We start from the raw sequence: 54,960 nt of genomic DNA, 5'->3' as shown, positions 1-54,960 counted from the left end.
AAATCGGGCGTCAGGATTTCGATTGTCGTCGACGGGGTTGCTGCCCTGATCGCACGGATGACATCGGCAAAATGCTGGGCCCCGCCATCGGCGAGATCGTCGCGATCGACGGAGGTGATGACGACATGGCTCAAGCCCATTTGCTTGACCGCATGCGCGACACGCGCCGGCTCGTCGGGATCGAGTGCGGTCGGGATGCCGGTGGCGACATTGCAAAAGGCGCAGGCCCGCGTGCAGATGTCGCCCATGATCATGAAGGTGGCGTGCTTCTTCTCCCAGCACTCGCCGATATTGGGGCAGCCCGCCTCTTCGCAAACCGTCACCAGTTTGTGAGACTTCACGATTTCGCGCGTCTCGGCATAGCCTTTCGACATCGGCGCCTTGACGCGGATCCAGTCAGGCTTGCGCAGTACGTCCTGATCCGGCTTGTGCGCCTTTTCGGGATGCCGCAGGCGCGGCGCATTGGCAATCGTGTCGAGGACGGTGACCATGTGAAACCCGGCTCATTGGCAAGCGCTTGTCCAGCGCTCGCTCTACCCACGTCATCTAGGACTTTTCGGCGAAAAGAAAAAGGCCGCGATCACGCATGCCGCGGTGGCCTTTTTCGCATAGCAAGTGCCGACAGAGGTTAGCGGCGTACCAGTCGTCCGACCGCAATCAGAATGCAGGCACCGATGAAGCCGGTGATCAGATAGGCGATCCAGCCGACGCCGAAGATGCCGATGTTCAGGGCCTGCAAGATGGCATTCAACACGATTGCGCCGACAATGCCGAGAACGATGTTCATGAGGATGCCGGTATTGCTCTTCATGACCATCTCGGCGAGCCATCCCGCCAGGCCGCCGATGATGATGGCTGCAACCCAGCCCACGCCGTTCATTTCCATATGCCCTCTCCTTGTATGATGGATGATGCCTGCGAAACGAATTGCTCTGCCGTCGAGTTCCTTTGTGTCTTCCGTGTGAGACTCGCCCAACTAATTTATCATGCATTCAGTGCGCGGCCATAGGCGTCGAGTACACTCTCCTTCATCATCTCCGACAGCGTCGGGTGCGGGAAGATCGTGTGCATCAGCTCTTCCTCGGTGGTCTCCAGATTCATCGCCACGACGAAGCCCTGGATCAGTTCGGTTACTTCTGCGCCGACCATGTGGGCACCCAGCAACTGGCCGGTCTTCTTGTCGAAAATGGTCTTGACGAAGCCTTGGTCCTCGCCGAGCGCAATCGCCTTGCCGTTTGCGGCGAACTGGAAGCGGCCGACGCGGATGTCCTTGCCATCGGCGTTCGCTTTGGCTTCCGTCAGTCCGACCGAGGCGACTTGCGGATTGCAATAGGTGCAGCCCGGGATCTTCAGCTTGTCAATGGCATGCACGCCGGGGAAATTGGCGATCTTTTCCACGCACACCACGCCCTCATGCTCGGCCTTGTGGGCGAGCATCGGCGGTCCGGCGACATCGCCGATGGCATAGATGCCGGGCACGTTGGTCTTGCCGTAGCCGTCGACGACGACGCAGCCGCGTTCGGTCTTCACGCCGAGCGCCTCGAGGCCGAGATTCTCGATGTTGCCCTGTACGCCGACGGCCGAGATCATGCGGTCGGCGGTGATCTTCTCGACCTTGCCGTCCTTCATCTCGACATGCGCGGTGACCGAGTTAGTGCCCTTCTCGACCTTGGTCACCTTGGCTTCTAAGATGATCTTCATGCCCTGCTTCTCGAACTGCTTCTGCGCGAATTTCGAGACCTCGGCGTCCTCGACCGGCATCACAGCCGGCAGCAGTTCGACCACCGTCACCTCGGCGCCCATGGTGCGGTAGAACGAGGCGAACTCGATGCCGATGGCGCCCGAGCCCATCACCAGCAGCGATTTCGGCATCTCTTTCGGCACCATCGCCTCGAAATAGGTCCAGATCAACTTGCCGTCAGGCTCGATGCCGGGCAGCGCGCGCGGCCTGGCGCCGGTCGCCAGGATGATGTGCTTGGCGCTATAGGTGCCCTCGCCCTTGACGCCCTTGGGCGCCGGCGGCTGCGGCTCCATCGGCTTCTTCGACGATTTCGACACGACGATCTCGCCAGGTTTGGTCAGCTTGGCTTCGCCCCAGATGACGTCGACCTTGTTCTTCTTCATCAGGAAGCCGACGCCGCCGTTGAGCCGCAGCGAGACCTTTCGCGAGCGATCGACGACGGCGGCTGTGTCGACGCCGACCTTGCCATCGATCTTCAGGCCGTAGTCCTTCAGATGATCCGAATAGTGCATGATCTCGGCGGAGCGCAGCAGCGCTTTGGTCGGAATGCAGCCCCAGTTGAGGCAGATGCCGCCCAAGTGCTCGCGCTCGACGATCGCCGTCTTGAAGCCAAGCTGGGCCGAACGCACTGCAGTGACATAGCCGCCGGGGCCGGAGCCGATGATGATGACGTCGTAGTTCTCAGCCACGGCTTTCTCCTTCACAATTCCAACATGAGGCGCACGAGCGGCGCCAGCGCTTGCCCGACGTTCCGCGTGTTTTCCGCGTCCAGGTGGACGCCGTCGAGCGGCGTGGTTTTGGCCACCGTGCCGGCATCGAAGAAGCCGCAGCCGGCCTCGTCGGCAAGGGCGGAATATTGCGGCGCCAGCCGCTTTGACGCGTCATCGCCGCCGGCGAACATTTCCTTGAACTCGGCGTTTTCCGTGCGGCTGACTACGGGCGGCGCGACGATCAGGATCTGCGGCGCCGGCCAATCGAACGGGTAATCATGACCGCGCACGATATCGATCAGGCGTTGCATACCTTGTTTGGCCGCGACCGGATTACCGTGAATCCACGGCTTCATATCGTTGGCGCCGAGCATGATGACGATCAAGTCGATCGGCGCATGCGTCGTCAGGATTGTTGGCAACAGCCTTGCGCCATTGCGGTCCGCTCCGGCCAAGTGATCGTCAAAGGCGGTGGTTCGGCCATTCAGGCCTTCGGCGATGACCTCGACGCCGCTGCCCAATGCCGCCTGCAGCACGCTCGGCCAGCGATCTTCCAGCGGATGCCGGCCGAGGTTTGCCGCGTCATAGCCCCAGGTAAGCGAATCGCCGTAGCAGAGGACCGTCTTCATGTGCCTGCCCCGCCGAAACCTGGTTGCGAGCGCGCCAATCGCCAGCGCACGAAAAGCCACTGGACCAGCACCGTAGCGATGCCTGGCAGGACGAGACCGGCGACGATAGGAAGATCGCCCGACCACTCGCGCTTGCCCGGCGGCTGGGAGAAAGTCCAGCCGATCAGGGAAACTCCAACGAGCACAAAAGATGCTACCCCTATGGTCGCGGTCAGTTTTGTTGCCCGTCGTGGGTCCGACATGAATTGTGCGATGAAGAATGCGAGCGTCGCGAAGATGGTGACGAGAGCCGAGATCATGAATACAAGGATGTACTCCACGTCGGCCTTGGTGGCGACGGCGAGCCACTGCACCACCAATCCGCCGGCCAAACCGGAAAGAAAGAAGGCAAAAAGGCTGGTGAAGAATTTCCGCACCGCCCTGTTTCCCTTCTCTTAAACCAGCATGCCCATTGGATTTTCGATCATACGCTTGAAGGCGACGAGCAGCTCGGCGCCGAGCGCACCGTCGACGGCGCGGTGATCGGTCGACAGCGTCACCGACATGATTGTGGCGATCTTGATCTCGCCGTTCTTGACCACTGCGCGTTGCTCGCCGGCGCCGACCGCAAGGATCGTCGCATGCGGCGGGTTGATGACGGCAGAAAAATCCTTGATGCCGAACATGCCGAGATTGGACACCGCCGTGGTGCCGCCCTGATATTCTTCCGGCTTCAGCTTGCGGCTGCGGGCGCGGCCGGCAAGATCCTTCATCTCGTTGGAGATGACGGACATCGTCTTTTCGTCAGCACGCCGGATGATCGGGGTGATCAGGCCGCCGGGGATCGATACGGCAACGCCGACATCGGCGTGCTTGTGTTTGATCATGGCGTTTTCTGTCCACGACGCATTGGCATCCGGAACCGCCATCAGCGCCATGGCAAGAGCCTTGATGACCATGTCGTTGACCGACAGCTTGTAGGCCGGCGTTTCGCCCTTCTCGGTCTTCTTCACCGGCGCGGCCGCATTGATCTGCGCGCGCAGGGCCAGAAGTGCGTCGAGCTCGCAGTCGAGCGTCAGATAGAAATGCGGGATGGTGGTCTTGGCTTCGACCAGCCGCCTCGCAATGGTCTTGCGCATATTGTCGTGCGGGATCAGCTCGTAGGAGCCTTCGGCAAACAGTTTGAGCACCTGCTCGTCCGACATCGCCTTGGGTGCTGCGGCCGCAGGTGCCGGAGCGCCGGCGGGCGCCGCTTTTGCTGCTGGTGCCGCCTTGGCGCCGCCACTGGAAATTGCGGCATCGACATCGGCCTTTACTACGCGGCCGCGGGGGCCGGAGCCTGTCAGCGCCGCGACATCGACGCCGGCTTCCCTGGCAATGCGCCGGGCCAGCGGCGAGGCGAAGATGCGCTCACCGCTTGCGTGGCCGTTGGCGACCGGCACCGCTTCCGCCTTAGGCGCAGGTGCGGCAGGCTCCTGCTTCGACGCTTCGGGCTTTGATGTTTCAGCTTTGGGGGCTTCCGCTTTCGGAGCCTCAGCCTTGGCCGGCGCAGCGCCATCACCGCTTTTGGCGGCAGAAGCAGCATCCTCGCCCTCGGCAGCCAGCACCGCGATCAGCGCATTGACCTTGACGCCTTCTGTGCCGGCCGGAACCACCAGCTTGGCGACCGTGCCCTCGTCGACGGCTTCGACTTCCATCGTCGCCTTGTCGGTCTCGATCTCGGCAATCACGTCGCCGGGCGAAACTTTATCGCCTTCCTTGACCAGCCACTTGGAAAGATTGCCCTCTTCCATTGTGGGCGACAGCGCCGGCATGGTGATGTTGATCGGCATTTTGTCCTCCCGCCCTGCTCAGCGATACGTGACGGCTTTGACCGCCTCGACGACCTCGCCGACATTGGGCAGCGCCAGCTTTTCGAGGTTCGCCGCATAGGGCATCGGCACGTCCTTGCCGGCAATTGTAATGACCGGTGCATCGAGGAAATCGAAGGCGCGCTGCGAGACCTGATTGGCGATATGGTCGCCGACCGAGTTCTGCGGAAAGCCTTCCTCGACCACCACGAGGCGATTGGTCTTTTTGACCGAGGCGACGATGGTGTCGAAGTCGAGCGGGCGGATGGTGCGCAAGTCGATGATCTCGGCATCGATGCCCATGCCGCGCAACTCCGCCTCCGCCTTGAGCGCGTAGGTCATGCCGATGCCGAACGAGACGATGGTCACGTCCTTGCCGGATTTGTGAATGCGCGCCTTGCCGATCGGCAGCACGAAATCGTCCATCTTCGGCACGTCGAAGGAGTGGCCGTAGAGGATTTCGTTCTCGAGGAAGATGACCGGGTTCGGGTCGCGGATCGCCGCCTTGAGCAGACCCTTGGCGTCGGCGGCGGTATAAGGCATCACCACCTTCAATCCAGGAATATGGCTGTACCAGGCGGCATAGCACTGCGAATGCTGCGCGGCGACGCGGGCAGCAGCGCCGTTCGGGCCGCGAAAGACGATCGGGGCGCCCATCTGGCCGCCGGACATGTAGAGCGTCTTGGCGGCTGAATTGATGATCTGGTCGATCGCCTGCATGGCGAAGTTGAAGGTCATGAATTCGACGATCGGCTTCAGGCCGGCCATCGCCGCGCCAACACCAACGCCGGCAAAGCCGTGCTCGGTGATCGGCGTGTCGACCACGCGTCTCGGACCGAATTCCTGCAACAGGCCCTGTGTGATCTTGTAGGCGCCCTGGTACTCGGCGACTTCCTCGCCCATGACGAAGACGTCGCCGTCGCGGCGCATTTCCTCCGCCATTGCGTCGCGCAAGGCTTCACGCACTGTGGTCGAGACCATTTCGGTGCCGGCCGGGATGTCCGGATCGGCGGCAATTTCCAACCTGGGCGCAGCGGCAACAGGTGCTGCCGCTTCGCTCTTGGCCGCAGCAGCCGCGGGGGCCGGAGCGGCAGCGGGCGCTGCTGCTTGCGCCTCAACAGCCTCCTCGCCGATACCTTCGCCTGCCTCGTCGATGTCTTCGCCATCGACGGCCAGCACAGCGATCAGCGTGTTGACCTTGACACCTTCGGTGCCGGCAGGAACCACGATCTTGGCAAGCGTGCCGTCGTCCACGGCTTCGACTTCCATCGTTGCCTTGTCGGTCTCAATCTCGGCAATGGCGTCACCCGCCGCGACCTTGTCGCCCTCTTTCTTCAACCACTTGGAAACATTACCCTCTTCCATGGTCGGCGAGAGGGCGGGCATGAGAATTTCGATCGGCATGTCCTTGCCCTCTCGTTAAAGTACGATGTCGGTCCAGAGCTCGGACGGATCCGGCTCCGCGTCGTTCTGGGCAAATTCTGCGGCGTCGGCGACAACGTCGCGGACTTCCTTGTCGATGGCCTTGAGCTCGTCCTCGCTTGCCCATTTCTTGTCGAGCAGCCGCGCTTTGACCTGCTCGATCGGGTCACGTTCGGAGCGCATTTTCTGCACTTCTTCCTTGGAGCGGTATTTTGCCGGATCCGACATCGAATGGCCGCGGTAACGATAGGTCTGCATTTCGAGAATGAGCGGCCCGTTGCCGGCGCGGCACCATTCGGCGGCGAGGTCGCCGGCTGCCTTTACAGCGCGCACATCCATGCCGTCGACCTGGATGCCTGGAATCTTGAAGGACGCGCCGCGGTGCGAGAAATCCGTCTCGGCCGACGAGCGCGAGACCGAGGTGCCCATGGCGTAGCGGTTGTTCTCGATGATGTAGATCACCGGAAGCTTCCACAGCGAGGCCATGTTGAAGCTTTCGTAGACCTGGCCCTGGTTCGCCGCGCCATCGCCGAAATAGGTCAGCGTCACATTGTTGTTGCCGCGATAGCGGTTGGCGAAGGCAATGCCGGTGCCGAGCGACACTTGCGCGCCGACGATGCCGTGGCCGCCGTAAAAATGCTTCTCCTTGGAGAACATGTGCATGGAGCCGCCCTTGCCTCTCGACAGGCCGCTACGGCGCCCGGTCAGTTCGGCCATGACGCCGCGCGGTGACAACTCCATGGCCAGCATATGACCATGGTCGCGATAGGCGGTGATCATCTGGTCGCCGTCGATCAGCGCCATCTTCATGCCGGTAACGACCGCTTCCTGGCCGATGTAGAGGTGGCAGAAACCGCCGATGAAGCCCATTCCGTAAAGCTGGCCGGCCTTTTCCTCGAAGCGGCGGATGAGCAGCATGTGCCGGTAGGCGGCAAGCTCCTGGTCTTTGGTGAATTCAACAGGCTTCGGGGTGGAAAGGCCCGGCATCTTGCCGTCTGATTTGGATTTGGCAGGCGCTTTTCTGGTGGCGGTGGCCATGCATCACTCCCTGTTGGCGTCTCTTGGCGGACAGCGAGGGAGATCAGTTCTCCCACCGATTTGAGGCAGGCTAACATGCAGGGAAGGCTTTCGCCATGCCGAAAACGCATGGCTGTCATGCATCTAAGCAATTAAAATCATTGCAAATATCGCTGATTAACTGAGATCAGGTTATCTTGCGACCGGCAGCATGATGGTGATCTCGTCGGCGTGGGACAGATTAAGCGCCTTGCGCGCCTGCTCGTCCAGCATGTCCTTCTCCAGCGTGCCCTCATGCATCAGCTGAACGCGGCGCTCGAGATCGATCCGGCGCGCCCTGACGGCATCGAGCCTGCCCTGCAATTCGGCAGTCTCAGCTTCGAGCTGATACTTGGAATAGATGCCGAACTCGCCATGATAGGCATGGAAACCGAAATAAGTCAGGAACACCACGCAGAGCGAGGGGATGATCAGCCGGCCGGTGTTTCTTTGCTTGTGCTGGCGTGTCCACATGGTCCGAATCCTCTACGCCGCCTTTGTCGCCCGATTGTGCTTAATGGACGGTTACAGCCTGTTGGATTCAGAGCCTGGAAGCAAAAAAGGGCGGGAATGTCCCCGCCCTCGTCGCCACGGATTTTCTCTCGAAATCAGCTTTTCACGATCGACTTGCCGGCATATCGCGCCTGCTTGCCGAGCTCCTCCTCAATGCGGATAAGCTGGTTGTACTTGGCCATGCGATCCGAGCGCGACAGCGAGCCCGTCTTGATCTGCCCGCAATTGGTGGCAACGGCGAGGTCGGCGATGGTCGAATCCTCGGTCTCGCCCGAGCGGTGCGACATCACCGCGGTATAGCCGGCCTTGTGCGCGGTCTCGACGGCGTCGAGCGTTTCGGTAAGCGAGCCGATCTGGTTGACCTTGACCAGGATCGAATTGGCGACACCCATGCGGATGCCGTCGCGCAGCCGCGCCGTGTTGGTGACGAACAGATCGTCGCCAACCAGCTGCGTTTGCTTGCCGATGAGATCAGTCAGTATTTTCCAACCGTCCCAGTCATCCTCGGCCAGGCCGTCCTCAATGGTGATGATCGGGTAGTCGGCAGCGAGTTTGGCTAGATATTTGGCCTGCGCCTTCGGGTCGCGGGTTTTCCTCTCGCCTTCATAGACGTAGTTGCCATCCTTGAAGAATTCGGTCGCCGCGCAGTCGAGGCCTAGCGCAACCTCCTCGCCGGCCTTGAAGCCAGCCTGCTCGATCGATTCCATGATGAAGTCGAGCGCGGCCGGCGCGCTCTTCAGGTTGGGGGCAAAGCCGCCCTCGTCGCCGACATTGGTGTTATGGCCGGCGTCCTTCAGCTTCTTTCGCAGCGTATGAAAGATCTCCGAGCCCCAGCGCACGCCGTCGCGCAGCGTCGGCGCGCCGATCGGCAGGATCATGAATTCCTGGAAATCGATCGGGTTGTCGGCATGCGCGCCGCCATTGATGATGTTCATCATAGGCACCGGCAGCACATGGGCCTTGGTGCCGCCGACATAACGATAGAGCGGCAGGTCGGCCGCTTCGGCCGCGGCCTTGGCCACAGCCAGCGACACGCCGAGGATGGCATTGGCGCCGAGCCGGCTCTTGTTGGGCGTACCATCGAGCTCGATCATGGTCTGGTCGATATGGATCTGATTCTCTGCCTCCATGCCGCCGATCGCCTCGAACAGCTCGCCGTTCACCGCCTCGACCGCCGTGAGCACGCCCTTGCCGAGATAGCGGGGGCCGCCATCGCGCAGTTCGACCGCCTCATGCGCGCCGGTCGAGGCGCCGGACGGCACCGCGGCGCGACCCATCGAGCCGTCTTCGAGCACGACGTCGACCTCGACGGTCGGATTTCCGCGGCTGTCCAGGATTTCACGCCCGACAATGTCGATGATGGCCGTCATTGCGATGTCCCCGATTGATCGATTGAAGCGTCGCGCACCTCTTAGCCAAAGCGCCGCAAAACGCAATCGGGGCACTTGCAAATATTGCCCGTGCGCTACGGGATTCACGAAGCACGAAGCGCTGTCATCATTTGTCATACGCGGCATGCCGGTTTCTGGTTTATGGCTGTTGTCGCGCGGGGCGAAACAGGAGGAGTTTCGCCATGTCCCAGTTGAGCGGTATTGTGAGTTTGTTCCTGATCGCGGCTGCGTTCCTGACGTCGTGCGACAATCAGCAACCCCCGCAGGGATCGTCGCCTTTGCCGGCCCTGCAGATTGCGCAGTAGCATCCCGCCACATCGAAGGCCCCCGATTTCCCGGGGGCCTTTTTGATTCCAGGAGACTTAGTCAGTGCCAGTAAGGTCAGTGCCAGTAAGGCTCGACCTTGTAGTAGTTGTATGAGGCGTCACGCGCGGCCTCGCCGTCGGCGCCGGTCAGCTCGTTGATCGAATAGGAAGGAGCGGCCATCAGCTGGTCTTTGGTGAACGGCACGACATAGCCGCCCTTGTTCTCATCATAGTCAAGGCTCGCCCACGGAATGGCGTGGTATTTCTCGCCGATGCCGAGAAATCCGCCAAAACCGATCACGGCAAACATGATTCCGTTCGACAGTTTGTCGAGCATGACATCCTCGATGTCGCCGATATGAGTGCCTTCCGTATTGTAGACCGATGTGCCGATAACCCGCGAAGCGGCGATGGCTTCGGTGTGTCCCGTCTGGGTCGTCATGGTGTGCTCCTCGTCGTCGTTGACATTAGATTTTGACAATGAGGGCCGCGGGCTAAGGTTCCAGGCGGGTTCGAAATTCTTCAAAGTTTTCTTGGCGACGCTGGTGTGGCGCAACTGCTGGTTCAACCCACGCTTTTGGCAATGCGATCGAACGCCATCAGCCGTTCAAGCAATGCGGGAAGATCCTTTAGCGGCACCATGTTGGGACCGTCGGAAGGCGCGTTGTCGGGGTCCTGGTGCGTCTCGATGAAGACGCCGGCGACGCCAACCGCGACGGCCGCGCGCGCCAGCGTCTCGACAAAGCGCCGGTCGCCTCCGGACGAACCGCCCTGCCCACCCGGCTGCTGCACGGAATGGGTGGCATCGAAAATCACCGGCGCGCCGATCTCGGCCATGATCGGCAGCGCCCGCATGTCGGACACCAGGGTGTTGTAACCAAAGGATGCGCCGCGCTCGGTGACCAAGACATTGGCGTTGCCGGAGCCGATGATTTTGGCGACGACGTTCTTCATGTCCCACGGCGCGAGGAATTGCCCCTTCTTCACATTCACCACCTTGCCGGTTCTTGCCGCAGCGATCAGCAAATCGGTCTGGCGGCTGAGGAAGGCAGGAATCTGCAGGATATCGGCATGCGGAGCGACGATCGCGCATTGTTCCTCAGTGTGGACGTCAGTCAGGATCGGCAGCGAAAAATTGTTGCGCAAGTCGTCGAAGATCGGCATTGCCGCTTCAAGTCCCGCACCGCGCGTGCCGCCAAGCGATGTGCGATTGGCCTTGTCGTAGCTGGTCTTGTAGACGAGCCCGATTCCGAGCCGTTCCGTCAATTCCTTCAGTGCACCGGCCATGTCGAACGCGTGCTGCCGCGATTCCAGCTGGCATGGACCGGCGATCAGCGACAGGGGCGCGCTGTTGCCGAAAATGACCTTGCCGATCGCAACGGAAGAATTTGGCATCAGAGGATTGAGATTGTTCATGCGATCTCCCGGAAAATGAAGGCTGCGCCCTGCCCTGGCGCCGGCGGCACGATGATATCACCGCCGCGCATGTGGTGTTCGACGGAATTGGCTGCAAGCAGCTTGGCGACGGTGTCGCCGTGCCTAACCGAAAAGACGATCCCAGCAAAGCGGAGTTCAGATGGCGCGCCGGCAGGAATGCCGAAGCGTGCCGAATAGGCTGCAGGATCCAGAACGGTCACGACGGCATTCGGCAGCTCATAGACAGTGCCGCCGCCCTGCGCCTTGATCCCAGCCGCGATCGAAATCACATTGCGTTGTTCGAAGGGTTCGCCACTGGCTGCCACGATTTCGACAATGCCGGTTGCGCCATTAGCGTGGGCCTGCAACGCAGTGCGGTCGACGTTCGGCGCATTGATCCGCTCGCAGGCGAAGAGAAAAGCGTCCGTTGCCTTGCCTGTAGCCGCGAAGGCCAGTTTGAACGATGCGGTGTCGCTCTTTCCCGTCGCATCGGTGAAGGCGCGCGAAAAGCTTAGCGCGTCTCCCGCCGACAGACCGGCTTCCATGTAGCGCGCGTGGTCCGCGGCGGCGCTTTCGGTGCCCAGCGCCACGGCAGAAAATCCTTCATCGCCGTTTTCTTCGCGATACGTGCGATCACGCACGACAAAGACATTGCGGTTCGCGATCGCCGTTGCCGCGGCCTGCCGGTCAGCGACCGCGAGCGGTTCGAGATAGGTGCCGTCGGTGAGGAAGACACAGCAGTTTTCGGTTCCGAAAGGGTGGATACCTGTCGGCGCAACGGTAAAGCCGAGCAAGGTCAAGCGCGCCCGCGCAACATCGAGGCTCGCGGTCGGCAGCACCAGGTGATCGAGCGGATGAGGGCTTGCGGGGGTGTTCTCTGTCATGTCCCGCGCGATGTGCCTCATTCCTGAAAATGGTTCAAGGGCTTGGCCGACGCCTCAGCGGAAAGACCACATCAGCGCGTAGGGGACGGCGGCTCGTCAACTTGCCACGATATCGGCCGAATAACGCAATTCGCGCAGAGGTTTGACCCGGCTGGTGGTCTCTGCATAGAGCGGATGCGCCTTGTAGGCGGCGAGCGCTGCCTCGTCCTCGAACTCGGCATAGACGACCACATCGATTTCATCCGAGAGCGGGTCGACCTTGGTGTTGAGCATCACCTCGAAATGGCGCGAGTGGGGTATCTTGCCGAGCGCCAGCAGACCCGTACGCACTGCCTCGACGTCCACTTTACGCCGTGCGCTGAAGAAAACGATATGCCGGATCAACCCAGCCTCCTGGACCGTTGGACCGGCGTTCTTTTGTGTCAGCGGGAGCGTGCCGTCAATCGGCAGGATGTCGCGTCGGCGAACCGTGGCGAAAAAGAGAAACTACACCATGCTGGTTACATAGTGCACGACGCGGGTCACCTCCCTGATGGTCCTGTCGAGGTAGCGGCCTTGGTTGTAAATGCCGTCCCAGATCAGGAAAAAGGTGACGGTCGTGATGATGATGACATAACGCATGGCTAAAACTAGCGCATATGGATGCTTGCAACCATAGTGATTCCGGCCCTGCTGGGACCCTCCCCGAATTTTAACGGCCTTTGGTCTGTCCGCTGCGATGCTTGCTGGCCAGAATGGCGCTACCGCTGCAGGGCGCCTTGGAAAGATAACCCCGCTCGGCTTCGACGACCGCTTCCCGCCTCGATCGACCAACTGCCACACGATTATTCCGGTGGGATTTCGACGGACGCGCTGGATCTGGTCATGCCGCCGTCAAGCGGCGTTTCGCACCACCTGCTTGAAGAGGCCCCCTGTCTCAAACGGATTGGCCGTATCGGGACAGTATCTTAACGCTGAGACAGTTTCGAGCCGACGCTCAAATCCTTGCCTCAAAGCGTGATGCGGTACTTGGAAAACCCCGCTTCGCCCTCGCCCGCCGGCTCGATCGTCAGCGACTTCACTTGCGCAATAAACTCTCTCGCCTTGGCGCCGGTCTCGAACACGACGCTGGTTCCCGGTAGTGGCGCAAACGACCAGTTGGCATCCGCCGACAGGTTGATGGTGCCTTCGCTGACGATATAGCGCACGATCACGTCGCGGTTGGTGTCGGGCGCTTCGTAGATGATCTTCGAGGCATTGATCTCCGGGAAATTGCCGCCGCCGCCGGCTCGGTAGTTGTTGGTGGCGACGACGAATTTCCGCTTGGGACCAATTGGTTTGGCGTCGAACATCAAGTCAATGATGCGGGTCGAGCCAGCATTCACCAGCCCGCCCTTCGAATCATATTTCGGTGGCTGCGACAGGTCGATCCGGTAGGTGACGCCGTCGATCACGTCGAAATTATAAGACGGGAAGTCGGTGTTGATGAGCGCCTGGTCGGCTTTGCCCGGTTCGATCCGGTTGAAGATGCCGGCCGACATTTCCAGCCATTCCTTCACCTCTGCCCCGGTGATTTCGACGGCGCGCACCGTGTTTGGATAGAGGTAGAGGTCGGCGACGTTCTTGATGGCGATATCGCCCACCGGTACGTCGGTGTAATAGTCGGCGCCGTTGCGCCCGCCCGCCTTGAACGGTGCCGCCGCCGACAACAGCGGCATATCCTTCCACTCTGTGTTCTTCAGGATGTCCTTCAAGTACCAGGTCTGCGCCTGGCTGACGATCTGCACCGATGGATCGTCGGCGACCAGCGCAAAATAGGAATAGAGCGGCGCCGAGGTTTTGCCGACCGGCCGGCGCACATAGGCAAGCGTCGCCTCGTGGTCCTGTTTGAGCGCGTCGACGATGCGCTGGTCGTCCGCGACGGTCGGCTTGTTCGTCTTGTCGACCCGCTCAAAGATCGGCCTGGCCTCAGAGGTCGTCGAAACGATTTTCCACGTCGATCCGTCGCGCTCCAGCAACAGATCGATCAGCCCCATGTGCGAGCCCCAGAAGCCGGCCATGACGGCGGGCTTGCCTTGCAACGTGCCTTTCGCCGTATCGACGGCGTCCAGCGACTGAAAGTCCTTCTTGCCGGGGAAGACCAGATGCTGGTGGCCGGTGAACACCGCATCGATACCTTCGACACCGGCAACGAAGAAGGAGGCATTCTCCATCATGTCGCTTTGCTTCACATCGATGCCGGAATGGGAGAGCGCAATGACGATGTCGGCGCCTTCTTCCTTCATTTGCGGCACCCACGCCTTGGCCGCCTCGACGATGTCGCGCGTCTTGACGCTGCCCTCGAGATTTTTCAGGTCCCAGACCATGATCTGCGGCGGCACGAAGCCGATGATGCCGATCCTGATCGGTTGCTCGGCGCCCGACCCGTCTTTGATGTTCCTGTCGAGGATGACGTAAGGCTTGAGATAAAGCTTGTCGTCGCGCGGGTTCGCGGCGAGCTCCGTGCCGCGGATCAGGTTCGCGCAGACAAACGGGAAATTGGCACCGGCCAGCACCTTGTCCATGAACGACAGGCCATAGTTGAACTCGTGGTTGCCGAGCGTCGAGCATTCGTAGCCGAGCAGGTTCATGCCCTTCATGACCGGATGCAGATCGCCATCCTTCATCCCCCTCTCGTAGGCGATGTAGTCGCCCATCGGGTTGCCTTGCAGAAGGTCGCCATTATCGATCAGCATCGCGTTGGTTGCTTCCTTGCGCACGGCTTCAATCAACGATGCCGTTCGCGACAGCCCCATCGTGTCGTTAGCTTTGTCGGCGTAGTAGTCGTAAGGCAGCACATTCACGTGGATGTCGGTCGTCTCCATAATCCTCAGATGCGCCTGATTGGCTTGAGCCCGGGCGGAGAACGGGTGCAGCATGATCAGCGCTCCGCTGGCGGCAACGCCGGCGAGGAAATCGCGGCGTGAGACGAGGTGGCGCAATTGGGACATTCGTTTTCTCTTCCTTCCACGACGTGACAAGTCCTGCCCGAAGCAAAGCTTCGCGCCGAAATCCAGCCGAGTCCAGAAGCCGATCCCATCAAGAGGAGGTGACGCGCCGATGAATGTCCGGCAGCGAACAATCAGCCCTTATCGTCGTCGCCCTGGGTGATCAGCCGCGCGCTGCGCTGACCGGTGAAGTAGATCCATAGCCAACTCAGGGAAACCGCAAGCCGGTTACGAAAGCCGATCAGGAAGTAAATATGCGCCAAGCCCCATAGCCACCAGGCAAGCCGGCCGGTAAGCTTGATCCAGCCGAAATCGATGGCCGCCGCGCGCTTGCCTATCGTCGCCAAATCGCCGTCATGCCTGTAGCTGAAAGGACGCGGTGTCGCGTCACCGGCAAGCCTTGCCTTGATCGCCGTGGCGACGTGCCGTCCCTGCTGCTTGGCGGCGGGCGCGACGCCCGGCACCAGCCGGCCATCCGGCCGCAGGACGTGCGCTGCGTCACCGATGACGAAAATCTCCGGGTTTCCCGGCGCACTCAGGTCGGGCTCGACAAGCACTCTGCCCGCGCGGTCCGCTGCCGCGCCGAGCCATTCGGCGGCCGGCGAAGCGGCGACGCCCGCCGCCCACAGGATTGTCCTGGCCGGCAAATGTGTGTCGCCGAAGACGACACCCTCGGCATCGCAGCGCGTAACCGCGCGGCCGAGTTCGACGGTCACGCCGAGCCGTTCGAGCGCCTTCATTGCATAATCAGAGAGTTCCGGCGCGAAATTGGCAAGAACGCGGTCGCCGGCCTCAATCAGCACCACACGCGTCTGCCGCGTGTCGATGTTGCGGAACTCGCCGCGCAGCGTGTCGTGCGCCAGTTCGGCAATGGTGCCGGCCAATTCCACGCCGGTCGGCCCGCCGCCGACGATCGCCAGCGTCAGCAATGCCTGGCGCTGGGCGGGATCGGTTTCCCGCTCGGCCTGCTCGAAAGCCAAAAGAATACGCCGTCGAATGGTCGTGGCGTCCTCCAGCGTCTTCAGGCCCGGGGCGAATGGCTCCCATTCGTCATGGCCGAAATAGGCGTGCCGCGCGCCGGTGGCCAGCACCAGCGTGTCGTAAGCGACCGTGCCGCCGTCCTGCAGCAGCACCCGCTTGCCGGTGCGGTCGATGCCAGTCACAGCGGCAAGCAGCGTCGTCACGTCCTTGCGCCTGCGCAGGAGATGGCGGATCGGCCAAGCCACTTCGGAGGTGGCCAGGGCCGTCGTCGCCACCTGGTAGAGCAGCGGCTGAAAGAGGTGATGATTGCGCCTATCGATCATGGTGATGCGCACCGGCGCGCCGGCAAGTGCGCGGGTCAATTCGAGGCCGCCGAAACCGGCGCCTACGACGACGACGTGATGGTTGGCTATGTTCATCTCACTCATCCCTCTCGCCAAGGCTGATGTAAGTATCCTTGTGCAGTGCAGCAATGCCTGCGCTGCAACTGCCTGGGACTCGTCTCTTGATGTCGTGAATACGCATGCTGCAGACTCATTCCCGGATATAGCTTACGTCCCGGATACGACTTGGTCGGAACAGTATATTGCAGGTGAAGCATGGCTAGGAATGAAGATGAAGACCCAGCGCAGTACGCCTCGCCGCCTTGTTTTATGCACGAGCTTGATCCGGAGTTCCAAGCGCCGCTATCCGACTGGACCGACGTAAGGCGCTGGCGCAAGGCCGAGCGCGAGCGGTTGATCGTATCCCGCCTTGCCGTTTCGGCCGACACGCGCGCAGCTATGTCGCAGCGCATTGCCGAAGGGCTCGACGCGGTGATCGGCGACATCGCCGGCCGCATGGTCAGCCTCTACTGGCCGTTTCGCGGCGAGCCGGACCTGCGCCCGTGGATGGAAACCGTTAACGCGCGGGGCGGGCGCACGGCGTTGCCCGTCGTCGTCGAGAAAGACCGGCCGCTTGTCTTTCGCGCCTATACCCACGGAGACCGGCTGGAGAAGGGCGTCTGGAATATCCCGATACCGGCCGAGGGTGATCCGGTGTTGCCCGACATCGTCATTTCGCCGATCGTCGGCATCGATCCCGGGCAGTTTCGCCTGGGTTATGGCGGCGGCTTCTTCGATCGCACGCTTGCCGCGATGCCCTTCAAACCGCTGGTCATCGGCGTCGGCTACGAACTGCAGCGCATCGTCACCATCTACCCGCAGCCGCACGACATTCGGATGGACCGTGTGGTGACCGAGGCAGTCAACACCTAGGCGAGTTCGGGGCCTAGGCGAGTTCAGGCTTCATTCCCACGGCCGTGCGATCGACGATTTCGCGCAAGGCAAAAGACGAATTGATCTTCGTCACATGCGGCATTGCCGACAGCCACTCCTTGTGGATGCGTTCGTAGTCGACGAGATCCTTTGCCGCGATGCGCAGGATGTAGTCATATTCGCCCGACATCAAATGGCAGGACAGGACGTTCGGGCAGCGCTTTATCGCTGCCTCGAAATCCGACAACGTCTTCTCGAATTGCCCGGACAGCGATATATGCACGATCGCCGTCATCTGGTGCCCAAGTGCAGCGTTGGACAGCCGTGCGTGATAGCCGCGGATGGTTCCGGATTTCTCCAGATTGTCCAGCCGCCGCGAACAGGCCGACTGCGACAGGCCAACCTTCTCGGCGAGCGCTGCGTTGGGTATCCGCCCGTCTTTCTGCAGCGTCTCGAGAATGGCGATATCAATCCTGTCGAGCGGCATTTTTGCGGGTTCCTGCGATAATTCTAATGTTTTGCGCAACGATTATCGAACAGTGGCCTCTCTGGCAAGCGCATTCGCAAACACTTACCGAACGATTCGTGGTTCACTATCTCTAGACAGGGAACGAGCCCCAAAGGGCCGGATCAGGAGAAAAAGATGCGCGTCGGTTGCCCCCGGGAAATCAAGAACCATGAATACCGCGTCGGCCTGACACCGGGTTCGGTCCGTGAATATGTCGCGCATGGCCATGAAGTGCTGATCGAGACCGGCGCCGGCGCCGGCATCGGCGCCGATGACAACGCGTATCGCGCCGCCGGCGCCACGATTGCCAAAACGGCCGCCGACGTTTTTGCCAAGTCTGACATGATCGTGAAGGTCAAGGAGCCGCAGCCCAACGAATGGGTTCAGCTCCGCGACGGCCAGATCCTCTATACCTATCTGCATCTTGCCCCGGATCCGGAGCAGACCAAGGGCCTGCTGGCCTCCGGCGTGACCGCGATAGCCTACGAGACGGTCACCGACGAGCGCGGCGGTCTGCCGCTGCTAGCACCGATGTCGGAAGTCGCCGGCCGCCTGTCGATCCAGGCGGGCGCAACGGCGCTGCAAAAGGCCAATGGTGGCCGCGGCGTGCTACTTGGCGGCGTGCCCGGCGTGCTCCCCGGCAAGGTCACTGTGCTCGGCGGCGGCGTCGTCGGCCTGCATGCTGCACGGATGGCCGCCGGCCTTGGCGCCGACGTCACCATCATTGACCGCTCGATCCCGCGCCTGCGTCAGCTCGACGACATCTTTGGCGGCCGCGTCCACACCCGCTACTCGACCGTCGAGGCGCTGGAGGAAGAATGTTTTTCGGCTGACATCGTCGTCGGCGCCGTGCTGATCCCGGGGGCAGCAGCGCCCAAGCTGGTGACGCGCGAAATGCTGTCGGGCATGAAGAAAGGCGCCGTGCTGGTCGACGTCGCCATCGACCAGGGCGGCTGCTTCGAGACCTCGCACGCCACCACCCATGCCGAGCCGACCTATGAGGTCGATGGCGTCATCCACTATTGCGTCGCCAACATGCCGGGTGCGGTGCCGGTCACCTCGGCCCACGCGCTCAATAATGCGACGCTGCATTATGGCCTGCAGCTCGCCGACAAGGGCCTCAAGGCGCTGGTAGACGACCACCATCTGCGCAACGGGCTGAACGTCCACAAGGGCAAGATCACGAATCGCGCAGTGGCCGAAGCGCTCGGTTACGACCTGGTCGAGCCGAAGGCCGTTCTCGCCGCCTGAGCTGTCCGAATCTGCCTCTCCAGTGCCCGTCGGATTCGTCCGACGGGTTTTTTCTTATGTCGAAAAACTGAAAAGTGTCGGGCGCGCGGAATAACCGGACAACAAAAAAGCGGAGCCAAAGCCCCGCTTCCTCGGTTGTCGAAAATTCCCGCCGGTTCATCCGCGGTCGGCAAATCGATCGACAGTGTGTTTCTACCGCTTGTATGCGACGGGAGTACGACAGCCCCAAGCCGGTGCAGCCTGTCCGGTTACGCGCGGTCGATCCGGCACTGATAGCAATTGTTGCGCGCCGAGCGGATGTGGACGTAAGCGATGTCGTCGCGTTCGAACAACGTCTCTGCCCGTGCGGCAATTGCGTCGGTCGGAATGACGCCGCCGCTGCCGTAAACGATGCGGTCGTCCTTGCCATAACCACGCACAATGTAATCGCTGCTTTCGAGCATTTCGGGAAGCATTTTCCCCTCGGCGGCGCGTTCGCATTCTTTCGCATGCAGAAAGATCGGCCCCGTTTCGGCATAAGGCTGCAGCTCCGGAAAAGGCCGATAGGCCAAAACAAGATAGGCTTCTCCCACAGCAATATTTTTCAAGCAATGACGGCAAGGCACGCCGTCGCCATCCGAAATTTGCCGCTCTGGCTTCAAGCCATAAGCATCCGGCCCGCCGCGCTGAAGTGCCCGGACAGCATTGGTTGGCAAGGCTTTGAATTTTAGCGTCATGGCAAAATCTCCGGTGTCGTCGACCGGAAATTATGCTCGCAAGACAGAGCTTCCCACCCGATTCCTGCCGAAATGGATCAATCCATCAGCGCGTCGAGACCACGAACCAGACCTTTGATCTGCTGTACCCGTCTGATGGCGAGCAGCGTGCCCGCCACGTAAGGCGCCGCGGACGAGCCGGCGTCGTGGCGTATGGTCAGCCGCTCGTCTGGCAGACCGAACAGCGCCTCGCAGGACAGGATGTAGGACGGCAGGCGAAGCGCGTGCACTTGCACCCCCTCGCCTGCGCCGACCGCACCACCGCGTGTGGCCGGCACGCCGGAGACCTCGGAGACCGGCTTTGCCGTTGAGGCCTTGCGGATGTCGGCCAGCGCTTCAGCAAGCTCTCGTGCGGTTCCGGAGGGCGCGTCGGGCTTCTTTGCACTAGCATAATCGATGACCTCGACATCCGGCACGTATTTTGCCGCCATAAGTGCAAACCGCTTCATCAGCGTGGCGGTGATGGAAAAGTTGCCAGCGGCAACAACGCCGACGCCATTGGCCCGCGCCGCGGCGTCGATCTCGGCATAGTCGGCAGCTCCCAGTCCCGACGTGCCGATCACCGTGTGCCGTCCGTTGTCGATGGCGAGCAGCACATGGTCTTTCACGACATGCGGCTTGGTGAAGTCGACCAGCACGTCCGACGGCGCCTCCAGCGCCTCGGCCAGCGAGGCCGAAACGGCAATACCATTAGCCGGCATACCAACCAGCAGACCGGAATCCTGCCCCGCGCCGCTGCGTGATACAGCCCCGGCCAGCGCCATGTCGCCTTGCGCCCCGATCGCCGGAACCAGCGCCTTGCCGACCCAGCCGGTCGCGCCGGCCATTACCACGCGTATTGCCATCGTGCGATCCTCCATCACCCATCGATTTTTAGACGATAGCGATATGGAAAGAGCCAAGCTCATTCAAGTCGGGCTCGCCTTTGAGTGTTGATCCAGAGACTCTGGGACATTGCAAAGACAAGCTGAAGCTCGGATGAACGGGCCTGAAAATCAGGGCCGCATGACGCTGGCCGCGCGCTCGGCAAAAGACATCGGATGTACGACCTCCTTTTTTTGCGCCACTGGCGTAAAGCCGAGTTTTTGATACAGCGGCAGTGCTGCTGGGTGATCGAGGGTGCAGGTCTGCACCGTCACCCGCTTTGGCCCGTGCGACCAGGCTGCGGCGATTGCCGCACCGAGGAACCAGCGGCCGATGCCTTGCCCGGTCGCGTGCTCCATCATTCCGAAATAAGCGAGTTCCACTTCCTCCGGCAAATGCGGCTTGAGGTCGAAGAAGCCGGCCGGCGCACCATCCAGATAAAGCACCCTGATGTCGCGGTCCTCGCGGTGGATGCCCGCCGCAAGCTCCTCGTCGCTCAGCCTCAAAACATTGACCCAGTGCCATTTGCGGCCGACCCGATCCATCAAATAGCGGTAGAAATGCAGGGGAATGTCTTTGGTCTTGAGCAGCGCGATCTGGCGGTTGTACGGCAGCGGCGGCGAATAGGCAGGCGGCACATGCATTTCGAGAAACGTCACGGTGACATCGATGTCTTCCAGCGATCCGTCTTCCATCACCGTCAGTCCTTGCCCGTCACGACAGGCGTGTCGGAAAGCCCGCCCCATTCGGTCCATGAACCGTCATAAAGTCTGTTGTCGGCATGGCCAAGCGTCTCCAAAGCTAGCGTGACGGCTGCCGCGGTGACGCCCGACCCGCAGGAGGTGACGACCGGCTTCGACAGGTCGATGCCGGCTCCTTCGATCACTTTGCGCAGCCTGTCCTTCGGCAACAATTCGCCGTTTTCCGAAAGCGCCGAAAACGGCACGTTGTGCGCGCCCGGCATATGGCCGGAGCGGATGCCGGGGCGCGGCTCCGGCTCGGTGCCGGCAAAACGGCCAGGCGAGCGCGCGTCGGCGATCTGGCTCTCCCCCGTCTCGACGATCCGGCGCATGTCGGCAAGGCTGGCGACGCGGGCGGCATCGAAGTTGGCATAAAACACGCAAGGCGCGATCTTCGTCGGCTCCGCAGTCACCGGCCGTCCGGCGGCTTTCCAACGATCGAAGCCGCCGTCGAGTATATAGACCTGGAACACGCCCATGACGCGAAACAACCACCAGGCGCGCGGTGCAGAAAAGAACCCTGGCCCGTCATAGACAACAATCGTGTCATCGGCCGAAATACCCATCGCGCCGACATATTGCGCGAAATGCTGCGGCGACGGCAGCGTGTGCGGCAGAGCCGCGTCGGGGTCCGAAACCGCATCCTGGTCGAGGAAGCGGGCGCCTGGAATATGCGCTACGTCGTACTCGGCGCGCGCGTCACGCTTTTGCGCCGGCAGATACCAGGACGCGTCGACAATCGTCAGGCCGGGTTCGCCGAGCCGCTTCTGTAACCAATCGGCATCGATGGTGAAAGGACTGTCGTCGGCCATCTTTTCTCTCCTGTCCCGTCCGTCGCAGTCCTATATCAGGCTGGCGGCATAGGACCAAAGCGAATGCGGAAGCGCCGGTTCTCGCGGCCCTTCTTCTCGATCTTGCCGATATGGATCTCGCCGATTTCGCTGGTGCTCTTTACATGGGTGCCGCCGCAAGGCTGGCTGTCGATCGAAGCGTTCTCGCCGATGCAGACCAATCGGATCCTTCCCGTGCCGGCCGGGGGCCGCACATTCTTGGATTTCACCAAGCCCGGATTGGATGCCAGTTCCTCGTCGGAAATGAGCCGGGTGAAGATCGGGTGGTCGGCTCGCACCAGCTCCATCAGTCTGGCCGTCACGTCTTCCTTGGTAAAGCCGGCGTCCGGGATGTCGAAATCGATACGGCTGTCGTCCTCGGAAACCGCGGCGCCGGTGATCGGGAACGGACAGACGACGGTAAGCAGGTGGCAGGCAGAATGCATGCGCATCAGCAACTGCCGCCGCGGCCAGTCGATGGCGAGCCTCATGCGCTCGCCCACCTTTGGAACTGCCTGCTCCGGCGCCGGCACATGGATGATCTCGTCCTTGGTTTCGCCGGTGATCGTAGCGGCAATCGCTATGCCGGTGCCGTCGGCGCGTTCGAGGCTGCCGGTGTCGCCCGGCTGCCCGCCCGATGTGGCGTAAAACACCGTCCGGTCCAGAATGATGCCGCCGCGATTATTGACTGCGACGACGGTGGCGTCGGCCGTCCCCAGATAGGCGTCGTCACGAAACAGCGCTTCGGTCTTGTGCGCCATCACGCAACCCTTTCGAACGGTACCGAAATCGTGCTCTGTTGCTCCATCCACCCCGGCACCGGCAGCTTCTTTTCGCGCAGGAATTCAGGATTGAACAGCTTCGACTGGTAGCGCGTGCCGTAGTCGCAAAGCATGGTCACGATGGTGTGGCCGGGGCCTAGCTCGCGCGCCAGGCGAATGGCGCCGGCAATGTTGATGCCCGTCGAACCGCCAACGCAAAGCCCCTCCTCCTGGATCAGGTCGAATACGATCGGCAGCGCGTCCTCGTCGGGGATCTGGAAGGCAAAATCGGGTGTAAAGCCTTGGAGGTTGGCGGTGATCCGCCCCTGCCCGATGCCTTCGGTGATCGAACTGCCCTCGGATTTCAGCTCGCCGCTGGTGTAGAAGGAATAGAGCGCTGCCCCCAGCGGATCGGCCAGCGCGATCTTGACCTGGTTGTTTTTGGCCTTCAGCCCGAAACCGACGCCTGCCAGAGTGCCGCCGGAACCGACCGCCGACACGAAACCATCCACCTTGCCGTCGGTCTGGTTCCAGATTTCTTCGGCCGTGGTGCGGATATGGCCGTCACGGTTGGCGACATTGTCGAACTGGTTGGCCCAGATCGCGCCGTTCGGCTCGCTCTTCGCCATCTGCTCGGCCAGTCGGCCCGACAGCTTCACGTAATTGTTCGGGTTCTTGTAAGGCACGGCGGGCACTTCGATCAGCTCGGCGCCGAGCAGTTTGATTGTATCCTTCTTCTCCTGGCTCTGGGTGTCGGGAATGACGATCACCGTGCGGTAGCCGAGCGCCTTGGCAACCAGTGTCAATCCGATGCCGGTATTTCCGGCCGTCCCCTCGACGATGACGCCGCCGGGCCGCAGCAGCCTGCGCTGCTCCGCATCGCGGATGATAAACAGGCCGGCGCGGTCCTTTACCGACTGCCCGGGATTCATGAATTCGGCCTTGCCCAGGATCTCGCAGCCGGTTGCTTCCGAGGCCTTGTTGAGGCGGATCAGGGGCGTGTTGCCGATCACGTCGATCACAGAACGGGGCATGAAGATTCCTTTGTGGGTGCGGCGAAACCCTAGAAACCCGAAGCTTCGGTTTCAAGGCAAGAATTTGCCTGGTCCAGTCGCATTTCGCACACTGCAATTCCTACAGCCAGGAGCGCCCGACCGGTATTCATTTCAACCATGTACCGAAAAGCACTCTTTTCATTCGATTTCTTCACCGGTAGAGCACAGGCTAAGAAGAGCCGGCGGGGCGCAACATGACACTCTATCGGGCCAATCCGAAGCATGGCGTCGCCTGGATTACGGGCGGCAGCAGCGGTATCGGCCGTTCGCTGGCCAAGGATCTTGCCGCTCGGGGCTATGTCGTCGCGGTGACTGCGCCAGATGACCATCCGATCGATACGCTCATCGTCGAAACGGCGCAGATGGCGGGCCGTGTCGCAGCCTATCCTTGCGACGTGACCGACGAAAAACGCATGGCAAAGACGGTTGCAGCGATCGAGAAAGATCTCGGTCCGATCGTGTTGGCAGTGTTCAACGCTGGAAGCTATATCGCAACGCCGGGCGAGGATCTTGTGGCGCGCAATTTCCGTCGGTCTTTCGAAGTCAATTATTTTGGCATCATCAATGGCCTGCTGCCGGTCATCGAACGCATGCGCGTGCGCTCGCGCGGCCATGTCGTGCTGATCGGTTCGGTTACCGCCTATTTCGGCTGGCCCACCACCGCCGCCTATGGTGGCACCAAGGCGGCAGTCAATATCCTGGCCGAGTCGCTGAAATACGATTTCGACAAGATGAACGTCCGCATCCAGGTGATTAATCCGGGCTTTGTCGACACGCGGCTGACCGAAAAGAACTTCCTGCCGATGCCGGGCTTGATGCCGGTCAATCTGGCCTCGCGCCGCATCGCGCAAGGCATCGAATACGGCGGCTTCGAAGTCACTTTCCCACGCCGCCTGAGTTGGACGCTGAAGTTGCTCAGGATGCTGCCGAGGCCGTTCTGCCGATGGGTGATCAGCACGGTCACCCGCTGGAATGCGCGGCCACTGAATTTCGACCGCAAGCCGCCAGTCGAGTAGGATCGGTGATGGGCGAGCGATCGTGTTTGCGGGTCGCTGGGGCGCCGCACATGAATTGGTGCCGGTCGACGATACCGGCGACCCGGACAACCACGTCATTGCCGGCGACGCGCTGTCGCCATCGACCACGGCTTTCCTCGCGTAGCGGACCGTCGTGTGGATCGAGGCGGTGGTAAGGTGAACCAAAGGTCCCCAAGCAAGAGGGCGACCGAAGCATCGCTCCGGTCGCCCTCTTCAATCGTGTGTGACCAAGCCAGGCTTGGCCGACCGCAACACGGTCAGATTATGCGGCCCGCGCTGTTGGCCGTTTGCCGCCGAAGCGGCGCTTGTTATTGCCCTTGAAGGGCTTGGCGCCTTCCGGCTTGCGCTCGCCCGCAAAGGCCGGCTTGTCGCCGAACCGCTTCTTGCCGAAGCCGTTGTTTGCGCCGCCGGGCCGCCTGCCGTCGCGACGGCCATTGTGGTCGTTGCGATCATTGGCCGGTTCGAAGCTGCGCTCGTTCTTCTCGGCGGGATTGCGCTGCGGATCGGGGCTGCCGAGATGGTCGGCAACGATCGGCAGCTTGGTGCGGATGATGCGCTCGACCTGACGCAGCTTGCTGTTTTCAGACGGGTCGCAGAGTGTGATGGCGATGCCGTCCATGCCGTTGCGGCCGGTGCGGCCGATGCGGTGGACATAGCTCTCCGCCTCGTCCGGCAGGTCGAAATTCACCACATGGCTGATGCCGGGCACGTCGATGCCGCGTGCAGCAATGTCGGTCGCCACGAGAATGCGCACCGAACCCTCACGGAAATCGTTGAGTGCCTTCTGGCGGGCGTTCTGCGACTTGTTGCCGTGGATGACGGCGGCCTTGAAGCCGTCGCGCTCGAGATCCTTGGTCACCCTGTCGGCGCCATGCTTGGTGCGCGAGAAGATGATGACGGACTTCATCGCCTCATCGGCAAGCATGTTGGCCAGCACCTGGCGCTTCTGCTTGGTGCGGGCAAAGACGACACCCTGCACGATCTCGGCTGCCGCGGTGCTGTGAGGAGCGACTTCGACGCGGATCGGGTTCTTCAGCAGGCCTTTCGCCAGTTCGGCGATCTCGGCCGGCATAGTCGCCGAGAACAGCACCGTCTGACGGTCCGGCGCCGTCGCCTTGGCGATTCGCTTCACGTCGTTGATGAAGCCCATGTCGAGCATGCGGTCGCCTTCGTCGAGCACCAGCCATTTGGTGTCGGCAAGCATCAGGTCGCCTTCACGCACAAGGTCGGTCAGCCGACCGGGCGTTGCGATCAGGATGTCGACGCCGGGCGCAACCTTCTTCACCTGGCTGAAGCGCGAGACGCCGCCCAGCACGAGCGCGGTCGATACATGCGCGCCCTTGGCGAGCAGCTTGATCATCTCCTCGATCTGCACCGCGAGTTCACGTGTCGGCGCCAGGATCAGCGCGCGGGCCGACTTCGGCCGGCGCTTGGTGCCAAGTGCGATGATCTTCGACAGGATCGGCAGCGCGAACGCCGCCGTCTTGCCCGAGCCGGTCTGGGCGATGCCGAAAATGTCGCGGCCTTCGAGCTGCGGCGGGATCGCCTGGGCCTGGATCGGCTTCGGATCGGTAAAGCCGGCGGCATTGGTAGCCTTGAGCAGTGCGCCGGTAATTCCAAGTGCGGCGAAACCGTTCAGTTCCCCAGTGTCCTTACCGGTCAAAGTGTTTTCATTAGTCAAAATATTCTTCTTTCATGCGGCTCCTGGCCGCAAATATCAATGGCGGCAGGGCGCAACCTGCCGTCGAAAACTGTCATGAAACGACAAGGCGGGCGGACGTCATCGTCCGCACGGCTGCGCTGTCGTGCCCGCAGGCTTCATGCCACGGGGCTTTTTCGCCACCTTGCCGACCTGTCGGGAAGAGGGAAAACAGACGCAACCAGTCTCATTCGTCGAGAAGGCCGGATTATCCCGGCCCAAGCGCCTATGCCGCCGCATATGGCCCAGTTCGCATCGAAATGCAAGGGGCCCGATGCTGCAGCGCAGCAAAAGCCATGAGGAAGCGGCGCTTGCGCTCTCTCGCGGGCATGATTACCACAATGCAGCTTTCCGTTTCGGGGACCGGTCATGAAGGACGTGCTGAAGGAACTCGAGCGCCGCCGCGAGATCGCCCGCATGGGCGGCGGCCAGGCCCGCATCGACGCCCAGCACAAGAAGGGCAAGCTGACCGCCCGCGAACGCATAGACGTCTTTCTCGACGAGGGCTCGTTCGAGGAGTTCGACATGTATGTCGAGCACCGCTCGACCGATTTCGGCATGGAGAAAACCAAGATCGCCGGCGACGGCGTCGTTACCGGCTGGGGCACCGTCAACGGTCGCCCGGTCTATCTTTTCGCCAAGGATTTCACCGTGTTCGGCGGCTCGCTGTCCGAGGCCCATGCCGAAAAGGTGGTCAAGGTCCAGGAGATGGCGCTGCGCAATCGCGCGCCGATCATCGGCCTTTACGACGCCGGCGGCGCCCGCATCCAGGAAGGCGTGGCGGCGCTCGGCGGCTATGCCGAGATCTTCCAGCGCAATGTACTGGCCTCTGGCGTCATCCCGCAGATTTCACTGATCATGGGCCCCTGCGCCGGCGGCGATGTCTATTCGCCGGCGATGACTGACTTCATCTTCATGGTTCGCGAAACGTCCTACATGTTCGTCACCGGGCCGGATGTGGTGAAGACCGTCACCAACGAGACGGTCACCGCCGAAAGCCTCGGCGGCGCTTCTATCCACACGACGAAGTCCTCGATCGCCGACGGAGCCTACGACAATGACGTCGAGGCGCTGCTGCAGATGCGCCGGCTGGTCGATCTGCTGCCCGCTTCCAACACGGCGGAAATTCCCGAGATCGAATGCTACCAGTCGGTCACCGATCACGATCTGTCGCTCGACAGGCTGATCCCCGACAATGCCAACAAACCCTACGACATCAAAGAGTTGATCCTTAAAGTTGCCGACGAGGGTGACTTCTTCGAGATCCAGCAGAATTTTGCGAAAAACATCGTCACCGGCTTCGGCCGTATCGAGGGCCGCACCGTCGGCTTCGTCGCCAACCAGCCGATGGTGCTGGCCGGCGTGCTCGATTCGGATGCCAGCCGCAAGGCGGCTCGTTTCGTGCGATTCTGCGACTGCTTCTCGATCCCGATCGTCACCTTCGTCGACGTGCCGGGCTTACTGCCCGGCACCGCGCAGGAATATGGTGGGTTGATCAAGCACGGCGCCAAGCTTCTGTTCGCCTATGCCGAAGCGACGGTGCCAAAGATCACCGTCATCACCAGAAAGGCCTATGGCGGCGCCTATGACGTCATGGCGTCAAAGCATTTGCGCGGTGACATGAACTATGCCTGGCCAACGGCGCAGATTGCGGTGATGGGCGCCAGGGGCGCGGTCGAGATCATCTACCGCAAGGACATCGGCGACGCGGAAAAGATCGCGGCACATACAAAAGCTTACGAGGATCGCTTCCTGTCTCCCTTCGTTGCCGCCGAGCGTGGCTATGTCGACGAGGTGATCATGCCGCATTCGACCCGCCGCCGCATCGCCCGCGCGCTCAGGATGCTGCGCAACAAGGATATGCAAAACCCCTGGAAGAAGCACGACAACATTCCGCTGTGAGGGGTTGATGTCGCGCCTGGTCCTCTATGTAGGAGCGCGTTTCGGCAGGTTTGCCATCCTGCTCTTCGCCATGCCGCTGTTTTGCCCAATACTCCTGTGGTTCTGGTTCCTCGATTGCTATCCGCTCGCTGTCATCGCGACTGGCGTTGTTGCAATCCCGGCCGCGATGCTGGCCATCGTTCTGTTGATCGGGACATTGTTCGCCGGTTTTCGACCCAGCAAGGTGGACGGGATTACTCGGGAATCAGCCCCGAAATTGTGGGCCGTCTGGGAGAGTATTGCCGGCAAACACCGCGCCAGCCGCACGAGCATCATCCTGAGCGACGATCTCAACGCCAGTATCGGTGAAGAGCGGCCGTTTCTGGGCCTGCTTGGTCGCAGGGCAATTCTCACCGTGGGCCTGCCGCTGCTCGCAGCGACCGACCAAAAGGGGTTTGCGGCGATCTTGGCCCATGAGGACGCCCATCTGAAAAATAAAGATACAAATGGCGGGCTCAACCTGGCCGAACTCGAAAAGAGCTTCGATCTAATCTTCGACTTCGCCCCACCGGGAAAAACCGTTTCGGGCAGCCTGTTCTACTGGATGCTTGGCCCGCTGTCGCGCACGCTGGAGCGCGAAGAAATACGGTTGTCGCGGCGGGCGGAAATTGACGCAGATCGTCATGCAGCGATGTCCGGCGATGCATATGAAACGGCGCGCGCCCTGCTGCTGATCGGTGCTGCCAGTGCGTTCTTCGATGACCAAGTGTATATTCCGCTTAAACGTGAACTGCTTGGCACCATGGTACCGCCTCGTCCACCACTTGAAAGAGTTCTGGCGGCCGCCAGTCACCTGTCGAGGCTTCCCATCCTGCAAGAATATGCGCAAAAGGCCTGGGACGCGCCAGATAAGGAAAGCGCGGATCATCCGCCCTGGTCCGAACGTTTGACTGCTCTTGGATTTAGCTCGGCTCCAGAGATAGAACCAGTTCTGGTTTCCGCCTTGTCGAGCCTGCTGAGCGATGAGATCGTCGCCGAACATGTCCGCCATTTCGACGGCGAATGGACATCGAAGATCGCCGACTATCTCGATCGATAGCTATCCACCTGAAACTATAGCGGCTAATGCGCAGTCGGCGCAGGCTATTCCGCTTCCGCCGCTCCGAACCCGGCCCCCCTCGTCGCGCGGACAGCGCCCGACCATGGCGTGGCGTGATTGTCGATGCGCATCTGGAAGATAAAATAAGTCGGCGAGCAGAAGCCGATGCCCTTCACTTTGCCGATACTGGGTGTATCGGGCGGCAGCGACTGGCACATGTAATCCTCGCGGCAGAAATGGTCGGCCGAACAGGCGGGACGATTACCGCGATTGACGGCGCCGCCGAGGCACTGGTCGAAGTTATTGGTCGCCACGCAGGTGTCGAATTTCTTGCCGCCGACCAGTCCGCAAATCTCGTTCGGCATCGGCTTGCCCGTCTTGAAGGCGGCAAAGCTGCGATCCCGGTCGTCGCAGCCGCGATAGGCGATACCCGCCGGCACACCGATCTTCGGCGGTCGGCAGGTGTAGGCGGCGCGCGAAATGCTTGGCGCGAACGCCGCGAACTGACCGGTGATGGTATACCGGTCATTGAAAGGCTGTGCCGGGTTACTGGCGATGGATCCCGTTAAACAGGGGTGGCCGGAAAACATGTCTTCGCTGTGCTTGGGCAACAGGCATTGCGCCAGCTTGGTGCGTACGCCGGACGAGGTCGCCAGCGGCGTGCAGACGGTGCCGGCGCCGCATTGCCAGGTCGCGCCGAAGCGGGCCGCATCCGCCGGCATCAGGCACGGCATCGCCATCTCGGCCGGCGAATAGGCGATTTCGCCGGCATCGTTCCAGGTCGCCGGCGGCGCGAACGATAACGGGCGAAAGCGGTTCGGTTCCTTGCCGTCGGCAGTCGCGCGCAGCCAGGCGACGCGGCGCGGGATGTCGGCGTGGAGATGCGGGGAGATGCCGACCTCGATGCGGTTGAGCGGCGAGGTCGTCTTGTCGTCGAGGCCGATGAAATGGAAGCCGGCGGTCGAGCCCGCCTGATGGCAGCCCTGGCAGGCGCCGTTGTCCAGCCGCTCGACCAGTGCCTCCGGCGTGCGCACCAGCTTCATTGCAGAGAAATCGACACCAGCGAAATCCGCGGACTGGAACAGTGGCGTGAACAGGTGGTTGGCCTGCCTCGCACTGCCGAAGGTCGACCAAGAGATGACCTTCCTTGCCAGGAATTCCTCGGGAATCTGGTAGACGCCGAGATCGACCGCCGCGACATTGGTGCGGACATAGTCGGCAAGTCTTGCTTTCAGCGCAGCGTCTTCGGCGAGACGTGCCGTATCGGGCGTGTTTTCCAGCGGCTTTTCGCTGGCAGCCGCTCCGTCCATGCCGAAAATTCGCATGAGATAGGCAGCCTGCCCGCCGAATTCGGTCTCCTGGCCGGAGGGGAAGCGCACCACTTGCCCATTGAGCTCGAGCTGCTTGAAGGTGAGCGCCGTCCTTTCCAGCGGCCCACCGGTCAGCCAGCCGGCATCGACGCTCTCGTCGACTTGTGGTGCCCAGCGTCCGGCGACGCCGACACAACCGCCGTCGGCATCCGGCGCGGCATCGTAGACGGCACTGAAATTGAATGGCAGGCGCGAGGCCAAAACCTTGCCGTTCTTCTTGAAGCTGTAGGCGAGGCGATAGATGAAGCGCACTTCGCCGCAACTCGTGTCGCCTTGCAACGCGGCGAAGTCGCGCCGGTCGAGCCGGTTGACGATGCCGACGAGGCGGAAGCGCGCGGCATCGGTCCTCAGCCAGCGCATGTCCATGACACGGCCAACATTGCCGTCGGTCACCTCGTAGAGCGGCCGACCGCCGGCCTTCATCTCGGCCCGCAATGCTGCGACGTCGCTTGCAATCGTTTCGACAATCGCGTGATAGGCCGGAGCCTTGTCATAAAGCGTCTTCAAATCGCCCTTGCCATCGACGCCGAAAATGCCGGCGAACCCGTAACCGTTGCTGTCGAGGGCGGCGAGAACGGCCGGGTCGTCGACGATCGTCAGCGGAGTTTCGGCGTTCGCAGCCTGCGCCATGAATACGGCGCTGACGATCGCAACGAGCAGCGTGAACATGCGGTTCATTCGGCAGCTATCCCGCGACTTTCGATAAGCTCGCGCAGGACCGGCACTAGCGCCGGCGGCAGGTCCTCGGCGATCAGCCCCGGTCCGAAACGGCTGCCGGCCTCGGCATGGATCCAGACTGCCGCACAGGCCGCTTCAAAGGCCGGCATGCCCTGCGCCAGCAGCGCGGCGATGATACCCGACAGCACGTCGCCCGAACCGGCGGTGGCCAGCCAAGGCGCGCCATTGCCGTTGATCGCTGCCCGGCCATCGGGGGCCGCAATCACAGTGTCGGCACCCTTGTAGACGAGAATGGCGTTGGCCCGTTCGGCTGCGGCGCGTGCCTTAGCGAGTTTGGACAGGTCCTTGTCCCCGGCGATATCTGAAAAAAGCCTGGCGAATTCGCCGTCATGCGGCGTCATCACCAGAGCCGGCGCGCTCGGCCGGCTGGCGGCTTCGAACAGGGCATCCGGCGCGTCGCGAAACGATGTGACGCCGTCGGCGTCGAGCACCAAGCCCTCAATCCCGCCGCCCTGCCCATGGGCGCCATTCACCACGGCCAGGGCGAATTCGCGCGTCTTCTCACCAATGCCAAATCCCGGGCCGAGCACGAAGGCCGATGGTCGGCGACTGCCGACGAATTCGTCCACATCCGCGACAGTGTCTACCTTGCGCAGCATGATCGAGGTCAGATGCGCCGCGTTCACATGGATGGCGTTCGCCGGCGACAGCATGGTGACTGCCCCTGCCCCGCTCCTTGCCGCGGCAAGCGCCGACAGCCGCGCAGCACCCGTCGCCGACGGCCCTCCGGAAAAGACGCCGACATGGCCGCGTTTATACTTATGGGCGTCGACGGCCGGAACCGGAAAGCGGCCAAGCCAGAGCGCCGGAATGTTCTCGAATGTTCGTGGTTCAAGCTGCGCAACAACACTGTCGCTTATGCCGATATCAGCGAGCACGATTTCGCCGCACAGCTCGCGCCCCGGCAACAAAAGATGGCCTGGCTTTTTTCGCGCAAAGGTCACGGTGATTCGGGCGTGGAAAGCCTGACCGAGGACATTGCCGCTCTCACCGGAGACGCCCGACGGCAGGTCGACCGCGACGACCGGCGAATTCAACTCCGCCACATTGTCGATCGCCTTGGCGGGGTCGCCGGATAGCGGCTTGGACAGCCCCGCCCCGTAAAGCGCATCGACCACGATCGAGCCCGTCTCGGCAACGAAATCCGACAGCGGCCGAGCTTCAACCGGACACTCCGAGGCAGCGAGTGCTGCATCGCTGCCTCCTTTAGGCGATCCGGACGCCCATACCGAGACGTCGACGGCGCTCTCCCGAAGGATGCGCGCCACGACATAGCCGTCGCCGCCATTGTTGCCGGGGCCGCAAAGCACGTGGACGCGCGTTGCGTTCGGGTAGCGCTTGAGTACCACGGCAGCAACCGCAGCACCGGCATTGCGCATCAGGCCGATGCCGTCGAATGGACCAGCGGCAATCGCCAGCCGGTCGGCCTCGGCCATTTCGGACGGAGACAGAAGTTCATTGCTCATGGAATATCAGGCGACATGCACATCATTTTCCCAAGCATTGTCCAGTTTTTGATCCGACGCAAACAACGAAGGTCGCCAAGCAATTTGGCGGCGCACATCGTTCGGGACGACGGCGCGCAGCTGCCCATGAAATATCCGATCTGCCCATTTTTTGTGCGGACGACGGGACCGGCGGTGTGTAGGCTCGCGGCGTTCATGGCGCAGGGAATGACGCGAATGTACATTCCCGCGTAGCATGGTATCCAAATCATGTGAGCCCGTTCGGCACCCCATCAATTGGCACAGTTCGTGCTTGATTGAGGCGCAAGCGGGGCTCACAACCCGTCTTTTTTGGCAGTGGAGGCCACTTTTTACATGAAAAAGATCGAAGCGATCATCAAGCCGTTCAAGCTAGACGAAGTGAAGGAAGCGCTTCAGGAGGCCGGCCTGCAAGGTATCACCGTTACCGAGGCCAAGGGCTTTGGCCGCCAGAAGGGCCATACCGAGCTTTATCGCGGCGCCGAATATGTCGTCGACTTCCTGCCGAAGGTGAAAATCGAAGTCGTGCTCGGCGACGATGCGGTCGAAGCAGCGATCGAAGCCATCCGCAAGGCGGCCCAGACTGGCCGTATCGGCGACGGCAAGATCTTCGTCTCGAACATCGAGGAAGTGGTGCGCATCCGCACCGGCGAAACCGGCATGGACGCCGTCTGAATTTTCCCGTTAAAAGGCCATGTTCAAAACGTCATCACATAGGGAAGCAGGGACATGACGACAGCCAAAGACATCATGAAGCAGATCAAGGACAACGACGTTAAGTTCGTCGATCTGCGCTTCACCGATCCGAAGGGCAAACTGCAGCACGTTACGATGGATGTCGTCGAGGTCGAGGAAGACATGTTTGCCGATGGCGTCATGTTCGATGGTTCCTCGATCGCTGGCTGGAAGGCGATCAACGAGTCCGACATGGTGCTGATGCCGGATTCCGATACGGTGCATATGGACCCGTTCTTCGCGCAGTCGACCATGGTCATCCTGTGCGACATTCTCGATCCGATCTCGGGGGAATCCTACAACCGCGATCCGCGCGGTACCGCCAAGAAAGCCGAGGCCTACATGAAGGCCGAAGGCATCGGCGACCAGATCTTCGTCGGCCCGGAAGCCGAGTTCTTCGTGTTCGACGATGTCAAGTACAAGGCCGACCCCTACAACACCGGCTTCAGGCTGGATTCGACCGAACTGCCGTCCAATGACGATACCGACTATGAGACCGGCAACCTCGGTCACCGGCCGCGCATCAAGGGCGGTTATTTCCCGGTGCCGCCGGTCGATTCGGCGCAGGACATGCGCTCGGAAATGCTCACCGTGCTCGCCGAGATGGGCGTGCGCGTTGAAAAGCACCATCACGAAGTGGCCGCCGCCCAGCACGAGCTCGGCATCAAGTTCGACACGCTGGTCCGCAACGCCGACAAGATGCTGATCTACAAATATGTCGTGCACCAGGTCGCCAACGCCTATGGCAAGACGGCCACTTTCATGCCGAAGCCGGTGTTCGGCGACAATGGCTCGGGCATGCACGTCCACCAGTCGATCTGGAAGGAAGGCAAGCCGACTTTCGCCGGCAACGAATATGCCGGCCTGTCCGAGAGCTGCCTGTTCTACATCGGTGGCATCATCAAGCATGCCAAGGCGATTAACGCCTTCACCAACCCGCTCACCAACTCCTACAAGCGCCTGGTGCCGGGCTATGAAGCGCCGGTGCTGCTCGCCTATTCGGCCCGCAACCGCTCGGCCTCGTGCCGCATTCCGTTCGGCTCGTCGCCGAAATCCAAGCGCGTCGAGGTCCGCTTCCCCGATCCGGGTGCCAACCCCTATCTCGCCTTTGCCGCCATGCTGATGGCCGGCCTCGACGGCATCAAAAACAAGATCCACCCGGGACAGCCGATGGACAAGGATCTCTACGACCTGCCGCCGAAGGAATTGAAGAAGATCCCGACCGTCTGCGGCTCGCTGCGCGAAGCCCTGCAGAGCCTCGACAAGGACCGCGGCTTCCTGAAGGCCGGCGGCGTATTCGACGACGACCAGATCGACAGCTATATCGAGCTCAAGATGGCCGAGGTGATGCGCTTCGAAATGACGCCGCATCCGGTCGAATACGATATGTACTATTCGGTCTGATCCAGATCGTTGCAGCCAACAAAAAACCCCGGAGGAGACGCCGGGGTTTTTTATTGCGATGCGATCGGAGAGAAAGTCACGGCGCAGACCTGAGGTCTACGCCGGGACGAATGCTCAAGCCGCGGCCGACACCTCGGCGCTGGTCGGGACGGAGGCGATCGTCTTCAATATCTGCGAGGCGATCTGGTAGGGGTCACCCTGCGAGTTCGGGCGGCGATCCTCGAGATAGCCCTTGTAGCCGTTATTGATAAAGGAATGCGGCACGCGGATCGAGGCGCCGCGGTCGGCGATGCCGTAGCTGAACCTGTTCCAGGGCGCGGTCTCGTGCTTGCCGGTCAAACGCTTGTCGTTGTCCGGCCCATAGACGGCGATGTGATCCATCAGGTTTTTGTCGAAGGCTGCCATCAGCGCCTCGAAATAGCCCTTGCCGCCGACTTCGCGCATATAGGCGGTCGAGAAGTTGGCATGCATGCCGGAGCCGTTCCAATCGGTGTCGCCGAGCGGCTTGCAGTGATATTCGATATCGATGCCGTACTTCTCGGTCAGGCGCTGCAACAAATAGCGCGCCATCCACATCTGGTCGGCGGCCTTCTTGGAGCCCTTGCCGAAGATCTGGAATTCCCACTGGCCTTTGGCCACCTCGGCGTTGATGCCTTCATGGTTGATGCCGGCGGCAAGGCAAAGGTCGAGATGCTCCTCGACGATCTGCCTGGCGACTGAGCCGACATTGCTGTAGCCGACGCCGGTATAGTACGGGCCTTGCGGCGCCGGATAGCCGCTCTCGGGGAAGCCGAGCGGGCGGCCGTCCTTGTAGAAGAAATACTCCTGCTCGAAGCCGAACCAGGCGCCCTCGTCGTCGAGGATGGTGGCGCGCTTATTGGAGGCATGCGGCGTCACGCCATCGGGCATCATGACCTCGCACATAACGAGCGCGCCATTGGTGCGGGCCGGATCCGGGTAGACGGCGACCGGCTTCAGAACGCAATCGGAGCTGTGGCCCTCGGCCTGCATGGTCGAAGAACCGTCGAAGCCCCACAGCGGAAGCTGGTCGAGCGTCGGAAACTCGGCATAGTCCTTGATCTGCGTCTTTCCGCGAAGATTGGGAACCGGGGTGTATCCATCGAGCCAAATGTACTCGAGCTTGTATTTCGTCATTCTAGCCTCTCGTTGCTTGATCACCGAACCCTGGATGGCGCCGGAGCAGGCCGGCCTATCCAGCAGCCGACCTGCCGGATTATCAAAAAGCAATTCGTGTGCCATTCTCGCCGGCGACGGGTGCGGCAAAGTGAGGTCGCATCGGCGCAAAATTGCCGGGCCGCTGCAAGGTGCGCTGGGATCACTCACAAGCATAGTTTGCATAAATAATGTGCAACTAGTGATCTTTTTATAATCATATTGCCTAATTCGATTGCTGAACCTATCTTGGGGAAAGGTTGAATCGGCTAGGTTCTGTCGAAGAAAGGAAACCGACAATGGAAATCACTTCCACTCGTCAGTCGGCCAAAATCCTGATGTTCCCGGTGGCAGCGCGCGTGTCTGCCTCAAATTTAAGCGGAAAGGCTAAGTTCGCGGCAGAACTTGCTTCTTTGCGCAACCGCACGGATTTCGGAAGTGCCTGGTATCATGAGGCAGCGATCGAGGAAGCGAAACAGGATCGGAAGAGCTAGGCTTCTCCGTCCGCGTATTTGATAAATTGGCAAAGCCCGGCGCGATCGCTCGCGCCGGGCTTTGCTTGAGCCGGGACAGGTCGGCTACTGCTTGGTGTGCAGGTCTGTTCCGAGGGTATCCCTGACGAAGATCATGCCAATGATCAGCGACATCGCTGCAACGGCGACCGGATACCAGAGGCCGTAATAGATGTTGCCCTTAGCCGCGCTCAGCGCGAAGACGGTCACCGGCAGTAAACCGCCAAACCAGCCATTGCCAATATGATAAGGCAGCGACATGCCGGTGTAGCGGATGCGGGTCGGGAACATCTCGACCAGGATCGCAGCGATCGGCCCGTAAACCATGGTCACGTACAGAACCAGGATGAACAGGATGCCGATGGTCAGCGGCCAGTTGATCTGTGCCGGATCCGCGAACATGGCAAAAGCGCCGGACGCGGGAATGTTGTAGACTGTCACCTCGGTTGCGCCAGCCGCTTCTTCCTTGGTCAGGATCTTGTCAGCGACTGCCTTGTCTGTCGGGACGGTCGTTTTTTCGCCGGCACGAATCGCGGTGGCATCGAGTTTAAGCTCGGGATTGGCAGCCACAAAAGCGTCGAGCTTCTGGTCGGCCACTTTCGATGCCGCACGCTTTAGAGGATAACCTCCATCCTGTAAGGCGATATTGATTGCCTTGCCGAAGGCTGTGTCCTTGGCCTTCAACTGGTCGCCAGCCGCGACCGCGTCATAGGCTTCAGCCGTTTCGTTGCCGATCTTGACCGTTGCAGCAGTTCCGGGCGCGGCTGTCGTGACCACATCGTATGGCACGGAACTCTTCGCAAGGAATGCCGTGGCAACATCGCACGAGCTGGTGAATTTCCATGTTCCGGTAAGATTGAATTGGAAACTGCAGTCGCCCGGTGCGGCGGTGACGGTTGCTCGAACATTTTCCTGCGCGGTAGCTAGAGTGGGATTAGCGGCGCGGGTCAGTGCCTTGAACAGTGGAAAGGTGGTGACGATCGCCAGCGCCAAACCCGCCATGATGATCGGTTTGCGGCCGATCTTGTCGGAGAGCCAGCCGAATACGACGAAGAAGATGGTGCCAAGCGCCAGCGCGATCGCGATCATGATATTGACCGACTGCGGATCGACCTTGAGCACGTTCTGCAGGAAGAACAGCGCGTAGAACTGGCCGTTGTACCAGACCACGGCCTGGCCAGCGGTAAGGCCAAGCAGCGCCAGCAATGCGATCTTGGCGTTTTTCCACTGGCCGAAGGCTTCGGACAGGGGTGCCTTGGAGCCTTTGCCCTCTGCCTTCATACGCTGGAAGGTCGGAGACTCGGCAAGTGACAGGCGAATCCAGACCGAGATGGCGAGCAGGACCGCGGAAACCAGGAACGGAATGCGCCAGCCCCAAGCTGTGAAATCTTCCTTGCTGAGGGAATTCTGCACAATCAGAATCACGATCAGCGACAGGAACAGGCCGAGCGTTGCGGTGGTCTGGATCCATGAGGTGTAGAAGCCACGGCGGTCATCTGGAGCGTGCTCGGCGACGTAGGTCGCGGCGCCGCCATATTCGCCGCCAAGCGCCAGACCCTGGAGCAGACGGAGCGCAATCAGCATGATCGGCGCGGCAATGCCCCAACTGGCGGAGCCGGGAAGCACGCCGACGAGGAAGGTCGACAGACCCATGATCATGATGGTGACAAGAAATGTGTACTTGCGGCCGACGAGATCGCCGATGCGGCCGAACACCAGGGCACCAAGCGGGCGAACGATGAAGCCTGCGGCAAACGCCAGAAGCACGAAGATATTTCTCGTTGTTTCCGGATAGGAGTTGAAGAATGCGGTGCCGATCGCGGCCGCCAATGCACCGTAGAGATAGAAATCGTACCATTCGAAAATGGTGCCGAGCGAGGAAGCAAAGATGACCTTCTTCTCCTCGCGCGTCATGCCGCGGCTTGTTTTGCCGGCGGTCGATGCCATTGCCATGAGCGTATCCTCCCGTGTGATTCCGTCAGTCCTCGATGCTGCACGTCATCGTCCGCGTTTCCTCGCAACGCAGACTCAGTGCAGCCATCGGTGCAAAAAATGACAGAAAGCAGTGCCCAGAGGCAGACCGCCTTTGGGATTATGACTTTGGTCTAATGTGCAGTGCGAAATCGCAGGTAGTGCCGTCAGCCTTTGAGAGCGTCGAGCAGTCCGACTGCCGCCATCATGTCGCGCTTGCGGGCAGCGCGGCGCGCGACGGCCTCGGCATCATGGCCCCATTGCTCGGCCTGCCAGTCCTCGTCGACATGACCGGCAGCCCAGGCCGCCTCGCCGTCGAGCTCGCCGAAATCGACAGCCAGCGCCAGCAGCGCCGATCCGGTCAGCGACGTCATGACGTGGATGGCGGCAAGGCGCAGCGGATCGGCACGCTGGGCAAGATGCTGGCCAAGCAGCGCGATACTCTCGCGCGGCTGTTCGACATGGATCACGCCTTCGGCAAGATGGAACCGGGCGCCGAGCGCGCTGCGCACCCAGTCGATGACCGGATCCCAATGCTCGTTCTGCCGGTCGACGAGTCCTTGGGGCGCATCGGCGCGGTAGCAGAGCAGATCGGATGCGGCGAAGCGCAGGATGTCCTCCATCACCGCCTGGGGATCACTGGCGACGCCATCGATTGCCGTATTGACCAGACGCATCACCGGCATCGTCACCGGATCGATGGTCTCCTCCTGTGCGGCGAACTCCTCGGCGACGAGAGCGGCCGCCTTTTCCGTCGGCAGTGTCAGCAGCGCCTTGGCCGGCGTGCGGACGGGTTTGCCATCGAGATGGACGGCAAAACCATCTTCGACCGGCGCGACCGCGACGGTCTTGTAGAAGCGCTTCGGCAGCGGCGTCTTCATCTGGATCTGGGCGCGACGCACCGGGTCCGGATCAGAGAGCTGCTTTCCAGCTTCGAGGTCGTTCAATATATCGCGCATGCTCATCCGGGACTTTGTTTTCGGGCCGGCCGGTTGACGATGATAAGACCGGCGGCGATCAGGGCGAGTGCCAGGAAGATACGAACGGTCAGCGGCTCGTTCAAGAACACGGCGCCGCACAGCACACCAAACACCGGCGACAGGAAGGTGAAGCTCGACAGTCCAGATGCAGGGTAGCGCCGCAGCAGCCAGAACCACAGCACATAGGTGAACGCGACAACGTAGACGGCCTGGAACAGCAGAGCCAAGGTTGGCAAGACGGTAAAGTTGCGGACGGGCGGCCCGGCAAAAGGTATCACCAAAATGCCGACGACGGCGGCCCCGGCCAGCTGATAGAGCAGCAGCTTTTCGGCGCTGGCCGTCACCAGCTTCGACCGCTTGATGACGATATTGGTCACGGCCCACAGAATGCCGGCACCGAGACTGAGCAAATCGCCGCTCAGCGTCGCGCCGCCACTGGCGCTCAGTTTATCGGAAAACACCGCGATCAGTCCGGCGAAAGCGAGCAGAAGACCAACGAGCTTGCGTGCCGTGACGCTTTCGCCCAGCAGGAAATGACCGCCGACCAGCATCCAGAACGGCATGGTGTTGACCAGCAAGGTGTTGCGCACGACAGTGGTGTGCTCGAGCCCGACATAGAGAAACAGGAACTCGAAACCGAAAAGCGCACCCGCCAGAATGCCAGCGACGAGGGTTTTGTCGGGCGTGAACAGCGCAATGCCGCGCCAGCGGCACCAGCCGAAAACACACAGGCCGCCGATCGCCGAGCGGGCGATGGACATGAAAACAGGGTCGTAGCCAGCATACGAGATCTTGGCGGCAACGTAGTTCAGGCCCCACGAAAAGGTTAGCCCGACCATGATGGCGGCGGCCGCCAGATCGACCGCGTCACGGCGGTCGAGCGTATCTGTGGCGACGCCCACCGCCGCTAGTCCTCCGCGCTCGCGTCGTCGAAACCGAGTAGGTTCCAGCTCTGGCGCATATGCGGCGGCATCGGTGCGGTGACGTCGACAAAGCCCTTGTCGGGATGAGGGATGACAATGCGGCGCGCGTGCAGATGCAGGCGGTTCTGCATGCCGCCTGGAAAATCCCAATTGGTGTCGGCCTCGAAATATTTGGGGTCGCCGATGATCGGGCAACCGATATGGGCGGCATGAACGCGAAGCTGGTGGGTGCGCCCGGTATAGGGTTCCATTTCCAGCCAGGACAGGGTCTGCGCCGCCTGCTCGACGATGCGGTAATAGGACACGGCGTGATCGGCGCCCTTTTCGCCATGCTTGGCGATGCGCACACGATCGCCGTCGGGCGTCGGTTCCTTGATCAGCCAGGTCGAGATCTTGTCCTCGCGCTTCGGCGGCACGCCCTTGACCAGCGCCCAGTAGGTTTTCTTCGTCTCACGCGCCCGGAACGCTTCGGCGAGCTTCATGGCGGCGAGCCTTGTACGGGCGACAACCAGCACACCCGACGTGTCGCGGTCGAGCCGGTGCACCAGACGCGGTTTCTCGCCCTTCTGGTTGCGCCAGGCTTCCAGCATGTCGTCGACATTGCGGGTGACGCCAGAGCCGCCCTGGACCGCCAGGCCGGCCGGCTTGTTGAAGACGAAGACCTTCTGGTCCTCATGGATCAGCATCTTTGCCAAAACGTCGGCGTCGCCCTGGTTGCGGATCGAATGACCGGTGAGCGGGCTTTCACCTTTCTTGTCGACTTCGAGCGGCGGCACTCGGACCGTCTGGCCGGCTTCGACGCGGGTATCGGCCTTCACCCTGCCGCCGTCGACGCGGATCTGACCGGAACGCAGCAGCTTCTGCAGATGACCGAAACCGAGACCGGGGAAATGGCTCTTGAACCAGCGGTCGAGCCGCATGCCCGCCTCGCCGGCGTCCACTGTGATCTGTTCAACGCCTGCCATGATTCCAATCGCCGTTTTGCAGGCATGCAACGGCATTCGCCGGTACCCGCAATCTCACTCGGTTATTCGTTGTCGGTTCCATATTGCAGAACCTGAACTTTCTCCAGCGTAATCAAGCCACTTGTCATGATTGTTTCAAGCACGGGCAGGAAAGCGGCCAATTTTTCCTCGTCATCGACGATCTCGATGACGAGTGGCAGATCCTCCGACAGGCGGAGGATCTTCGTGGTGTGAAGCCGGCTGGAATGGCCGAACCCCATCGCGCCGCGCAGGACGGTCGCGCCGGCGATCTGCATTTCGCGGGCCCTCAGCACGATAACCTCATACAGCGGACGGCCATCTGCCTTGTCGTTTTCGCCGATAAATATGCGCAGCAATTGTGCCTGTGTTGGTATCTTCATTGCCTGGACCCTCTCAGCCGGTTGAGCCGAACTGCAAAGATGTGGCCAAGCCAGACGGCGGCAAGCCAGGCCACCACGGAGATCGCGACATTGAGTCCCGCCGCCACAAGCCTCCCGCCTTGCGCGAGGGTGAGTGTTTCAAGGCTGAAAGCGGAGAAGGTCGTCAGGCCGCCGCAGAAGCCGACCATGAAGAATTGACGTTGCAGCGGACCGGCGAAGACGCGACCATCCGGTCCCGTCAATGTCGCGTAGAAGCCGATGAGGAACGAGCCAACAATGTTGACGAGGAGCGTGCCGAAGGGAAATCCAGCGCCCCACAGGGCAGTGCTCGTCGATGAGGCAAGCGCCCGCAACACACCGCCGATCATGCTGCCCGCGGCTACGGTCGCATAGAGCCGAACCGTTTCGTTGGTTCTGCGACGGCCAATGAGGCGCGCCGCATGCGCTGCCGCGGCAGTGTCCGTCCCGTCGTGGCGGAGCTTCCGCGGGCCGCTCACGGCGCCCCGCCGCCAATCAGAAGACTTCCCGCAGCAAAGCCCAGCGTCACGCCGCCGAGGCTCAGAAAAACCGAAAGCAGCACATTTCCGCCGGCGCGCCGCCATTCGCCCTCGCGCGCCAGCGCCAGCGTCTGCAGGCTGAAGGAAGAAACCGTGGTGTAGCAGCCGAGGCCGCCGGTAACGGTAAAGGCCCAGATGGCGGGCATGCCGTCGCGCGCCACCGCATGCGCAACGACACCGATTGCAAACGCTCCCGAGACGTTGACGGCCATAGTGCCCCAGGGAAAGGTCTCGCCGACCCGGCGGGCGACGAAGCCGGACAGGAAGAAGCGGGCCATTGCACCGATCGCGCCACCAAGGCAGACAAGCAACAGATGATACATCGTGCTCCCTCGCGCCGGTCACACCACGGTGTCAGGCGGCTCCGGCCTTCTTCGGCTTGCTGGAGCCGATCATCTTCCAGTTCTTGTAGAACATGGCATTGATGCGCTCGACGCTGACCGAAACGATGGCGAGAAGAGCGGCGATCAGGCCGGGGAATGGCGATGGCCGGATGATGTCCATGAACACGCAGTAGCGGCGCCCATCATATTCGTTGACCGAGCGGTGCAGCAGCGTGTCGTCGAAAATATAGAGCGGATTGTCGTGCCAGTAGTTCCTGGCGTTGTTGCACTCGACGAAAACCTCGGCCTTCACCGGGAGAAGATTGTAGAGAATGCGCAGGCTGAGCCGCAGCGGTCCGAAATGCCAGGAGGTCGATTCCTTGCCCCTGAACACCGACACGGCGATGGTCTTGATATATTTGAAATCCTTGTTGAATTCGGCGACGTTGTCGATCTTGTGCTTGCCATACCACTGGTAGACATACATGCCGCGCCGGCCGCTGCCGAAATTGGCGTCGATATCGGCGATGATCTCGTCCTTGCGCGCCTTGAAGACGTCGAGAACCTCGTTGACCTCACGCTGATAGTCCGGAGGAAACTGGTCCAGTTTCCAGACACCGCGGTTTCTGTAGCACAGCAGATCGACCAGCAGATTGAAGGGCGAAAGCAGCCAGGTGAAGATGCCGTTGCCGAGAAAATAACCACTGAACAGGGCCCAGTTCTTGTTGTCATTGCGCAACACGTCGACCAGCCCGAGGACAATGAAAATTGTCGTCAGGATGGGAATGAAATAGAAGCCGAGCGCCAGCAGCGGGATCGCTATGGCGAACTTCCGAAGGGTCTTGCGAGATTTTTTTGTCATTTTTCCACGCGCCAGGCGCGATTCCGTTCTGAATATCGTCGGTACGTTTCTGGCCTGTCCGCCAGCCGAAGGCGCATCTTGATAGGGTTTTTTATCCCGCCAGACAACGGCGATCACACCACTGTGCGGTCGGCAGCTACTTTTCCCGCTCGCTGCGCAGCTTCGCCCAATAATCCAGCCGCTTCCTGATATCGCGCTCGAAGCCGCGCTCTGGCGGGTCATAGAATGTCTGCCTTCCCATCTTCTCCGGAAAATAGTCCTGGCCGGAAAAAGCGTCGGGCTCGTCGTGGTCGTAGCGATAGCCGGCGCCGTAATCTTCCTGTTTCATCAGCTTGGTCGGCGCATTGAGAATGTGCTTGGGCGGCAGCAGCGAACCGAATTCCTTCGCCGCCTGTGTGGCGGCCTTGAACGCGGTATAAACTGCATTGGATTTCGGCGCGGTGGCGAGATAGACGGTCGCCTCGGCGAAGGCCAGTTCGCCCTCGGGCGAGCCCAGATAGTCATAGGCGTCCTTGGCGGCGTTAGCGACGACGAGCGCCTGCGGGTCGGCCAGCCCGATATCCTCCATCGCCATGCGCACCAACCGGCGCCCGAGATAAAGCGGATCTTCGCCGGCGTCGAACATGCGGGCGAGATAGTAGAGTGCCGCGTCGGGGTCGGAGCCGCGCACCGATTTGTGCAAGGCGGAGATCAAATTGTAGTGGCCATCCTGTCCCTTGTCGTAGATTGGCGCGCGGCGCTGGACGATGCGCTGCAGGGCTTCGGCGCCGAACACCTCCTTTGATTTCGCTGCGCGCCAGACCTCTTCGGCGAGCGTCAATGCCGCGCGGCCGTCGCCATCGCTCATGCGGATGAGCATCGCCCGCGCGTCTTCATCGAGCGGCAGCGCCCTGCCCTCTGCCTCCTCGGCCCGCGCCAGCAGCTTGGCGATACTGTCCTCGCCGAGTGAGTGAAAGACCAGCACACGCGCGCGCGACAACAGCGCGGCGTTAAGCTCGAAGGACGGATTCTCCGTGGTGGCGCCGACCAGCACGACGGTGCCGTCTTCCATCACGGGCAGAAAACTGTCCTGCTGGGCGCGGTTGAAGCGATGGATCTCGTCGACGAACAGCAGTGTCTGGCGGCCGTTGGAGCGGCGCAGCTTCGCTGCCTCGAACACTTTCTTCAGGTCGGCAACGCCGGAAAACACCGCCGAGATCTGTTCGAAGGCGAGGCTTGTCTCGCCGGCAAGCAGCCGTGCGACCGTGGTCTTGCCGGTGCCGGGCGGGCCCCAGAAGATCATCGAGCCGAGCGAGCCGGAGCCGATCAGCCGCGTCAGCGCGCCGTCGGGTCCGGTCAGATGCTCCTGGCCGACGACCTCGCCGAGATTCTTCGGGCGCAGACGGTCCGCCAGCGGCCTGCCGGGCGGCGTCTTTTCCGGTTCATCGACACTGAACAGATCGGCCATGCAACTTCTTCTGCCTGGAGCCCGATCATGCTGACGTTCGGGCTCAGTAACGCAACACCTGGCGCAGTATCTGCCCGCCGCGCTCGACGGTAAAGCGCCACCAGCGCGTATCCTGCTGGGCTACCTGTTCCAGGGTCGCCGCCTTGTCGATCGTCAGGCCATTGACCTCACGCACGATGTCGCCTGGCTGGAAGCCAAAATCGGCAGCAGGCGAATCGCGGTTGATGTCGACCACGGTGACGCCTTTGACATCGGTGCGCAGACCGAGCCGTTGGGCAAGCCGTGGCGACAGTTCAGCAACCTTGGCACCGGAAAACGGACTGCGGCCGCGCAATGTGAGTTCCGCAGCTTTGGCGCCCTCAGGGGGCCGTTCCAGCGCGATGTCCATCGTCGCCTGCTGACCCTTGCTCAGAACGCCGAAGCTGGCATTCGTACCAATCGACAGCGTCGCCATCCGGTAGTCCAGCGCCCCGACGCTCTCGACCGGCTTGCCATTGAGCGACAGCACTACGTCGCCCGGCTTGAGCCCTGCCTTGGCGGCGGGTCCCGCCTCTTCGACCGAAGAAACCAGCGCGCCGGTCGGTTTGTCGATGCCAAGCGATTCGGCAATCTGCGGCGTCACCGCCTCGAACTCGGCACCGGCATACGGCCGCTCGAAGAAGTCGAGCCCGGCCTTGGCCGCGTCGGCGAAGGCGCGAACCATGTTCGAAGGGATGGCAAAGCCGATGCCGATCGAGCCGCCGCTACGGCTATAGATCGCCGTGTTGATGCCGATCAGCTGCCCTCCCATGTTGACCAGCGCGCCACCGGAATTGCCGGGGTTGATGGCGGCGTCGGTCTGGATGAAGAAGCTGGAATCGGAGACGCCGATATGGCTGCGCGCCACCGCCGAAATGATGCCGCTGGTGGTGGTCTGGCCGACACCGAACGGATTGCCGATCGCCAGCACCAGATCGCCGACCTCGAGCGCGTCGGAATCGCCGATAGCGATCACCGGGAACGGCTTGTCAGAAGAAATCTTGAGCACGGCGAGGTCGAGCGTCTCATCCTTGAGCAGCACCTTGCTGTCGAATTCGCGCCCGTCGGCGGTCGCTACCTTGACCTGGTCGGCGTCCTTGACGACGTGGAAATTGGTGACCACGACACCGGTGGGATCGACCAGCACCCCCGAACCGAGCGAAGACTGCGCGCGCGGCTGCGAGCGGCCGAAGAACTCCTCGAAGAACGGATCGCCGTCGAAGGGCGACGTCACCTTGGCGGTCTGCGAGGCGTAGACATTGACCACGGCCGGCGCCGTCTGCTTGACCAGCGGCGCGAAGGACAGTTGCACCTCCTCGCGGCCGAACGGCACGCGCTTGTCGGGGCCTGAAGTGGCGTTTTCGCCTTCGACGCCATGCAGCAGATCGGTTAGCACGTCGGACAGACCGGGATCTGGCTTGGCCTCCTCCGCCAGCGCGTGCCTGGCCGCCGGCACGACGGCCAACGCCATCAAGGCGCAGATCAGAACAATGGACAGCCGTTTAACGCGCATTCCGAATCCTCCAAGTCGGGCGCCATTGTCCTGACGATTGTGCAAAATGAAAGGCTAAGCCGCTGAAATCCGATTATTTTGGGTAGTCGCCGCAAAAACCGGTGACAAAACCCCTACCAGCCCTGCCCGGTACCTTCGGAAACAGAAAAAGGGGCCCGGAGGCCCCTTTTGAACTTCTCAGAAAAACCAAGCCTTATGCGGCTGCGGCTTCCTCTTCGGTGCCTTCGGCCTCGATGCGGGCGCGATCGCCGGCGCCCTTGGCAGAGGTGTCGCGGTCGACGAATTCGATGACGGCCATTGCGGCATTGTCACCGTGGCGGAAGCCCGCCTTCATGATGCGCAGATAGCCGCCATTGCGGGTGGCGTAGCGCGGCGCGATGGTATCGAACAGGCGCTTGACGACGCCTTCATTGCCGATCTGGGCAATCACCTGGCGGCGAGCGTGCAGGTCGCCGCGCTTGCCGAGCGTCACCAGCTTCTCGACGATCGGACGCAAATCCTTCGCCTTCGGCAGCGTGGTGAGGATCTGCTCGTGCTCGATAAGCGACACGGCAAGGTTGGCAAACATCGACTTGCGATGGCTTATGCTGCGGGCGAACCGGCGGCCTTTAAATCCGTGGCGCATGGCTCTTCTCCTTCATTGCGGGTTCAAGAGGCTCTCTCAAGCCTCAATATTGGTCTTCGTAACGCTTGGCGAGGTCTTCGATGTTTTCCGGCGGCCAGTCCGGCACTTCCATGCCGAGATGCAGGCCCATCGCCGCCAGGACTTCCTTGATCTCGTTCAGCGACTTGCGGCCGAAGTTCGGGGTGCGCAGCATCTCGGCTTCGGTCTTCTGGATCAGGTCGCCGATATAGACGATGTTGTCGTTCTTCAGGCAGTTGGCCGAACGCACCGAAAGCTCGAGCTCGTCGACCTTCTTGAGCAGCGCCGGGTTGAAGGCAAGCTCGGTAACCTGTTCGGCGGCGACTTCCTTCTGCGGCTCGTCGAAATTGACGAACAGGCCGAGCTGGTCCTGCAGGATGCGAGCGGCGAAGGCCACCGCGTCCTCGCCCGAAATCGAACCGTCGGTCTCGATGGTCATGGTCAGCTTGTCATAGTCGAGAACCTGGCCCTCGCGGGTGTTCTCGACCTTGTAGGAGACCTTCTTGACCGGCGAATACAGGCTGTCGACGGGGATCAGCCCGATCGGCGCGTCCTCGGCGCGGTTACGGTCGGCCGGCACATAGCCCTTGCCGGTATCGACGGTGAATTCCATGCGGATTTCAGCGCCTTCATCCAGCGTGCAGATGACGTGGTCGGGATTGAGGATCTCGACGTCGCCGACCGTCTGGATGTCGCCGGCGAGAACCGCGCCCGGTCCCTGCTTGCGGACGACCATGCGCTTGGGGCCGTCGCCTTCCATGCGGATGGCGATTTCCTTGATGTTCAAAACGATGTCGGTCACGTCCTCGCGGACGCCGGCGATGGACGAGAATTCATGCAGAACGCCGTCGATCTGCACGGCGGTTACAGCCGCGCCACGCAGCGAAGACAGAAGCACGCGGCGCAGCGCGTTGCCGAGGGTGAGGCCGAAGCCGCGCTCGAGCGGCTCGGCGACCAGCGTGGTCAGCGTCTTCTTCTTCGACGAGAACTCGATCTTGTTCGGCTTGATCAGTTCTTGCCAATTTTTCTGGATCATAGTGCTTTCCTTCCGTTGTCCCGCCACCATCCAATCGTGGCGGGCGACCTGGAATGCCGTGGAGGAGCGCCCTTGAGGCGCTCGCGCGGCGTTCGGTAAATTCTTTAGACGCGGCGCTTCTTGCGCGGGCGGCAGCCATTGTGCGGGATCGGCGTCACATCACGGATCGAGGTGATGGTGAAGCCGGCAGCCTGCAGCGCGCGCAGCGCCGATTCACGACCGGAGCCGGGTCCACAGACCTCGACCTCGAGCATGCGCATGCCGTGTTCCTGGGCCTTCTTGGCAACATCTTCTGCGGCCATCTGGGCAGCGAACGGGGTCGACTTGCGCGATCCCTTGAAGCCCTGGGCTCCGGCCGACGACCAGGCAATCGAGTTACCCTGCGCGTCGGTGATGGTGATCATCGTGTTGTTGAAGGTCGAATTGACGTGGGCAACGCCCGACGAGATGTTCTTGCGTTCGCGACGGCGAACACGAGCGGCTTCCTTGGCCATGATGGTCCTTTCAGTTGATCTCTACACCGCCGTAATGCCAGCGGCTCCACCAGGGAGAAGGCAGTAGGGGAATATGGCAGTAGGGCAGTATGTCTGCCGTTCCTATTGCCTTACTGCCCTACTCCCTTACTGCCCTAAATTACTTCTTCTTTCCGGCAATCGACTTAGCCGGGCCCTTGCGGGTGCGCGCATTGGTATGCGTGCGCTGACCACGAACCGGCAGCGAGCGGCGGTGACGCAGGCCGCGGTAGCAGCCGAGGTCCATGAGCCGCTTGATATTCATCGAAACTTCGCGGCGCAGGTCGCCCTCGACCTGGTAATCACGATCGATGGTCTCGCGGATCTGCAGCACTTCCGCGTCGGTCAGCTGGTTGACGCGGCGCTCGGCCGGGATGCCGACCTTGTCGACGATCTCCTGGGCGAACTTCTTGCCAATGCCGTGAATGTATTGAAGCGCGATGACGACGCGCTTGTTGGTCGGAATATTGACGCCGGCTATACGAGCCATGTTCTTCTCTTCTCCATATAGGCCGGACGAGCCGGCGCTTCAAGTTGCCCCGCGTCCGGTGGAGGCCGGCCCTTGCGGGAGTTTCCAGTTCAAAGCGGCCTGCCTTGCCCTTGCGGACAAGCAAGCCTCATGCCTGATAGGAAGACGGGCCGCCATACCCCAGCGGACCGCTCCAGTCAAGCGCAATCGTTCGATTCTCTAGCCGGCCGCCTGGCCGACTTTCCGGGTCGTCGCCCTGAGCACCGCCTCGATCTGCTGCGTCACCGCATCGATGTCGGCCATGCCATCGACGCCCCTGAGTTTGCCCTTGGCGTAGTAGTAGCCGATCAGCGGCGAGGTTTTCTTGTAATATTCCCTCAAGCGTTCTTCGAACACCGCTGGACTGTCGTCCTTGCGCACCGGCAGGCCTGCGGCCTTGGCTTCTTCGGCGCGCTTGACGATTCGGCCAACCAGCGCCTTGTCGTCGACAACAAATTCGATGACCGCGTCTAGCTCCAGTCCGCGATCCGACAGCATTTCCTCAACGGCGTCCGCTTGCACCAGAGTTCGGGGATACCCGTCAAGGATGAAGCCGTTTGCGCAATCAGCTTGATCGATGCGCTCGGCCACGATGGCGTTGACGATAGCGTCGGACACCAGTTCGCCAGCGTCCATCACCGCCTTGGCGCGCTTGCCGACTTCGGTGCCAGCCTGGACAGCAGCACGCAGCATGTCCCCCGTGGAAAGCTGTGGGATGCCGTGTCGTTCTACCAGTCTTAGTGCTTGTGTCCCCTTGCCCGCCCCCGGCGGTCCAAGCAATATCAACCTCATCTGGCCTTTTTCCCCCCGCGCAGCTTCGACTTCTTGATCAGGCCCTCATACTGGTGCGCGATCAGGTGACCCTGAATCTGCGCCACCGTATCGAGCGTTACACTGACCACGATCAGGAGCGAAGTGCCACCAAGGTAGAACGGTACGCCAGTCGCTGAAATCAGGAACTCGGGCAGCAGACACACCAGCACCAGATAAATGGCGCCGACGACGGTGATGCGGGTGAGCACATAGTCAATATAGTCCGCAGTGCGCTCGCCCGGACGATAGCCCGGGATGAAGCCCGAATGCTTCTTGAGCTGGTCGGCGGTGTCCTTCGGATTGAAGACGATCGCCGTATAGAAGAAGGCGAAGAACACGATCATCGCCGCGTAGAAGGCCATATAGAGCGGCTGGCCGTGGCCGAGCGCCGCCAGGATGGTGCTGGCCCATGCAGGCATATTGGTGGTCTGCGAGAAGCCGGCAACCGTTGCCGGAAGCAGCAGCAGCGACGAGGCGAAGATCGGCGGAATGACGCCGGAGGTGTTAAGCTTCAGCGGCAGATGCGAGGTATCGCCCTGGAACATGCGATTGCCGACCTGGCGCTTGGGATACTGGATCAGCAGGCGGCGCTGGGCGCGCTCGAAGAAGACGATCAGCGCGATGACGATGATGGCCAGCACGATGATCGCCAGGATCAGGCCGGTCGACAAGGCGCCGGTGCGGCCAAGCTCCAGCGTGCCGGAGATGGCGCGCGGCAGGCCGGCGACGATGCCGGAGAAGATGATCAGCGAAATGCCGTTGCCGATGCCGCGAGCAGTGATCTGCTCGCCAAGCCACATCAGGAACATGGTGCCGCCGACCAGCGTGACGACGGTAGAGATGCGGAAGAACATGCCGGGATCGTTGACGATGCCGTTGCCGCCCTCAAGCCCGACCGAAATGCCGTACGCCTGAACCAGCGCCAGAAGCACGGTGCCGTAGCGCGTGTACTGGTTGATGATCTTGCGGCCCTGCTCGCCTTCCTTCTTCAGCGCTTCCAGCGACGGAATGACCGAGGTCATCAGCTGCATGATGATGGAGGCCGAGATATAGGGCATGATGCCGAGGGCAAAGATCGCCATGCGCTGCACGGCGCCGCCGGCGAACATGTTGAACATGCCGAGCACGCCCTTGCTCTGCGACGAGAAGGCCTGGGCGAAAGCGTCGGGATTGATGCCGGGCAGCGGGATATAGGTGCCAAGGCGGTAGACGAGCAGCGCGCCGATGGTGAACCAGATGCGCTTCTTCAGATCCTCGGCTTTGGCGAAGGCCGAAAAATTCAGATTCGAGGCTAGTTGTTCAGCAGCCGAAGCCATGCCTGATTCTCCGCTTGGTCACGCTCGATGCCCGCAGCTCAGGCGGCGCGTGTCACCGAAGCTCACGAGATAAGCTCCGGACTGCAAACATGCAAGCGGCCGCGTTGATGCGGCCGCCACATCTGTCAGATCAAAGCACGACCGCAGGCAAAACCGAATTCCACCTTTGCCGGCCGTGCTTCAAATTGCCGTTACTCGGCGGCTGCCTTCTCAGGCCGCTTCACCGAGCCGCCGGCCTTTTCGATCTTCTCGATCGCGGCCTTGGAGGCTCCGGCCACTTCGAAGGCAAGCTTGGCCTTGATGTCGCCGTCTGAAAGGATGCGCACGCCGTCCTTGACGCGACGGATGACACCTGCCGCAACCAGCGCCTCGGCTGTTACAACTGTCTTAGCGTCGAGCTTCTTGGCATCGAGCGCCGCCTGGATGCGGGCCAGCGACACGACGGTGAAGCTCTTGGCGAAGATATTGTTGAAGCCGCGCTTCGGCAGGCGGCGGTAGAGCGGCATCTGGCCACCCTCGAAGCCGTTGACGGCGACGCCGGAGCGCGCCTTCTGGCCCTTGACGCCGCGACCGGCGGTCTTGCCCGAACCGGAACCGATGCCACGGCCGAGACGCTTCTTGGAGTGCGTCGCGCCGTCCTTGTCACGCAGATCATTGAGTTTCATCTGGGTTCTCCTGCGCTCTGGCTCAGCCCTCGTCCACGACGCGGACGAGATGCTGGACGGCAGCGATCATGCCGCGCACCGAGGGCGTATCCTCCAGCGTGCGCTGCTTGTGCATCTTGTTGAGGCCGAGGCCGACCAGCGTTGCGCGCTGCTCCTTCGGCCGGCGGATCGGCGAACCGATCTGCTCGACGGTGATGGTCTTGGTTGCTTTCTTGGCCATGGTCAGATCCCTGGTCAGCGTCGACTATTCTTCAGCCGCAACGGCGGTGCCGCGGCGGGCCTGAAGGGTCGAATACTTGATGCCGCGCGCGGCAGCCACATCCTTCGGATGCATCTGGCTCTTCAGCGCGTCGAAAGTGGCGCGAACCATGTTGTAGGGGTTCGAAGAACCCATCGACTTGGCGACCACGTCATGCATGCCGAGCGTCTCGAAAACGGCGCGCATCGGGCCGCCGGCGATGATGCCGGTACCTTGCTTGGCGGCGCGCAGCAGAACGCGTCCCGCGCCCCAGCGTCCCTCGACGTCGTGGTGCAGCGTGCGGCCTGAGCGCAGCGGCACGAAGATCATGTCGCGCTTGGCCGATTCGGTCGCCTTGCGGATCGCCTCCGGCACTTCGCGCGCCTTGCCGTGGCCGAAGCCGACGCGGCCCTTCTGGTCGCCGACGACGACAAGTGCCGCAAAGCCGAAGCGCCGGCCGCCCTTGACGACTTTGGCGACACGGTTGATGTGGACGAGCTTGTCGACCATGCCGTCGTCGCGCTCTTCGCGATCACGGCCGCGGCCGCCATCCCTACGTTCCTGTGCCATATCCTGTTCCTTGTTTTTTTCCGGAAGCACGGTTGATGATGATATCCGGCACCTCTGCGGGTCGCCGGGGCGAAAACTCTTTTTTCCTTCGCATGATCTTATCCGAAAAGTCTGCAACTTTTCGGGATCAGGCTCTAGAAGCTCAGACCACCTTCACGGGCAGCCTCGGCCAGCGCCTTGACGCGGCCGTGGTAGATATAGGCGCCGCGGTCGAAGACGACTTCCTTGACGCCGGCCTTCGAGGCGCGTTCGGCGATCAGCTTTCCGATGGCAGCTGCAGCCGCGGTGTCGGCGCCGGTCTTGAGCGAGCCCTTGAGCTCCTTCTCGAGCGTCGAAGCAGCCGCGATGGTGTGGCCCTTGGCGTCGTCGATCACCTGGACATAGATGTTCTTCGACGTGCGATGGACCGACAAGCGCGGACGATCGCCGGCAACCTTCTTGATCTGGCGGCGGACGCGCTGGGCGCGGCGTTGGGTGGATTCTTTCGAGCCCATGATATCAGTTCCTTGCCTTCAAAAAACGGGGGCAACCATATGCGGTAGGACGAGCCTCCCGCGACCGCTCCCCGCGGCGTTAAAATTACTTCTTCTTGCCTTCCTTGCGGACGATCTTCTCGCCAGCATAGCGAACGCCCTTGCCCTTGTAGGGCTCGGGGCTACGATACTCGCGGATCTCGGCGGCGACCTGGCCGACCTGCTGCTTGTCGATGCCGGTCACCGTGATTTCCGTCGGCTTCGGCACCGAAATCGTCACGCCCTGCGGCGTCTCGTAGACGACGTCATGGCTGAAGCCGAGCGCCAGCTGCAGGTTCTTGCCTTGCATGGCGGCACGATAGCCGACGCCGGTGATCTCGAGCTTCTTTTCGAAGCCGTCCTTGACGCCCTGCAGGATGTTGACGATCTGCGTGCGTGACATGCCCCACTTGGAACGGGCAGTCTTGGTCTGGTCGCGCGGCTGGACAGCGATCTCGCTGCCTTCCATCTTGACCAGCACTTCGTCGTTCACCACGAACTTCAGCTCGCCCTTCGGACCCTTCGCCGTCACGGTCTGGCCGTTGACGGTCGCGGTCACGCCCTGCGGCAGCGAAACGGGTTTCTTTCCAATACGAGACATTTTGTTGTCCTCGTCACTTCTCTTGTTTCAGGTCTCGGCTTTCGGGACTAGATCCCGAAAACCTGTTTCCAACCGGGTCACATACCAGATCAGAAGATCTGGCAGAGGATTTCCCCGCCGACATTCTGTTCACGCGCTTCGTGGTCGGCCATCACGCCCTTCGGCGTCGAAAGGATGGCGATGCCGAGGCCGTTGGCGACGTGCGGTATCGACTTGGCCGAAACGTAGACGCGGCGGCCGGGCTTCGAGACCCGAGCGATTTCGCGCACCACCGGCGCACCATCGAAATACTTCAGCTCGATCTCGATTTCGGACTTGCCGTTGTCGAAGTCGGTCTGGCTGTAGTCGCGGATATAGCCTTCCGCCTTCAGCACGTCGAGGACGCGGGTACGCAGGCGCGAGGCCGGCGTCGAAACGCTCGACTTCTTGCGGCCATACGCGTTGCGGATGCGGGTCAGCATATCGCCGAGAGGATCGCTCAATGACATGTTATGTCCTCCTTACCAGCTCGACTTGACCAGGCCCGGGATCTGGCCGTTATTGCCGAGATCACGAAGCGCGATACGCGATACTTTGAGCTTGCGATAATAG

At 61.6% G+C, this 54,960-nt stretch carries 60 protein-coding genes and 1 pseudogene (2 of these 61 cut by a window edge); 10 read left to right on the top strand and 51 right to left on the bottom strand.

Features of this window, described 5'->3' with window-relative positions:
• The 10 genes from lipA to eno all read right to left on the bottom strand — a co-directional run.
• Positions 1–491 carry the 5' portion of a lipoyl synthase gene (lipA, locus tag NKI54_RS16360; RefSeq protein WP_023675080.1) on the bottom strand. It extends 475 nt beyond the left edge of the window, so only the first 491 of its 966 coding nucleotides appear in the window; its start codon is at positions 489–491; its stop codon lies beyond the left edge, outside the window.
• A 137-nt stretch (positions 492–628) separates the two neighbouring features.
• Positions 629–886 carry a GlsB/YeaQ/YmgE family stress response membrane protein gene (locus NKI54_RS16355; RefSeq protein ID WP_023675081.1) on the bottom strand — a complete coding sequence of 86 codons (258 nt, stop codon included), beginning with the start codon at positions 884–886 and terminating at the stop codon, positions 629–631.
• 98 nt (positions 887–984) lie between these two features.
• Complete coding sequence (gene lpdA / locus NKI54_RS16350) at positions 985–2,430, bottom strand: dihydrolipoyl dehydrogenase (RefSeq protein ID WP_023675082.1); 1,446 nt, start codon at positions 2,428–2,430, stop codon at positions 985–987.
• An 11-nt stretch (positions 2,431–2,441) separates the two neighbouring features.
• The gene (locus NKI54_RS16345) at positions 2,442–3,080 is read right to left on the bottom strand and encodes an SGNH/GDSL hydrolase family protein (protein ID WP_023675083.1); all 639 of its coding nucleotides are present in this window, start codon (positions 3,078–3,080) and stop codon (positions 2,442–2,444) included.
• Positions 3,077–3,496: a hypothetical protein gene (locus tag NKI54_RS16340; protein WP_023675084.1), complete on the bottom strand. Its 420-nt coding sequence runs from the start codon at positions 3,494–3,496 to the stop codon at positions 3,077–3,079. The genes NKI54_RS16345 and NKI54_RS16340 overlap by 4 nt, the downstream gene beginning before the upstream one ends.
• Positions 3,497–3,514: 18 nt before the next feature.
• A complete protein-coding gene (locus tag NKI54_RS16335) occupies positions 3,515–4,891 on the bottom strand; it encodes a pyruvate dehydrogenase complex dihydrolipoamide acetyltransferase (RefSeq protein WP_352691959.1) in 1,377 nt (458 codons plus the stop codon).
• Between the two features lie 18 nt (positions 4,892–4,909).
• The gene (locus NKI54_RS16330; protein ID WP_023675086.1) at positions 4,910–6,313 is read right to left on the bottom strand and encodes a pyruvate dehydrogenase complex E1 component subunit beta; all 1,404 of its coding nucleotides are present in this window, start codon (positions 6,311–6,313) and stop codon (positions 4,910–4,912) included.
• A gap of 15 nt (positions 6,314–6,328) precedes the next feature.
• Positions 6,329–7,318 (bottom strand): pyruvate dehydrogenase (acetyl-transferring) E1 component subunit alpha, encoded by a 990-nt coding sequence (gene pdhA / locus NKI54_RS16325; protein ID WP_245274631.1) that lies wholly within the window; start codon positions 7,316–7,318, stop codon positions 6,329–6,331.
• Positions 7,319–7,540: 222 nt separating this feature from the next.
• Positions 7,541–7,861: an FtsB family cell division protein gene (locus NKI54_RS16320; protein ID WP_023675088.1), complete on the bottom strand. Its 321-nt coding sequence runs from the start codon at positions 7,859–7,861 to the stop codon at positions 7,541–7,543.
• A 134-nt stretch (positions 7,862–7,995) separates the two neighbouring features.
• Positions 7,996–9,270, bottom strand: coding sequence for a phosphopyruvate hydratase (gene eno, locus NKI54_RS16315; protein ID WP_352636698.1), 1,275 nt, complete (start codon positions 9,268–9,270; stop codon positions 7,996–7,998).
• A 203-nt stretch (positions 9,271–9,473) separates the two neighbouring features.
• On the opposite strand from eno, the gene NKI54_RS16310 reads away from it, so the two are divergent.
• Positions 9,474–9,596 carry a hypothetical protein gene (locus tag NKI54_RS16310; RefSeq protein ID WP_084642452.1) on the top strand — a complete coding sequence of 41 codons (123 nt, stop codon included), beginning with the start codon at positions 9,474–9,476 and terminating at the stop codon, positions 9,594–9,596.
• A gap of 76 nt (positions 9,597–9,672) precedes the next feature.
• Here the strand turns inward: NKI54_RS16310 and NKI54_RS16305 are convergent, their stop codons facing one another.
• The 7 genes from NKI54_RS16305 to NKI54_RS16275 all read right to left on the bottom strand — a co-directional run bounded on the left by NKI54_RS16305 (position 9,673) and on the right by NKI54_RS16275 (position 16,262).
• Positions 9,673–10,038 (bottom strand): PRC-barrel domain-containing protein, encoded by a 366-nt coding sequence (locus NKI54_RS16305; protein WP_023675091.1) that lies wholly within the window; start codon positions 10,036–10,038, stop codon positions 9,673–9,675.
• A 122-nt stretch (positions 10,039–10,160) separates the two neighbouring features.
• The gene (kdsA, locus tag NKI54_RS16300; RefSeq protein WP_031211318.1) at positions 10,161–11,012 is read right to left on the bottom strand and encodes a 3-deoxy-8-phosphooctulonate synthase; all 852 of its coding nucleotides are present in this window, start codon (positions 11,010–11,012) and stop codon (positions 10,161–10,163) included.
• Complete coding sequence (locus NKI54_RS16295; RefSeq protein ID WP_352636697.1) at positions 11,009–11,896, bottom strand: VOC family protein; 888 nt, start codon at positions 11,894–11,896, stop codon at positions 11,009–11,011. Before NKI54_RS16295 ends, kdsA begins: the two co-directional genes overlap by 4 nt.
• Positions 11,897–11,992: 96 nt before the next feature.
• The gene (locus tag NKI54_RS16290) at positions 11,993–12,280 is read right to left on the bottom strand and encodes a Dabb family protein (RefSeq protein WP_352577846.1); all 288 of its coding nucleotides are present in this window, start codon (positions 12,278–12,280) and stop codon (positions 11,993–11,995) included.
• A gap of 102 nt (positions 12,281–12,382) precedes the next feature.
• Positions 12,383–12,517, bottom strand: a complete 135-nt coding sequence (locus tag NKI54_RS16285; protein WP_023675095.1) for a hypothetical protein — start codon at positions 12,515–12,517, stop codon at positions 12,383–12,385.
• A 368-nt stretch (positions 12,518–12,885) separates the two neighbouring features.
• Entirely contained in the window at positions 12,886–14,865 is a 1,980-nt protein-coding gene (locus NKI54_RS16280; protein ID WP_352636696.1) for a bifunctional 2',3'-cyclic-nucleotide 2'-phosphodiesterase/3'-nucleotidase, read from the bottom strand.
• A 131-nt stretch (positions 14,866–14,996) separates the two neighbouring features.
• Positions 14,997–16,262 carry an NAD(P)/FAD-dependent oxidoreductase gene (locus tag NKI54_RS16275; RefSeq protein WP_352636695.1) on the bottom strand — a complete coding sequence of 422 codons (1,266 nt, stop codon included), beginning with the start codon at positions 16,260–16,262 and terminating at the stop codon, positions 14,997–14,999.
• A 180-nt stretch (positions 16,263–16,442) separates the two neighbouring features.
• Here NKI54_RS16275 and NKI54_RS16270 point away from each other — a divergent pair, with 180 nt between their 5' ends.
• Positions 16,443–17,099 carry a 5-formyltetrahydrofolate cyclo-ligase gene (locus NKI54_RS16270; RefSeq protein WP_352636694.1) on the top strand — a complete coding sequence of 219 codons (657 nt, stop codon included), beginning with the start codon at positions 16,443–16,445 and terminating at the stop codon, positions 17,097–17,099.
• 13 nt (positions 17,100–17,112) lie between these two features.
• On the opposite strand, the gene NKI54_RS16265 is transcribed toward NKI54_RS16270, so the two are convergent.
• Positions 17,113–17,586 carry an Lrp/AsnC family transcriptional regulator gene (locus NKI54_RS16265; protein ID WP_023675099.1) on the bottom strand — a complete coding sequence of 158 codons (474 nt, stop codon included), beginning with the start codon at positions 17,584–17,586 and terminating at the stop codon, positions 17,113–17,115.
• Positions 17,587–17,742: 156 nt separating this feature from the next.
• On the opposite strand from NKI54_RS16265, the gene ald reads away from it, so the two are divergent.
• A complete protein-coding gene (gene ald / locus NKI54_RS16260) occupies positions 17,743–18,858 on the top strand; it encodes an alanine dehydrogenase (RefSeq protein WP_023675100.1) in 1,116 nt (371 codons plus the stop codon).
• A gap of 248 nt (positions 18,859–19,106) precedes the next feature.
• Here the strand turns inward: ald and NKI54_RS16255 are convergent, their stop codons facing one another.
• From NKI54_RS16255 to NKI54_RS16230, 6 genes are all read right to left on the bottom strand, one after another.
• The gene (locus NKI54_RS16255) at positions 19,107–19,574 is read right to left on the bottom strand and encodes a DUF1203 domain-containing protein (RefSeq protein WP_352457506.1); all 468 of its coding nucleotides are present in this window, start codon (positions 19,572–19,574) and stop codon (positions 19,107–19,109) included.
• A gap of 77 nt (positions 19,575–19,651) precedes the next feature.
• Positions 19,652–20,458: a 4-hydroxy-tetrahydrodipicolinate reductase gene (gene dapB, locus NKI54_RS16250; protein ID WP_352448952.1), complete on the bottom strand. Its 807-nt coding sequence runs from the start codon at positions 20,456–20,458 to the stop codon at positions 19,652–19,654.
• Between the two features lie 150 nt (positions 20,459–20,608).
• Positions 20,609–21,172, bottom strand: a complete 564-nt coding sequence (locus NKI54_RS16245) for a GNAT family N-acetyltransferase (RefSeq protein ID WP_352448953.1) — start codon at positions 21,170–21,172, stop codon at positions 20,609–20,611.
• A 5-nt stretch (positions 21,173–21,177) separates the two neighbouring features.
• A complete protein-coding gene (gene sseA, locus NKI54_RS16240; RefSeq protein WP_023675104.1) occupies positions 21,178–22,029 on the bottom strand; it encodes a 3-mercaptopyruvate sulfurtransferase in 852 nt (283 codons plus the stop codon).
• A gap of 35 nt (positions 22,030–22,064) precedes the next feature.
• Entirely contained in the window at positions 22,065–22,808 is a 744-nt protein-coding gene (locus NKI54_RS16235; protein WP_352568588.1) for an alanyl-tRNA editing protein, read from the bottom strand.
• Positions 22,808–23,842: a cysteine synthase A gene (locus tag NKI54_RS16230; protein WP_352457507.1), complete on the bottom strand. Its 1,035-nt coding sequence runs from the start codon at positions 23,840–23,842 to the stop codon at positions 22,808–22,810. The genes NKI54_RS16235 and NKI54_RS16230 overlap by 1 nt, the downstream gene beginning before the upstream one ends.
• 215 nt (positions 23,843–24,057) lie before the next feature.
• Here NKI54_RS16230 and NKI54_RS16225 point away from each other — a divergent pair, with 215 nt between their 5' ends.
• Together NKI54_RS16225 and NKI54_RS16220 are read left to right on the top strand one after the other, a co-directional pair.
• On the top strand, positions 24,058–24,879 hold the full coding sequence (locus NKI54_RS16225; RefSeq protein ID WP_352457508.1) for an SDR family oxidoreductase: 822 nt from the start codon (positions 24,058–24,060) through the stop codon (positions 24,877–24,879).
• Between the two features lie 28 nt (positions 24,880–24,907).
• Positions 24,908–25,024, top strand: a pseudogene (locus NKI54_RS16220) (alpha/beta hydrolase); the annotation flags it as partial.
• 138 nt (positions 25,025–25,162) lie between these two features.
• Here NKI54_RS16220 and NKI54_RS16215 read toward each other — a convergent pair.
• Entirely contained in the window at positions 25,163–26,581 is a 1,419-nt protein-coding gene (locus NKI54_RS16215) for a DEAD/DEAH box helicase (protein ID WP_352636693.1), read from the bottom strand.
• 387 nt (positions 26,582–26,968) lie between these two features.
• Here NKI54_RS16215 and NKI54_RS16210 point away from each other — a divergent pair, with 387 nt between their 5' ends.
• Both NKI54_RS16210 and NKI54_RS16205 read left to right on the top strand, forming a co-directional pair.
• Entirely contained in the window at positions 26,969–28,501 is a 1,533-nt protein-coding gene (locus NKI54_RS16210; protein WP_352691955.1) for an acyl-CoA carboxylase subunit beta, read from the top strand.
• A gap of 7 nt (positions 28,502–28,508) precedes the next feature.
• Positions 28,509–29,579, top strand: coding sequence for a M48 family metallopeptidase (locus NKI54_RS16205; RefSeq protein ID WP_352568585.1), 1,071 nt, complete (start codon positions 28,509–28,511; stop codon positions 29,577–29,579).
• Positions 29,580–29,623: 44 nt separating this feature from the next.
• Here the strand turns inward: NKI54_RS16205 and NKI54_RS16200 are convergent, their stop codons facing one another.
• Positions 29,624–31,627: a hypothetical protein gene (locus NKI54_RS16200; protein ID WP_352568584.1), complete on the bottom strand. Its 2,004-nt coding sequence runs from the start codon at positions 31,625–31,627 to the stop codon at positions 29,624–29,626.
• Positions 31,624–33,153 (bottom strand): NAD(P)H-hydrate dehydratase, encoded by a 1,530-nt coding sequence (locus tag NKI54_RS16195; protein ID WP_352638541.1) that lies wholly within the window; start codon positions 33,151–33,153, stop codon positions 31,624–31,626. Before NKI54_RS16195 ends, NKI54_RS16200 begins: the two co-directional genes overlap by 4 nt.
• 354 nt (positions 33,154–33,507) lie before the next feature.
• Between NKI54_RS16195 and NKI54_RS16190 the strand changes: the two genes are divergently transcribed.
• Together NKI54_RS16190 and glnA are read left to right on the top strand one after the other, a co-directional pair.
• A complete protein-coding gene (locus NKI54_RS16190) occupies positions 33,508–33,846 on the top strand; it encodes a P-II family nitrogen regulator (protein ID WP_019857988.1) in 339 nt (112 codons plus the stop codon).
• A 54-nt stretch (positions 33,847–33,900) separates the two neighbouring features.
• Positions 33,901–35,310: a type I glutamate--ammonia ligase gene (gene glnA / locus NKI54_RS16185; protein WP_352457514.1), complete on the top strand. Its 1,410-nt coding sequence runs from the start codon at positions 33,901–33,903 to the stop codon at positions 35,308–35,310.
• 114 nt (positions 35,311–35,424) lie between these two features.
• On the opposite strand, the gene NKI54_RS16180 is transcribed toward glnA, so the two are convergent.
• Positions 35,425–36,465: a glutamine synthetase beta-grasp domain-containing protein gene (locus NKI54_RS16180; protein WP_023675116.1), complete on the bottom strand. Its 1,041-nt coding sequence runs from the start codon at positions 36,463–36,465 to the stop codon at positions 35,425–35,427.
• A 317-nt stretch (positions 36,466–36,782) separates the two neighbouring features.
• Here NKI54_RS16180 and NKI54_RS16175 point away from each other — a divergent pair, with 317 nt between their 5' ends.
• Entirely contained in the window at positions 36,783–36,977 is a 195-nt protein-coding gene (locus tag NKI54_RS16175) for a DUF2735 domain-containing protein (protein ID WP_352568581.1), read from the top strand.
• 84 nt (positions 36,978–37,061) lie between these two features.
• Here the strand turns inward: NKI54_RS16175 and NKI54_RS16170 are convergent, their stop codons facing one another.
• From NKI54_RS16170 to rpsN, 23 genes are all read right to left on the bottom strand, one after another.
• Complete coding sequence (locus tag NKI54_RS16170) at positions 37,062–38,948, bottom strand: MFS transporter (RefSeq protein WP_352568580.1); 1,887 nt, start codon at positions 38,946–38,948, stop codon at positions 37,062–37,064.
• Positions 38,949–39,133: 185 nt separating this feature from the next.
• The gene (locus NKI54_RS16165; protein ID WP_352691967.1) at positions 39,134–39,925 is read right to left on the bottom strand and encodes an ATP12 family chaperone protein; all 792 of its coding nucleotides are present in this window, start codon (positions 39,923–39,925) and stop codon (positions 39,134–39,136) included.
• Positions 39,926–39,927: 2 nt separating this feature from the next.
• A complete protein-coding gene (locus NKI54_RS16160; RefSeq protein ID WP_502898226.1) occupies positions 39,928–40,785 on the bottom strand; it encodes a DMT family transporter in 858 nt (285 codons plus the stop codon).
• 68 nt (positions 40,786–40,853) lie between these two features.
• Positions 40,854–41,834, bottom strand: coding sequence for an RluA family pseudouridine synthase (locus NKI54_RS16155; RefSeq protein WP_352691949.1), 981 nt, complete (start codon positions 41,832–41,834; stop codon positions 40,854–40,856).
• 62 nt (positions 41,835–41,896) lie between these two features.
• The gene (locus NKI54_RS16150) at positions 41,897–42,235 is read right to left on the bottom strand and encodes a DUF190 domain-containing protein (protein ID WP_254817158.1); all 339 of its coding nucleotides are present in this window, start codon (positions 42,233–42,235) and stop codon (positions 41,897–41,899) included.
• A complete protein-coding gene (gene crcB, locus NKI54_RS16145) occupies positions 42,232–42,603 on the bottom strand; it encodes a fluoride efflux transporter CrcB (protein WP_352691964.1) in 372 nt (123 codons plus the stop codon). Before crcB (NKI54_RS16145) ends, NKI54_RS16150 begins: the two co-directional genes overlap by 4 nt.
• 125 nt (positions 42,604–42,728) lie before the next feature.
• Positions 42,729–43,115 carry a fluoride efflux transporter CrcB gene (gene crcB, locus NKI54_RS16140; protein ID WP_352593858.1) on the bottom strand — a complete coding sequence of 129 codons (387 nt, stop codon included), beginning with the start codon at positions 43,113–43,115 and terminating at the stop codon, positions 42,729–42,731.
• A gap of 31 nt (positions 43,116–43,146) precedes the next feature.
• Positions 43,147–43,977 (bottom strand): aspartyl/asparaginyl beta-hydroxylase domain-containing protein, encoded by an 831-nt coding sequence (locus NKI54_RS16135; RefSeq protein WP_023675124.1) that lies wholly within the window; start codon positions 43,975–43,977, stop codon positions 43,147–43,149.
• Between the two features lie 136 nt (positions 43,978–44,113).
• Positions 44,114–45,424, bottom strand: a complete 1,311-nt coding sequence (locus NKI54_RS16130; protein ID WP_023675125.1) for a replication-associated recombination protein A — start codon at positions 45,422–45,424, stop codon at positions 44,114–44,116.
• 43 nt (positions 45,425–45,467) lie between these two features.
• Complete coding sequence (locus NKI54_RS16125) at positions 45,468–46,955, bottom strand: DegQ family serine endoprotease (RefSeq protein WP_352572488.1); 1,488 nt, start codon at positions 46,953–46,955, stop codon at positions 45,468–45,470.
• A 193-nt stretch (positions 46,956–47,148) separates the two neighbouring features.
• Complete coding sequence (gene rplQ / locus NKI54_RS16120) at positions 47,149–47,580, bottom strand: 50S ribosomal protein L17 (protein ID WP_023675127.1); 432 nt, start codon at positions 47,578–47,580, stop codon at positions 47,149–47,151.
• Positions 47,581–47,623: 43 nt separating this feature from the next.
• Positions 47,624–48,634, bottom strand: coding sequence for a DNA-directed RNA polymerase subunit alpha (locus NKI54_RS16115; protein ID WP_023675128.1), 1,011 nt, complete (start codon positions 48,632–48,634; stop codon positions 47,624–47,626).
• Positions 48,635–48,738: 104 nt separating this feature from the next.
• Entirely contained in the window at positions 48,739–49,128 is a 390-nt protein-coding gene (gene rpsK / locus NKI54_RS16110; RefSeq protein WP_006205444.1) for a 30S ribosomal protein S11, read from the bottom strand.
• A gap of 139 nt (positions 49,129–49,267) precedes the next feature.
• The gene (gene rpsM / locus NKI54_RS16105) at positions 49,268–49,636 is read right to left on the bottom strand and encodes a 30S ribosomal protein S13 (protein ID WP_006205445.1); all 369 of its coding nucleotides are present in this window, start codon (positions 49,634–49,636) and stop codon (positions 49,268–49,270) included.
• Positions 49,637–49,834: 198 nt separating this feature from the next.
• Positions 49,835–50,446, bottom strand: a complete 612-nt coding sequence (locus NKI54_RS16100) for an adenylate kinase (RefSeq protein WP_352684844.1) — start codon at positions 50,444–50,446, stop codon at positions 49,835–49,837.
• Positions 50,443–51,783 (bottom strand): preprotein translocase subunit SecY, encoded by a 1,341-nt coding sequence (gene secY, locus NKI54_RS16095; RefSeq protein ID WP_023675130.1) that lies wholly within the window; start codon positions 51,781–51,783, stop codon positions 50,443–50,445. Before secY ends, NKI54_RS16100 begins: the two co-directional genes overlap by 4 nt.
• Before the next feature lie 191 nt (positions 51,784–51,974).
• Positions 51,975–52,448 (bottom strand): 50S ribosomal protein L15, encoded by a 474-nt coding sequence (gene rplO / locus NKI54_RS16090; protein WP_352691946.1) that lies wholly within the window; start codon positions 52,446–52,448, stop codon positions 51,975–51,977.
• 22 nt (positions 52,449–52,470) lie between these two features.
• Entirely contained in the window at positions 52,471–52,668 is a 198-nt protein-coding gene (gene rpmD / locus NKI54_RS16085) for a 50S ribosomal protein L30 (RefSeq protein WP_006205449.1), read from the bottom strand.
• Between the two features lie 24 nt (positions 52,669–52,692).
• Positions 52,693–53,256 (bottom strand): 30S ribosomal protein S5, encoded by a 564-nt coding sequence (gene rpsE / locus NKI54_RS16080; RefSeq protein WP_006333394.1) that lies wholly within the window; start codon positions 53,254–53,256, stop codon positions 52,693–52,695.
• A gap of 134 nt (positions 53,257–53,390) precedes the next feature.
• On the bottom strand, positions 53,391–53,750 hold the full coding sequence (gene rplR, locus NKI54_RS16075) for a 50S ribosomal protein L18 (protein WP_023675132.1): 360 nt from the start codon (positions 53,748–53,750) through the stop codon (positions 53,391–53,393).
• An 85-nt stretch (positions 53,751–53,835) separates the two neighbouring features.
• Positions 53,836–54,369, bottom strand: a complete 534-nt coding sequence (gene rplF, locus NKI54_RS16070) for a 50S ribosomal protein L6 (RefSeq protein WP_023675133.1) — start codon at positions 54,367–54,369, stop codon at positions 53,836–53,838.
• Between the two features lie 89 nt (positions 54,370–54,458).
• A complete protein-coding gene (gene rpsH / locus NKI54_RS16065; RefSeq protein WP_006205453.1) occupies positions 54,459–54,857 on the bottom strand; it encodes a 30S ribosomal protein S8 in 399 nt (132 codons plus the stop codon).
• A 12-nt stretch (positions 54,858–54,869) separates the two neighbouring features.
• Positions 54,870–54,960: the 3' end of a 30S ribosomal protein S14 gene (rpsN, locus tag NKI54_RS16060; RefSeq protein ID WP_023675134.1), read on the bottom strand. Its footprint extends 215 nt past the window's final position; 91 of the gene's 306 nt are visible here — the last part of the coding sequence; its start codon lies off the right edge, out of view — the gene reads right to left on this strand; it ends in the stop codon at positions 54,870–54,872.

The sequence above is a fragment of the Mesorhizobium sp. M0663 genome (genome assembly GCF_040320585.1).
In the GTDB taxonomy this organism is placed as follows: Bacteria; Pseudomonadota; Alphaproteobacteria; order Rhizobiales; family Rhizobiaceae; genus Mesorhizobium.
Note: the sequence above shows the minus strand (reverse complement) of the source record. Positions and strands in the feature narration are given on the sequence as shown.

Coding starts and splice junctions, on each gene's coding strand:
- NKI54_RS16355 (WP_023675081.1), bottom strand. CDS start 886: ATGGAAATGAACGGCGTGGGCTGGGTTGCAGCCATCATCATCGGCGGC.
- NKI54_RS16345 (WP_023675083.1), bottom strand. CDS start 3,080: ATGAAGACGGTCCTCTGCTACGGCGATTCGCTTACCTGGGGCTATGAC.
- NKI54_RS16335 (WP_352691959.1), bottom strand. CDS start 4,891: ATGCCGATCAACATCACCATGCCGGCGCTGTCGCCCACAATGGAAGAG.
- NKI54_RS16330 (WP_023675086.1), bottom strand. CDS start 6,313: ATGCCGATCGAAATTCTCATGCCCGCCCTCTCGCCGACCATGGAAGAG.
- pdhA (WP_245274631.1), bottom strand. CDS start 7,318: ATGCCGGGCCTTTCCACCCCGAAGCCTGTTGAATTCACCAAAGACCAG.
- NKI54_RS16320 (WP_023675088.1), bottom strand. CDS start 7,861: ATGTGGACACGCCAGCACAAGCAAAGAAACACCGGCCGGCTGATCATC.
- eno (WP_352636698.1), bottom strand. CDS start 9,270: ATGACGGCCATCATCGACATTGTCGGGCGTGAAATCCTGGACAGCCGC.
- NKI54_RS16310 (WP_084642452.1), top strand. CDS start 9,474: ATGTCCCAGTTGAGCGGTATTGTGAGTTTGTTCCTGATCGCGGCTGCG.
- NKI54_RS16305 (WP_023675091.1), bottom strand. CDS start 10,038: ATGACGACCCAGACGGGACACACCGAAGCCATCGCCGCTTCGCGGGTT.
- kdsA (WP_031211318.1), bottom strand. CDS start 11,012: ATGAACAATCTCAATCCTCTGATGCCAAATTCTTCCGTTGCGATCGGC.
- NKI54_RS16295 (WP_352636697.1), bottom strand. CDS start 11,896: ATGACAGAGAACACCCCCGCAAGCCCTCATCCGCTCGATCACCTGGTG.
- NKI54_RS16285 (WP_023675095.1), bottom strand. CDS start 12,517: ATGCGTTATGTCATCATCATCACGACCGTCACCTTTTTCCTGATCTGG.
- NKI54_RS16280 (WP_352636696.1), bottom strand. CDS start 14,865: ATGTCCCAATTGCGCCACCTCGTCTCACGCCGCGATTTCCTCGCCGGC.
- NKI54_RS16275 (WP_352636695.1), bottom strand. CDS start 16,262: ATGAACATAGCCAACCATCACGTCGTCGTCGTAGGCGCCGGTTTCGGC.
- NKI54_RS16270 (WP_352636694.1), top strand. CDS start 16,443: ATGGCTAGGAATGAAGATGAAGACCCAGCGCAGTACGCCTCGCCGCCT.
- NKI54_RS16265 (WP_023675099.1), bottom strand. CDS start 17,586: ATGCCGCTCGACAGGATTGATATCGCCATTCTCGAGACGCTGCAGAAA.
- ald (WP_023675100.1), top strand. CDS start 17,743: ATGCGCGTCGGTTGCCCCCGGGAAATCAAGAACCATGAATACCGCGTC.
- NKI54_RS16255 (WP_352457506.1), bottom strand. CDS start 19,574: ATGACGCTAAAATTCAAAGCCTTGCCAACCAATGCTGTCCGGGCACTT.
- dapB (WP_352448952.1), bottom strand. CDS start 20,458: ATGGCAATACGCGTGGTAATGGCCGGCGCGACCGGCTGGGTCGGCAAG.
- NKI54_RS16245 (WP_352448953.1), bottom strand. CDS start 21,172: ATGGAAGACGGATCGCTGGAAGACATCGATGTCACCGTGACGTTTCTC.
- sseA (WP_023675104.1), bottom strand. CDS start 22,029: ATGGCCGACGACAGTCCTTTCACCATCGATGCCGATTGGTTACAGAAG.
- NKI54_RS16235 (WP_352568588.1), bottom strand. CDS start 22,808: ATGGCGCACAAGACCGAAGCGCTGTTTCGTGACGACGCCTATCTGGGG.
- NKI54_RS16230 (WP_352457507.1), bottom strand. CDS start 23,842: ATGCCCCGTTCTGTGATCGACGTGATCGGCAACACGCCCCTGATCCGC.
- NKI54_RS16225 (WP_352457508.1), top strand. CDS start 24,058: ATGACACTCTATCGGGCCAATCCGAAGCATGGCGTCGCCTGGATTACG.
- NKI54_RS16210 (WP_352691955.1), top strand. CDS start 26,969: ATGAAGGACGTGCTGAAGGAACTCGAGCGCCGCCGCGAGATCGCCCGC.
- NKI54_RS16205 (WP_352568585.1), top strand. CDS start 28,509: ATGTCGCGCCTGGTCCTCTATGTAGGAGCGCGTTTCGGCAGGTTTGCC.
- NKI54_RS16200 (WP_352568584.1), bottom strand. CDS start 31,627: ATGAACCGCATGTTCACGCTGCTCGTTGCGATCGTCAGCGCCGTATTC.
- NKI54_RS16195 (WP_352638541.1), bottom strand. CDS start 33,153: ATGAGCAATGAACTTCTGTCTCCGTCCGAAATGGCCGAGGCCGACCGG.
- NKI54_RS16190 (WP_019857988.1), top strand. CDS start 33,508: ATGAAAAAGATCGAAGCGATCATCAAGCCGTTCAAGCTAGACGAAGTG.
- glnA (WP_352457514.1), top strand. CDS start 33,901: ATGACGACAGCCAAAGACATCATGAAGCAGATCAAGGACAACGACGTT.
- NKI54_RS16180 (WP_023675116.1), bottom strand. CDS start 36,465: ATGACGAAATACAAGCTCGAGTACATTTGGCTCGATGGATACACCCCG.
- NKI54_RS16175 (WP_352568581.1), top strand. CDS start 36,783: ATGGAAATCACTTCCACTCGTCAGTCGGCCAAAATCCTGATGTTCCCG.
- NKI54_RS16170 (WP_352568580.1), bottom strand. CDS start 38,948: ATGGCAATGGCATCGACCGCCGGCAAAACAAGCCGCGGCATGACGCGC.
- NKI54_RS16165 (WP_352691967.1), bottom strand. CDS start 39,925: ATGCGCGATATATTGAACGACCTCGAAGCTGGAAAGCAGCTCTCTGAT.
- NKI54_RS16160 (WP_502898226.1), bottom strand. CDS start 40,785: ATGGTCGGGCTAACCTTTTCGTGGGGCCTGAACTACGTTGCCGCCAAG.
- NKI54_RS16155 (WP_352691949.1), bottom strand. CDS start 41,834: ATGGCAGGCGTTGAACAGATCACAGTGGACGCCGGCGAGGCGGGCATG.
- NKI54_RS16150 (WP_254817158.1), bottom strand. CDS start 42,235: ATGAAGATACCAACACAGGCACAATTGCTGCGCATATTTATCGGCGAA.
- crcB (WP_352691964.1), bottom strand. CDS start 42,603: ATGATCGGCGGTGTGTTGCGGGCGCTTGCCTCATCGACGAGCACTGCC.
- crcB (WP_352593858.1), bottom strand. CDS start 43,115: ATGTATCATCTGTTGCTTGTCTGCCTTGGTGGCGCGATCGGTGCAATG.
- NKI54_RS16135 (WP_023675124.1), bottom strand. CDS start 43,977: ATGACAAAAAAATCTCGCAAGACCCTTCGGAAGTTCGCCATAGCGATC.
- NKI54_RS16130 (WP_023675125.1), bottom strand. CDS start 45,424: ATGGCCGATCTGTTCAGTGTCGATGAACCGGAAAAGACGCCGCCCGGC.
- NKI54_RS16125 (WP_352572488.1), bottom strand. CDS start 46,955: ATGCGCGTTAAACGGCTGTCCATTGTTCTGATCTGCGCCTTGATGGCG.
- rplQ (WP_023675127.1), bottom strand. CDS start 47,580: ATGCGCCACGGATTTAAAGGCCGCCGGTTCGCCCGCAGCATAAGCCAT.
- NKI54_RS16115 (WP_023675128.1), bottom strand. CDS start 48,634: ATGATCCAGAAAAATTGGCAAGAACTGATCAAGCCGAACAAGATCGAG.
- rpsK (WP_006205444.1), bottom strand. CDS start 49,128: ATGGCCAAGGAAGCCGCTCGTGTTCGCCGTCGCGAACGCAAGAACATC.
- rpsM (WP_006205445.1), bottom strand. CDS start 49,636: ATGGCTCGTATAGCCGGCGTCAATATTCCGACCAACAAGCGCGTCGTC.
- NKI54_RS16100 (WP_352684844.1), bottom strand. CDS start 50,446: ATGAGGTTGATATTGCTTGGACCGCCGGGGGCGGGCAAGGGGACACAA.
- secY (WP_023675130.1), bottom strand. CDS start 51,783: ATGGCTTCGGCTGCTGAACAACTAGCCTCGAATCTGAATTTTTCGGCC.
- rplO (WP_352691946.1), bottom strand. CDS start 52,448: ATGAAACTCAATGATCTGCGTGACAAGGACGGCGCGACGCACTCCAAG.
- rpmD (WP_006205449.1), bottom strand. CDS start 52,668: ATGGCCAAGAAAGCAACCAAGACCATCACCGTCGAGCAGATCGGTTCG.
- rpsE (WP_006333394.1), bottom strand. CDS start 53,256: ATGGCACAGGAACGTAGGGATGGCGGCCGCGGCCGTGATCGCGAAGAG.
- rplR (WP_023675132.1), bottom strand. CDS start 53,750: ATGGGCTCGAAAGAATCCACCCAACGCCGCGCCCAGCGCGTCCGCCGC.
- rplF (WP_023675133.1), bottom strand. CDS start 54,369: ATGTCTCGTATTGGAAAGAAACCCGTTTCGCTGCCGCAGGGCGTGACC.
- rpsH (WP_006205453.1), bottom strand. CDS start 54,857: ATGTCATTGAGCGATCCTCTCGGCGATATGCTGACCCGCATCCGCAAC.